We start from the raw sequence: 57671 nt of genomic DNA on the forward strand, positions 1-57671 counted from the left end.
GTTGTTGAACTCTTTATCAGCGATTTCGCCAACAGTAGCTACAAGAACTTTAGCTGTTCCATCATGTGATACTGTGACTTTCACTGCAGCCTTCATTGTATCGTAAGTAACAGTTGCGTCGCTTCCTTTAACTTCTTCTACTGTGTAGTTGTAAGTTCCTTCTTGACCTTTCTTGAACTCAATAGCTGAGAATTTAACTTTTCCGTCAGCGTCGTTCTTCACAGTTTCAAGAACTTTACCATCGGCATCTTTAAGTGTGAAGCTGAATTCTTGATCTTTAAGTTCACGACCTTCTAATTTCTTAGTGAAGTTAAATTCTACTGGTACTGGTACGTTGTTAACACGTTTTTGAGTAGGTTTTTCTGGAGTTTCAACTTTCTTAGTTGTTGGGTTGTAGTAGTTGACTACTTGTGCAGCAGTGTTTTCGATATCTACACCAGCTTTAACTGTTTGTTTAACTGTTGTTGGGATATCAAACTTGTAGTAACGTCCAAATTCAAACTTAGTTGTATCGATAACTTGAGTATTTTCTGCATCGCCAAGTGACTTAGTGAAGCCAGCTTTAAGAGTTGCAGTGATCACTCCGTTGTTTTCAACGATATCAAATTTATCTGTTACATCATTACCAGATACTGAATCATAAGCTTTGATCTTAGTAACATCAAGTTCCAACTTCGCTTCATCGTAGTTATCAGAGATTCCTACAGATTGAATGTTTTCTTTGTTAGTTGCTGAGAATTTAGTTGTATCCAACCATACTTGGTAAACTAATTTTTGACCGCGTTTAACAGTCTTCGTATTGATGTTTTCTGCTTCATTGTTGGTGTCTTTGTCAACATATGGATCAGTATTTGTATCTCCGTACTTATCTGCCAACTCAGAATCATCATCAAGAAGCTTGTTATCAGTGATAGAGTATTTCTCTGTATTCAATACATACTTCTCTGGTTGGAACTTAGGTTCTGTTGGAGGAGTTACTGTATTGTTGAACTCTTTATCTGCAATATTTCCAAGATTTGCCACAAGAGCTTTAGCTGTACCATCGTGTGAAACTGTGATGGTTACATTTGCTTTCATAGTATCGTAGGTAACGGTTGCGTCGTTTCCTTTAACTTCTTCTACTGTGTAGTTATGAACGCCTTCTTGACCCTTCTTGAATGTAAGAGTTGAGAACTTAACGTTTCCTGCCGCATCATTGCTTACTGTTTCAACAACTTTACCAGTTGAATCTTTAAGAACGAAGCTGAATTCGTTAGCTTTCAACTCACGGCCTTCCAATTTCTTAGTGAAGTTGAATTCAACTGAGATTGGTACGTTGTTAACACGTTTTTCAGTTGGTTTGTTTGGTTTTTCAACTTTCTTAGTTGTTGGGTTGTAGTAGTTGACTACTTGAGCCGCAGTATTTTCGATGTCTACTCCACCTGCAACGTCAGCTTTAACAGTTGCTGGGATATCAAATTTGTAGTAACGTTCAAATGCAAATTTAGTTGTGTCAATGATTTGAGTATTTTCTGCATCACCCAATGACTTCGTGAAGCCAGCTTTAAGGGTTGCAGTCATCACACCATTTTCAACCTTGATGTCAAATTTGTTTGTTACATCGTCACCAGTTACTGAGTCGTAAGCCTTGATGGCTGAACCATCTACATCAACTTTCGTTTCATCGAAGTCATCAGTGATTCCTACTGATTGAACGTTTTCTTTGTTGTTAGCTGAGAATTTAGTTGTATCCAACCATACTTGGTAGTAAAGCTTATCTCCGCGATTAACAGTCTTGGTATTGATGTTTTCTGCTTCATTGTTGTTAGTTTGGTCTGCGTATGGGTTCGCATTAGTATCTGCGTACTTGTCTGTCAACTCAGCATCATCATCAAGAAGCTTGTTATCAGTGATAGAGTATTTCTCTTTATTCAATACATACTTCTCTGGTTGGAACTTAGGTTCTGTTGGAGGAGTTACAGTATTGTTGAACTCTTTGTCAGCTGGTTCAGTTACGTTAGCAACCAATGCTTTAGATGTACCGTTGTGAGATACTTTTACAGTTACTTCTGCTTTCATTGTATCGTAAGTGACAGTTGTGTCTGTTCCTGCAACCTCTTCAACAGTATATTTGTGAGTTCCTTCTTCACCTTTTTTGAATTTCAAGGCTGAGAATTTAACGTTACCAGATGCATCGTTCTTAACAGTTTCAATTTCTTTACCAGTTGAATCTTTCAGTACGAAGCTGAATTCGTTCGCTTTAAGTTCACGACCTTCCAAACGTTTTGTGAAGTTGAATTCTACAGTGATTGGGACACTGTTCACACGTTTTTGAGTTGGTTTTTCTGGAGTTTCTACAGATTTGCTTACTGGGTTGTAAACATGAACGATTTGGTTGGCTTTGTTTTCGATGTCTACCCCACCAGGAACATCTGCTTTAACAGTTGCTGGGATATCGAATTTGTAGTAGCGACCAAATGCAAATTTAGTTGTGTCGATAACTTGAGTGTTATCAGCATCACCTAAAGATTTGTTCATTGATGCTTTAGATGTAGCTGTAATGACTCCGTTAGCTACTGTAATATCAAATTTAGATGTTACATCAACTCCTGTTTCGCTGTCATAAGCCTTGATATCAGCACTGTTAACAGTCAATTTATCTGCATCGTATGTATCAGAGATACCTACGGATTGGATGTTGTTCTTGTCAGTGAAGTTCTTAGTATCCAACCATACTTGGTAAACTAATTTATCACCACGTTCAACAGTCTTGGTATTGATGTTTTCTGCTTCGTTGTTGTTAGTTTGATCAGCATATGGATTTGCATTTGTTTCTGTGTACTCATCCTGAAGCTCATCGTCATCGTCCATTAATTTTGTACCTGTTAGGTCAAATTTTTCTTTTTTAAGGACGAATTTTTCTGGTTGGAACTCAGGTGTTTCCGGAGGAGTGATCTTGTTGTTAAACTCTTTATCCGCTGTTCCATCAGTTGCTTTACCATTAGCGTCTACCCCACCAGCAGAAACTACGTTAGTTACTGTTGTTAATGTGTGACCATTTTTAGCAACTTCTACAGTAATCGTAGCTTTCATAGTATCATATACCATTCCAGCTTCTTTCGCTGCAGGGACAACTTCTTCTACAGTATAAGTGTGAGTACCAACTTTAGAGTTGTCGAATGATAATTCTGTAAATGTTACAGTTCCGTCTGCTTTGTTAGTTACTGTTTCAACTTCTTGTCCGTTTGCATCTTTAAGAACGAATTTAAATTCTCCGTCTTTAAGTTCACGTCCAGCTAATTTCTTAGTGAAGTCGAATTTAGTTTTAACTGGTGCTACAACGTAGTTGTTGAAGACTTTATCATCAGCACTTGACTTGAATCCACCTTCAGCACTGTATTTAACTGCAGCTTGCAAATCACCTTGAGCGTTTTCAGTTACAGTAACAGTCATTGTAACTGTCATTGCATCGTATTCAACGTTTGCATCTGAACCTGGAGTCTCAGTGATGGTGTAAGTGTAAGTTCCCACTTTGTTAAATGTTAATTTGCTGAATGTAGCTTTTCCGTCTGCTTTGTTAGTTACAGTTTCTTCATGTGCAGGAAGCGATTTATTTGGTTGTACCTCTTTTAGTTTGAATGTAAACTCACCATTTGCTAATACACGTCCTTCCAATTGTTTTTCAACTTCTGGAGTTACTTCAACTGGCTCTTGTTTTACATAGTAGTAAACAGGTTGTTTGTATGGTGTTAACGAGTTTAATAAGTCAACGTTTGTACCGATACCATTTACTCCACGTTCTAGTTGAGCATTTGGAGAAAGGTGACCGATATTGTCTCCTAAGAATGGTACGAATACAGTTTTATATGGTGTATATCCAGCAGCTTTTTGGAAGTCGAATGGAACTTCTTTACCATTAGGATATTGTGTGACTGCTCCAGTTTTTGGATTAGTTTCTGTATATGGAATAGTTGTAAGAGGTGTTTTCTTAACAGCTAATTCTTGTTTGTTATAATCACCTGGTTTAATAGGCTTAGTTTCTGCTAGCAACATGTAGCCATCAGTGCTCAAGCTACCGTCAGAACGTTTGCTTTGTTGTTTTGGATCTAGTAAGTAAACACGAACTACTACTGTTCCATCTTCGTCTACGATTTCTTTAATACGTTTAATTCCTGCACGCTCAGCGTCCATGAATTTAGTACCAACTTTGTAAGGACGACTTACATAACCTGATGTTGAATCTGGATTTGCTGTTTGGTAAAGTTTGTATCCATCAAATTGACGCTCACCAGATGCTGTGAAGTTTTGTCCTTCCATAGCTTTAGTAGTATATTTAGCTAAATCAACTTCATTACCATTTGGCTCATAATCTTGAACTGTTGCATCAGTTTTACTAGCGTTAAATGTAGGGTTGTTTTTATCAACTACTCTGTAGAAAGTTGTTTTTTCAACAAATCGTGGAATTTTACTGTTAGTATCAGTAATTGTACGACCGTTATAAGCTGGTTCTACAACGTTGATAATATCTGTTGATGTACGAGCTGCATAAACAGCATCGAATAATTTTTGTTCGTCAGGTGTAAGTTGGTGTCCTGGAGCTACTAAAGCTTGAATGCTTGCTCCAACTTCGTATCCATATTGTAAGAATGGTTGAGCAGGTTCAGCCTTACTAGCAGGTGTCCCTTTATCGTAGTCTACTTGATAAGTTAACTCTCCTCTAGATGCAGTAGCTGTCGTAGTGAATTTTTGAATTCCACTTGTTGCTGTAATAGTTCTAGTTTCTACTACATTACCAGTGTTTTTATCAATTAATTCAACAACTGTATCTGTAGAATCATCGAATCTCTTATACGCGCGAGAGTAGTAATTTGTACGGTAACGTTCGTTAAATCTAGTAAGATCTACGATACTGTAAGTGTACCAGTCTCCTTCTTTAGCAGAGTAACCAGCTGGTACCGTTTGAGATCTTACAGTTGCACCGTTAGCATCTTTAATTTCTGGAGTTACTTTTTCCCCATCTTTTAGGTAAGTGCTTACCGCTACAGGGTTAGAGTTGTGGTCTCCAGCTACAGCTTCGTTCGTAACAGCACGACGACTACGCACTTTTGGTTTGTTTGATTCTTCTGTTGCTGGTTTTGCTTCAGTTGCTGCAGGTTTTGCTTCAGCTGCTTTTTCTGTTTCCAACAATTTAGCATGTTCTTCTAAAGAGATTCCTGCTTCAGCTGTTGCTGGTTTTGCAGCTACTTCTGCTTTTGGAGTTGCTTCTGCTGCTGGTTTTACTTCCTCAGCTTTTTCTGAAGGTGCGGCTGGTGTTTCAGTCACAGCTTTTGCTTCAGTTGCTAAAGCAGAGTTTGGAAGCTCCACTTTAGGTGCAGCGTAAGTCCCACCTGGAGCTGTAGTAGCAGTATCTTGAGGCGCTTGGTCAGGCTCGGGTTGAACACTTGTTACAGCTTCCTTACTTGTGTCAGTAGACGCACCAGCTTCCTCCGCAGCTACTGTCGGAGCTCCTACAGCAAAAAGCGCTGTCCCTAGTAATACAGAACAAACGCCAACGCTATACTTTCGCAAAGAAAAGCGCTGACGTCTATTAAACATTTCCTTCATTTATTTGTATCTCCTTTTTCATATTTTTATTGTTTGATACATAACAAATATTATCAAACTTGTTCATCACCGTCAACTAAATATATCAAAGTTGTTACTTACCGTAAAACTTTCTGAATATTCAGATGAAGTTTCCCTCTATTTTTTAACATTTTTTTACTTTTTTTCCCATTTAGTCCATTTTTTTATCATTCATTTTTTAACACTTTTCCATCTTTAATACAGAAAATAGGTGCTCTATTTTTTGAGTCAGGAAACAGATATATAACTTTCCGCAGTGAGAAAAGTGCCTGAAACAATCGCGGTTCAGGCACTCGGAATTATTGAGACCTTAGGCTCAATAATTAGTCATGGAACTTCGAAGAAGTTCGCTAACGTCCGTACTCACCTAAGGAAAGTTTTAAAGAAGACTCTATCTTCAATCTGAAATTTAGACCGAAATCTCAACTTCTTAAGAAATTTATTACACCCTGGGGAAGATTAAGAATGCTCCTCTTTCCATTTTTTTCTAATGATAAGGAGACTCACAGCTGCAACAATAGACAATAGGGCACCGGTCAAGCCACCTCTGGTTTTGAAGACAAACTCGACCTTATGTTTCCCTTTAGTGATTGGGAAAGATAGGAAGCTATTCCAGGCTCTTTCGGTCGTGACAGCTTGACCATCCACTTTTACCTGCCAGCCGGCACTGTATGGGATGGAGGTCATCATGACATCACTATCATCTGTAATAGTGACCTCCCCCTCGATATGAGTATTGCTGAACTTGGTCACCTTCAAACCTTGCTGCTTGCGCTTCTCAAGTACTTCTTGGATCTGATCCAGCTCGGCCCGATAGACACCCGCCTGGCTCATATCAATGGTATCCGTTCTAAAGCGAAACTCAATCACCGACTCTTGATTTTCGGTCATGTCCGTCAGCTGCCAGATTTGCCTTTGGGTAAAGGTCTTACTATTTGGCAACCATTTATTGTTGACCAGGACAGAATAATCTTGCTTAGGAATCAAGGACGCCGGCACAAAGAAGTAATAGGTATTGTTGGAACGTGGAATGACCTTATAACGGATAATGCCTTCTTTAGAAGAATCTGCCCGTCGATAGATGGCCTCTCCTGTCTCCTTGTTGACCTTTTCTTCTATTAAATTCTCCGTTTCAATCCCCGTGAAGGCCAAGGGTTTGAAATACTCCACATAATCGCCTGTATTCTTTTGATGGCCTTCCATCGAGTTGAGGATAATGTTCTGGTTGGCAAAGGCATTGTTGGCCCCAAATTGAATATTCTTCACGAGGGAATTGGTCCCATAGGCCAAAGGGAAGGAATGAGGGTTTTTATAGACAACAAAGCGATTGTCTTCATAGACTGTCTCTGTGTAGTAACGCCCCATGTCAAAGCGGTTGGTAAAGCGATAGAAATACATCTTTTCTGGATGTGCTTCCATCTCTTTTGGATCGAACTCCTTGGCATGCATGTAATAGCGAACACCGTACAAGGCATCCGTCAAAGGCGTCCCATTGGTATACTCTGTGGCTGCATTGACCCCTAGATCTCCCATGTAAGCAAAGTGATCCATGGTCGACCGTTCTAAGCTCGAGCTGAAGGTGCTTAATCCCGGATAAGATACCAAGGATGGGACCGTTCGAGAATAAGCAAAGTCGGTCGCAATCCGGTAAAACTTCTCATCTGCATCAGCCTGGACTTTATCCGTCACACGCTTGACCGAGACAGCAGCATCTGCAAATTTATAGACACTGTCATAGCCTAAGGTCACCTGAGAGAGATAGGCATTGTAGCCCAGCTCAAAGAAGGTCAAGGCGGATAAGATCACGACTGACAAGCGGGACCATTTTTGGTTCAAGACCAGAAGGACAAGCAAGTACATCAAAACGGTGATCCCAACTTGGGACAACAGATAGCCTGCTTTTAAAAGGATGAGGGCAAGGACAAGGAAGCCAGCTGTCCAGCCAATCCGAATGATCTTTTCTTTCTGGCTCTTCTTGGACTTGTCCCAATAGCTATAAAAGCCATAGGAGGCAACAACCAGGAGCGCCAACAAATGAAGGGCGGTAAAGCGGGTGATGTAACGGGTGACACCAGACGGTTGAAGTTTGGCAATGAAGCTATAGTTCTGCGAATAGATATAGACAACTGCCAACGCCAACACCAGACCAATCACTAGGTTGGCGATGCGTGAAAGCACCAATTTTTCTTTCATCGCTTGGTAGGCTAGAATGAGCATAAAGAAAGAGAATAGCCAAGAGAAGCGGAAAAAGAAACCAGCTGGGTTTTGCCCCATATGCCAAATCTTGCTGACAAATTCATTGACAAAGGAAATAAAGAAGACAAGGGTGACCAGACCAGCAGCCCATTTCTTGACTCTGACAACTTTTTTCGACAAGAAATAGGATACAAAGCCTAGTAGGCCCAAGGCTCCGATATAGATATTGGGAAGGTTTGGCCCCGCAGACCAGCCTGAGGTGTTATCAAAGCCACCCACAACTAGCTTGGCAAAAATATCTAAGGGGTTAATTTGAAAGGCCAACGAGAAGGTCATCCCTCCTCCAACCTGGCCCTTACTTTCAATGAGGTTGAAGAAGACCGGCAAGAGGATGACAGAAGCTAGCGCAATCCCGATAATCGAATAGATCACTGCCTGCAAGAGGGGAAGACTGACGTTTCTAATTTTCTTCTTCCAATCTCCTTCGACCATCAGCCTTGGCGATACATAGTAGCAAGCATACAAGGCGATGAAAATGGAGATCATATAGCCCATATAGAATTGGAGCAAGACCGTCAAGCCTAAGGCAAAGGCATAGCGATAAGGAGCGCCTCCATCCAATAGTTCTTCTAGGTAGACGATGACGATGGGAAGCATGATCATGGCATCGTAGAAAATGACATTCATCTGATACGACACCAGCATCCCTGACAGGGCATAAGCCGTCGCAAAGAGGGGCACCAGCCATTTCCTAGACTCCAAGCCCTTATACCGTTTGATCAAGAGGAAGGCAAAGGCCATCCCAATAGCCCCGTAACGGAGCCAAATGGTCAAGAAGACCGCAAACCCAAAGTACTTGAGGGGTGTCAAAATATAGATGATATTAAAAGGACTCATCAAATAGTAGCCGAGCACCCCTATCATATCTCCCCCCAGAGACTTGGTAAAGGAATAGCTCAAACTAGATAAATCTCCGGAGAGCACGGCATTTTTTAACAAGCCAAAGAAGCTGATGTATTGTTGACCAAAGTCAACAGCCATCAAGCTTTTGTCTCCAAATGGAAAAGTCCCCATAAAGGCCCAAACGACCAGCATGATGGCCATTGGGAGCATGGCGCTAAAAGCATACAGCAAGCCCTTGGGTTTTCTCTTCCAAAGTTCTTGCCAAGGCTTGGTCCAGACAAACATTCTTCTATCTCCTATCTTCCTTATCCAATACTATCTTCTTTCGCCTTCTCAATATTGGTGTCTTCAATAATGAAATGAGGGCGACGTTTCACTTCGTAATAAATCTTCCCGATATATTCTCCAAGAATTCCGATAAAGATTAGCTGCACTCCACTAAAGAGGATGATGGCCGCAATGGTGGTGAAATACCCACTCACATAATTCCCCGGTGCAAAGATATACTTCATCAACTCAAAAGCCAAGTACAGAATAGCCAAGCCCAGACAGATAAATCCAAATTGGATACACACGCGAAGAGGGCGGTCGTTAAAGGAAATAATCCCTTGAATGGCATAGTTCATGGATTTCTTGAAGCCAAACTTACTCTTTCCAGCCTTGCGAAGTTCATTTTTATAAGGGATGACTTTCTCCTTGAAACCAATCCATTCGTACAGACCTTTATTAAAGCGGTTATATTCCGGCATGGAGACAAAGGCGTTGATGGCCTTGCGACTGAGAAGTCTGAGCTCGGATTTCCCATCCGTCAAATGGACATCCATCGATTTGTTAGATAGGAAGTAAAAGAGACGAGCAAAGGTGCTCCCCACAAAGGATTCACCGTCACGAGTCCGCTGACCACTGACGATATCGTAGCCTTCCTTGTAGGCCTCTAAAAAGAGCGGGATAAGATAGGGCGGATGTTGCAAGTCACCATCCATGACCATGACAGCATCTCCCGTCGCATACTTAAACCCAGCCAAGATACCACTCTCTCGGCCGAAGTTTCGACTAAAGCGAATATATTTGACCCGATCATTGTCTCTGGCAATTCCTGCAATCAGCTCAAAGGTCCTGTCATTGCTTCCATCATCAATATAAAGGATTTCATAATCCGAAAGATCTTTCCCAAGCATGTCTTCCAGCTGGGCCGAAATAGCTGCATGAGTCTGAGCTAGTACTAATTCCTCATTGAGTAGTGTAATGAGTATTGATAATTTCATCCCTTTTCTCCATCTATCGTTCTCCCAAAAAAGAGAGAGCTTTCGCTCTCTCCATCATACGGAAACTCTTTGTTTATTTATTAGAAATTTTGCGTTTTAACACGATCGCACCGATGAGGACAATGACTCCCGAAATAACGAGACCAGTTGCTACGACTTCACCAGTACTTGGCAGAAGTTTCTTACGACCTCCACCAGTACCACCTCCCGGTGTTGGTTCAGTGGTTTCACCAGTAGTTGGACCACCTGGAGTTGTTGTTGTCGTAGTGGTTGTTGGACGTCCTCCACCAGTCGTAGTTGTCGTAGTGGTTGTCGTCGTAGTTGACGTAGTGGTTGGTTCCTCAGTCGTCGTAGTCGACGTGGTTGATGGCTCCTCAGTCGTCGTGGTTGACGTGGTTGTTGGTTCCTCAGTCGTCGTAGTTGACGTAGTTGTTGGTTCCTCAGTCGTCGTAGTCGACGTGGTTGATGGCCCCTCAGTCGTCGTGGTTGACGTGGTTGTTGGTTCCTCAGTCGTTGTGGTTGACGTAGTTGTTGGCTCCTCAGTCGTCGTTGACGTGGTCGTTGGTTCCTCAGTAGCAGTTGTGCTTGTTGTAGTAGTTGTAGTAGTCGTCGTGGTTGTAGTTGTTCGATCCCCACTACCGCTACCTGAAGCACTTTCCAAACGTGTCAAGGCGTTAATTGAGCGAGACTTGTCAAAATTGCTAGCTGACCATTCTAGGACATTGGCCACTTTACTTCCTTCAGGAAGTGCTGATTTCAACTCTGTTGTGTACTCAATGTACATAGCCCAGTTCCAGTTATCCCCAAAATTAATCGTGAATCCTGTGATATCGCCATCAGCATTTCTGGTAAACTCGGCTTTTTTGGTAAAGTTATCAATCGGTTCCAACTTAAGAAGAGCCGCTTCATTTGGAATCTTCTCTGGCTGAGTTGCATAACGAACAGCACGTAGAGAACCTTCTACTAAGACTTGTCCGCTGTCGCTGAAGTCATCCTTGATGACCATATTGCTCAACTTGTCTTGAACCGCATTCAAGACAATACGCCATTTTATCCGCTTAGGATTTTGTGGATCTTGGTAACCATACTTCATTTCATAGTCACCAGCTTCACCATCGTCCTTGTTGTAGTTCAATGTGAAGTCAGTGCTACCAAATGTAAAGTAGTAAGTTCCCGTCTTTGGCAAGTTCGCTGCATTTGGACGAACATTGTACCTCAAGGTCATTACCTTATCTTTGTAATTCTCAGAGAAATAGTTTGTAAAGGTAATGGTCACCTTTTGCGTACTTGGATCGGTCACTGCATTGGCAATTACTTCACCATTTTCGTGTACAATTGGAAACTCTAGCTTGGTCACCAGGCCTAGTTCTTTTGGAAGATCTAGAACCAATGTGTCACCAGCATTGATCTGCTGTGAGTCAGGGAAACTAATCTCGTTTGTCGCCTCCATCGTTTGACCAGTAGTGATCTTCGTGTCGGCAGTTAACGGTTGGTTATCAACCTTAATTTCAGTTTTTATCGTATAACTGGTTACTTCAGTCGCAAAGACTGTCGTAAAAACTGTCAAGGATAAAACTAAAAGACTCATAAATGCTAAAACTCGCTTCACGCGTGCTTTTGTGGTCTGCATATTATGCTCCTTTATAAATTATTTGATTATTATTGTAACATATCTGTTTATAAATGCAAGATTTTTTAATGTTTTTTCACTAATTGTTCAGTTTTTTGTCAATCCGATTTTATAGGAGAGCCAAAACCTCTCAAATACTGTAACAAAGGCCATCATGAGCCTTTCAATTCAAAACGAAAACCATCTTGATCTTCATCTTTTTCATTAAATTTTCACAAGCTTATCCTAGTTTTTCATAGGTCCCGTTTATGCTTTGAGAACAAAAATTCAGTCCTTGCATCGCAAAGACTGAATTCCTATTTGGTTATGAAGCAAGAGGACGACTTTTTGGTTTATTCTCTTTCTTCCAAATAATAAATAAGACAATTAAGCTTAACACAGAGAGAACTAGACCAAGGGTAGACCATTTTTGCTTAAAGAAAAGCTCAACTTTATGTTTTCCTCGTGAAATTGGAAAAGATAAAAAACTATCCCACGATTTCTTCGTTTCAACTTGCTTACCATCAACCTTGATTTTCCAACCTTCATTGTATGGAATCGAAGTCATCATAACGGTGCTCTCGTCTGTTATATTCACCTTACCAACTATATGTGTGTTGTTGAACTGCTCTATATTCAACTCTTGATTTTTTCTCGCATCTAGCACTTCCTTAATTTTTTCAACATCAGCTCTATATAATACTAAATGAGATAAATCAATGTCATCAAATTGGAATCGGAATTCAATAACTGATTCCTTTTGTGGCGTTCGATCTGTAATCTGCCATATTTGTCTTTGAGAGAAAACAATTAAATTACTTAACAAATCACCGTTTACTGATACTGTGTAGCCGTTTCTACCAGTTAGTGTCTGTGGCGAAAACAAATAATATGTATTATCACTCTGAGGCGTGAACTTATAACGAATCACTCCCTCTTTCGAATTATCTTTTCTTCTATAGATGTATTCTCCGCTGTCCTTATTTTCTTTGACAACTTCTACATTTTCCACCTCAATATCGTTAAAACCCAAAGGCGTAAAATAATCAACATAACCAGCACTTCCAACTGCAACGCCCTGCATCGCATTTAAAATTCTATTTTGGTTATTTACAGCATCATTGCTGTTGAATTTTAAGTCACTAACAAGATTATTTGTTCCATATGCGATAGAAAATGAATTTGGATTTTTACGAACGATGTACCGTTCATCTTCATAAACCTTTTCAGTAAAATATCGTTCCATATCATAACGATTCGTATACCGAGTAAAATTCATTCCCCCAGGTTGAGGTTCCTTCTGGTTATCTGTGTCATCTTTGAAATCCATATAATATCGAACGCCATACAATGCATCTGTTAATGGAGTCCCATTTGCATAAATTGTAGAGAAATATCCCCCTATATTTCCCATATATGAAAAATGATCAATTGTTGATTTTTCCTGAGTTGAACTAAAGTTCTCCAAGCCAGGGTACGTTAAAAGCGAAGGACTTGTCCTAGAATAGGCAAAGGTAGAGGCCATACGATAAAATTTTCTATCAGCATGTTTTTTTACATGATCCACTACTCGCTTCACTGAAGTAGTTGCATCTACAAACTGATCAACATCGTTATAGTAAAAACCAACTTGGGAAAGATAGGCATTATAACCTAGCTCAAAAAATGTCATCCCATAAAGCAAGACAACTGCTAGCTTAGACATTTTAGGCTTAATGGAAAAAATTACAAAGACATATGTGAAAAAGGTCAAATAGATCTGTGAAAATAGAAAACCTTTCACAGCCAAGATCGCTGAAACCAGAAGCAAAACAGCAGTTAAAATAACTCTTGTTACCTTCTTTTCTATATTTTCTTTGGACAACTTCCAGTATAAGTACAATATGATACAAGCATTGATGATTGTAAACAATGCAATCAATTGTAAGTGACCAGAAATAATCAGTGTGAAAGTCTCCGGTTGCAGTTGTTTTATATAAGCGAATGTTGTATTGGACAAATAGGAGCATGCAAGCAATAAAAGGATAAGTGAAATTACTTTTCCTTTTTTCGAAACCTCAATTCCTTTTTTTAGTGCTTGGAATGCCAATACTAACATGAAAAATGAGAACAACCAGGAAAAACGATAAAAAAATCCTAATGGCATTTGGCCCATATGCCAAATTTTATTTACAAATTCATTAACAAATGAGATAAAGAAAATACAAGTAACGACACCCGCAGACCATTTCTTTATGCTACAAATTTTTTTACATGAAAAATACAAAATAAATCCGACAAATCCAAAGGCTCCTATATAGATATTCGGTAGGCTTGGCCCCATTACCCAGGCTCCTGAATCAAAACCACCAATTGTTAACTTAGATAAAATATCCAGTGGCTTAATCATTAAGTCTAACGAGAAAGTCATTCCTGGGTTGTAACCACCTCTGCTTTCGAGAAGGCTTGATAAAACAGGTAACAAGATTACAGAAGCTAAACCACCTCCAATCACTGAGGCTCCGAAAGCTCTCAATAACGGCTTAAAAAAGTTACTTAATTTTAACTTTAATGTTCCTTTATCACCTAATTTGGAAGATACATAAAAACAAGCATATAAAACTATAAAAATAGATGCCATGTAACCCATGTAAAATTGGAAGAAAAGCATCATCCCTAAGGTAAGAGAATATTTAAAGATGCTCCCACCATCCAATAACTCTTCCAAATAAGCGATGACTATCGGAAGCATAATCATAGCATCATAGAATATTACATTCATCTGGTAGGCAACAAGCATTCCAGATAAAGCATATGCTGTGGATAGCAAAGGGACAAGATACTTCTTCGAACTCAATCCCTTGTATCTCTTAATCAATAGAAAAGCAAATGCTAAACCTATTGCTCCGTACCTCAGCCAAATAATGAGGAATACGGCGAACCCATAAAATTGAAATGGGGTAATAATAAAAATCAGATTAAAAGGGCTCAGCAAATAATATCCAACCAATCCTGCCATTGGTCCCCCGAGTGACTGGGTAAACGAATAGCTCAGGTTAGAGAAATCTCCCGATAAGACTGAATTCTTCAATAATCCAAAAAAACTAACATACTGTTGTCCAAAATCAACAGACATCAAGCTTCTGCTACCAAATGGGTATAAACCAATTATCGCCCATACGATAAGCATGATTAGCATAGGTAAAAAAGCACTCAAAAAATAGATTGCTTTTTTAGGGTGCTTATCTAATAATCGTAATATAGGTTTCGATAACGATACCATTTTACTTTCTCCTAAATTATTTTCCTTTTATAAACATAATTACTCTCCCATCGTCCCTCCCAAGACGAACGGAAAAAGTTTAATCTATCACCTCAGTGATCAATCCTGTATCGACATCATAGACAGCTCCTGAGATAATGACATCGTCTGGAATCAGCGGCGATGCTTTTACGAGAGCGACATCCTCCCGGACGCTCTCGTAGATATCTTGAAAGGGTAGGAAGTCTTGGTCTCCGACATCAACACCCAGTTCCTTCTTCAGATGCTGACGGAAGCCTTCATTCTCAAAGGTTTGCGCTCCACAGTCTGTGTGGTGCAAGACGACGATTTCTCGAGTCCCCATCTGTTGCTGTGAGATGACCAAGGAACGAATCATGTCCTCTGTCACGCGCCCTCCTGCATTCCGCAAAATATGGGCATCCCCCAGAGCAAGCCCCAGTGCTGGTGCCACGTGAAGACGAGAGTCCATACAGGTTACAATGGCCACTTGCGTTTTTGGTTTGATCGGAAGATGGAGGTCTCCATGCAATTCAACATAGGCTTGATTGGCTTTTAAAAAATTCTCAAAATAGGACATTAGGATCTTCCTTTCTGGTTGGTAAAATAGTTTGAATACCAAATCATTTACACTCTATCTTACCATCTTTTTCCCAGATTGTCAGTTGTCAGCCTACATGAAAAAGGAGAGTAAAAGCAAACCGACTTCTACACTCCTTTCTTATCTTATGATCGTCTTGGTAAATAACGATTCAGCAAGCCAGCAAAGGTTTGAAGATTGAGACTTTGAACATATACCTCACCAGTCCCTCTAAAGGTATTGACAACACCCTCACCTGTTCCGATGGATTGCCAGAAACCATTTTCCAAATGGATATTATAATCCAAAGACTGGCTCCAAGCAACGACATGGGCATTATCAATGGTGATTTCTTGATTGTTTAGCTCAATTTTTTTAATTGAGCCGTAGGCATTCACCAAGAGGGTCCCTTGCCCTTGGGTCGTCATGACGAAGAATCCACCCTGACCACCAAAGAGAGCCTTACCAATCGATTGGGTTTCCATTGTATAGAAAGCTGAACCATCCAGTGCAAGGAAGGCACCGTCGTTCAAGCGATACTGCTTTTCACCCAAGTAGAGAGGCACCACCTGACCTGGTGAGTCGGGTGCCAATGCTAGGTAAGCATTATTAGACTGGGCAAATACCTGAGTAATAAAGGTGCTTTCACCCGAAACCATTGACCGTCCAACTGCTTTCACAAAGCGTCCCACACCAGAGCCACTTGCATTTAATTTGGTGTTGAGGGTCACATTAGGCGTATGGTAGACCATACTCCCCCGTTGAATATAGACAGTTTCACCTTGATTGAGAGACAGCTCGACCAAAGGGAACTGCACATTGTTATCTGTAAAAAATTGCAAAATAAGTAACCCCCTATGTTTAGTAAGTATAGAAAAAGTATAGCACAGGAAAAACTTTTTTGCAAACGATTCCAAGACCTGATTAAGAAAAGACTTTTTTCAAAACTTCCCCTACCGTGGAGACTGCTATCACTTTGATGCCATCTGGGATCGCGATCCCTTGGAGAGAATTTTTTGGTGCATAAATCTTAGTGAAGCCTAGTTTCGCCGCTTCGTTGATCCGTTGCTCGATCCGAGTCACTCGGCGAATCTCTCCGGTCAAGCCAATCTCACCGATAAAGGCCTCTTGCGGATTGGTTGGAAGCTCCTTGTAGCTGGAAGCAATGGCTACCGCTACAGATAGATCAATGGCCGGTTCGTCCAGTTTGACACCACCTGCCGACTTGAGATAGGCATCTTGATTTTGAAGAAGAAGTCCGCAACGTTTCTCTAACACAGCCATAATGAGGCTGACCCGATTAAAGTCAAGACCCGTTGTCGTCCGCTTGGCATTTCCAAATACAGTCGGTGTCACCAAGGCCTGAACTTCCGCCAAGATTGGTCTGCTGCCTTCCATGGTGACGACAATGGCAGAGCCAGTCGCCCCATCCAAGCGTTCTTCTAGAAAGACCTGACTGGGATTGAGGACCTCAACCAGTCCACCTGATTGCATCTCGAAGATCCCTATCTCATTGGTGGAGCCAAAGCGGTTTTTGACCGCTCTCAAGATCCGGAAGGTATGGTGGCGCTCGCCCTCAAAGTAGAGCACCGTATCCACCATGTGCTCCAACATCCGAGGGCCCGCCAAGGTCCCTTCCTTGGTCACATGCCCTACGATAAAGATGGCAATGTTATTAGTCTTAGCCAGCTGCATAAGTTCAGCTGTCACCTCACGCACCTGAGAAACAGACCCCTGCACCCCTGAAATCTCAGGAGACATAATGGTCTGGATCGAGTCAATGATGAGGAAGTTGGGCTGGATGCGTTCCACCTCTGCTCGCACGCTTTGCATATTGGTCTCAGCATAGAGATAAAACTCACTGTCGATATCCCCCAAGCGCTCTGCCCGAAGTTTGATCTGCTGGGCTGATTCCTCTCCACTAACATAGAGTACCGTTCCCACTTGAGACAACTGGGTCGACACTTGGAGGAGCAGGGTTGATTTCCCGATCCCTGGATCCCCACCGATGAGGACTAGACTTCCTGGCACCACTCCTCCTCCAAGCACACGGTTGAATTCCTCCATCTCCGTCTTGGTCCGGTGAACATTGATAGAGGTCACGTCCGCCAATTTCATGGGTTTGGTCTTTTCACCTGTCAAGGATACCCGTGCATTCTTGACCTCTGCAACCTCGACCTCCTCAACAAAAGAAGACCAAGACCCACAGTTAGGACAGCGTCCTAGGTATTTGGGTGAATTGTAGGCACAATTTTGACAAATAAATGTCGTTTTTTTCTTTGCGATGATAAACCTCTTTCTAAATCTCTATCTCACACTCAATCACTTGGCAAAAATCAATGGTTTCATTCGGTACAAATTGACACATGAGCATGCGATGGGTAACCACTACAAGCTTTTGATAGTCTCGGTACTTGGCCAAACTTTCAATAAAGCGAGCTCTCATATCCTCAGCAGTTTCATATTGAATTGGGCTATCCGGAAGGAGCTTCCCATTATTTTCTAGAAACAGAGTCCGAGCTGTTTCAAAATTCTTTCTTCCACTTTCGTAGACCTGCCATTCGTGCAATAAGGGTTCCACTTTCAAAGGTAGGCCCGTAGCACAAGCCAGATAAGAAGCCGTTTCTAAAGCTCGCGTTACTGCTGAAGCTACTAGCAGATCAGCTGATTGGAACAAGGGGTTTTGGCAAAGGTCCTGAGCCTGTTTCCTTCCCTTCTCAGATAAGGGAGCTAAATCCATTCCAAATCCGGAATAAGTACGCTCCTCTAATACACGATAATCTGGCTCCCCGTGACGGACAAAGATAATCTTCATATTAAGATCCCCATAAAACTATCCAATCTTGATTCCGCAATCTTGCCACTGCTTCAGTGTTTTAGAGAATTTCTTCTGGTTGGCAACTCCGACAGCAGACAAATCGACAGAAACCTGATAATTCTCCTTAACAGCTGCCAAAATGGAAGCCTTGACACATCCATTGCCATCTACCCCTATAAACTCTATGCTTTTAGCACCGTTTCCCTCTAAAAAATCTTTTAAATCTGGATTAGTAAAGCAAGAAGCCCGACGCTTCTCAAAAATACGAGAAGATACAACCAGCAAGCCGGTCGCAAATTTCTTCTTTCTATCTTTTCTCTCCCAGAAAAAACGATTGAGAATATAGATAACTCGGTCGCTAGGATAGGTAGCAATTTTGTCATTTACAGCTGCAGTCAGTTCTTCATGATATGCTTTTCCTACAGCAACATAATCTGACTGCATGTCTACAACTAATAAATAGTCTGCCATTTTATTCCTCTATTTCCCTGTTGACCCAAATCCACCGGTCCGCACGCCGTCTGCTTCATCCCCATCTGCAATCAAGAATGGAGCAAAGACAGCCTGAACCACACGTTCACCGACTTCAAGGATGACTTCTTGGTCCGTAATATTTTTCATCTGAGCAAAGATATGGCCTTCATTTCCTGGATTGCCGTAGTAGTCTCCATCGATAACCCCAACAGAGTTGATCAAGACCAATCCCTTCTTGCGAGGATTAGACGAGCGGTCATAGAGATAGAGCACCTCAGTCGGTTGCATATAGGCCTTGACCCCAGTTGGGACGAGGACGATCTCTCCTGGTGCAATCACTGTGCGCTCTGCCACCTTTAAGTCGTAACCAGCTGCGTGTGCTGTCTCCCGTTTTGGCAACAAGTCCTGATTGGTATAGCTTGATACAAGTTCAAATCCACGAATTTTTGTCATCATGATTCCTCTTTCATTCTAAATAGTTTCCATCTCTTCTATTATACCATCACTTCGCCCTAGCGTCTCCCCTCTACTACTATTCGTATTTTTTCTGACAAACACACAAAAGCCCCCTCAAACGAGGAGACTTTTGCAGGAGATTATATGAAAAAAGTAAACTGTATCAAACAAAGTTAGGAGGTCTTTGTTGATGAGACTAGTTTACCTCTTTCTCCTTAAAAAATCCTAAAGAGTTTACAATTCTTGTAAAAGATAACGAAAGAGTTCGAGATTGCCTTTTTCTTCTTTGACTAGGAACTCTGGATGCCACTGCAAACCGATGATGCGATGACCATCCACTGCTTCGATAGCTTCAATGGTCTGGTCGCGTGGGTCAATGGCTGTCACTCGAAAGTTAGGCGCCAAGTCCTTGATGCTTTGGCGATGCACAGAATTGATCTGGCTAGCTTGTCCAAAGAGACGCTCCACCACGCTGCCTTTTTTGGTCTCAATGGAATGAGAAGTACCAAAAGGAAGCCCTTGCCAGTGTCCTTCCACTTCTTGATGGAGAGTCCCACCGAAGGCAACATTGACGAGCTGAACTCCTCGGCAGATAGCTAGGACCGGCTTGTTTTGACGGACTGCTTCTTTCAACAAGGCCAACTCAAACTGATCGCGCTCGAGATTGTAGTCATCACTCTCGATGGCGATCTCTTCTCCATAAAAGCTAGGATGGACATTTTGCCCCCCACTGAGGATAAGCTTGTCCACTGTCTCGATATAATCTTTGGCAAAAGACGGGTCTCCCACAGGAATGACCATAGGAAGGCCACCTACTTGCTTAATGGTTTCCGCAAACTTACAAGATACAGACGAATGGATATTTTTCCCATCTGGATCCACTGCGCATAGATTGGCAGAGACTCCAACAATCGTTCTACACATGGCCTTCCCTCCTTTGATATTTCTATTCCCTATTTTATCATCCCACTTCAAGAGCGTCTAATATGTATTTTTTAAGGGCCTGATAAATATTTTTTATCACCTATAGACAAAAAAACAGGCTTGTCTAGCAAGGCTAGAACAAAACCTGTTTTAGAAATTAATTTTCACGTTTTTTATAAACCAAGGCGCTTCCAGCTACTGCCAAAGCAAGTCCTGCAGCCACTAGTCCCTCACTCACTGTTTCACCTGTAGAAGGAAGAGTATGTTTCTTTTCTTCTTTTGGTTGACTTCCAGAAGGCTTATCACCTTTTGGTTTGTCTGTTGATGGGGTGGTTGGCGGAGTAGTTGGTGGTGTAGTTGGTGGTGTGTTTGGAGTAGTTGGTGGTGTTGGTGGTGTGTTTGGAGGAGTTAGGTAGTTTACGACTGTCCCCTTATCTACTACAAGGTTAGGTGCGGCTTTTAATTCGCTAGCAGATACAGTAATAACATCCGTTGATAGTTGGTAACCAGCTGGCGCTGTCAACTCCTTAATAACATAATCCTTAGCCTCAAAGCCTACAAAGCTTACAAGACCGTTGGCATCTGAGGTCGCTGTCGCTTGACCTTCCCCATATGGGTTGGCAACTGGGGTCACACCATCTGCCTCAAAGAGTCCAAAGACAGCTCCTGCAAGGTCTTGACCGACTAGGTTCACCTTATGCAATTGAATATTGTAAAGTTTCAACTCAGGTTTCTCAACCACTGGTGGAGTTGGTGGAATAGCAGTGAATGGTTTGTTGACAACTTTTCCTTGATCAAGTACTTGATCAGTTGAAGCAATCAATTGACTAGATGAAACAGTAATCGCTTCTTCAGAAAGTTGGTATCCTTCTGGTGCTGTCAATTCTTTCACTACATAATCCTTGGCTTCAAGTCCTGTAAAGGTAACGAGACCATTGGCATCAGATGTCGCTGTCGCTTGACCCTCGCCATATGGATTTGCAACTGGTGTCACACCATCTGCTTCAAAGAGTCCAAAGACAGCTCCTGCCAAGACTTGACCTTCATTATTGACTTTGTGCAATTGGATGCTGTAAAGAGTCAATTCCGGTTTCTCAACAACTGGCGGAGTTGGTGGAATAGCAGTAAACGGTTGGTTCACCACATTTCCTTTATCCACTACCAAGTCTGTCGCAGCGCTCAATTCTGTTGCAGAGACAGCGATTGAAGCAGTTGATAGTTGGTAACCTTCTGGTGCTGTCAATTCTTTCACTACATAATCCTTAGCCTCAAAGCCTACAAAGCTTACAAGACCATTAGCATCGGATGTCGCTGTCGCTTGACCTTCGCCATAAGGGTTGGCAACTGGTGTGCTACCATCCGCTTCAAAGAGTCCAAAGACTGCTCCTGCTAGAGCTCGACCTTCACCATTGACCTTGTGAAGTTGGATGGTATAAAGTTTAGCTTCTGGTTTTTCAACTACTGGTGGTGTTGGTGGGATTTCACTTGTGACAAAGGTATTGGTGAAGGATGTCTTCGCACCATATGCCACTGTAGCCTTGATCGTATTGCTTGCGTCATCTTTCGTAACTGTTACTGTCACTTCGATGCTCGCTTGATCGTAGGTCATTCCTTTTTCTTGAGATTGAGGGATTACTTCCTTAATTGTGTAGTGGAAAGTTTTCCCTGCATCTTCTTGTGAATAAGAAATTTCGTCAAATGCTACAGAACCATCTGCTGCATTTTGTTTTGTTTGAAGAACTTCTCCAGCTTCATCCAACAAGTTAAAGCTGAATTCGCCATCTTTTAGGTCACGACCTTCTAAAATCTTGCTAGCTGAAATCTGAGCTTTTGCTGGACTTGGAGCTGAGTAAGTATTTGCAAAGACCTTGTTTTCTGGATAGACAACTGTTGCTTTTAGGTTGTCTCCATCTTTTGTTACCTGAACGGTTACTTGTTTTTCTGCTGTATCGTATGTGATACCTGGTACGTTCCCCTTCACTTCCTTCACAGTGTAAGTGTGTTCACCTTCTGCTGTGTAAGAGATAGCATTAAAGGTTACTTTGCCAGATTTGTTAGTAACAGTTTGAAGTTTGTTAGTACCTTCGTACAATTCAAAACTAAACTCGCCATCTACCAAATCACGACCTGTCAACTCTTTAGACAACTCAATTGTTGCAGTCGTTGCGTTTGGTGTGAAGGCGTTAGTAAATGTTTTGTTTTCTGGATAAACGACTTCTGCCTTCAAGGCATCTCCATCACGAGTAACTTTAACAGTCACTTGTTTTTCAGAAGCATCGTAAGCAATAGTGGCATTATTACCTTTGACTTCTTTTACAGTGTAAGTGTGTTCACCTTCTGCTGTGTAAGAAATAGATTCAAAGGTTACTTTGCCAGATTTGTTAGTAACAGTTTGAAGTTTGTTAGTACCTTCGTACAATTCAAAGCTAAACTCACCGTCTACCAAGTCACGACCTGTAAGGGTCTTGTCTAATTCGATGACCGCACTGGTTGGTGTCGGTTCTTTGACAGTTTTCTTGTTTGTAACTGTTTTAAGGGCTGTTTTTGTTGTTCCAAAATCTTCTGCTTTGACATCAATTGGAGTGGCATCCAATTCATATCCTTCTGGAGCTTTTGTTTCAACTAATTGGTAAGCTGTGTTCAACAAACCACCAATACTTGCTTCTCCCTTTGCATTGGTTGTCAACTTACCGACAACGGCACCTGTTGCAACACGGATCACGTTAAATTCAGCACCTGCTAAAGCAGTGTTTTCATCCTGGCTATCAACTTTCTTGAGGTTGATGGAGAAGGTATATCCTTGGGCTTCCCCACCAGCAGTTTGATAAACGAATGGGTTGCTCTTAGTTTCAACAACTTTTTTTGCATTCAAGGTTACATTGTTGAGGAACTTTTCCCCATTTGCAGGGGTATAAGGAATCTTCACCTTATAGACAATCGAGTAACCTTCACCTTGGGCTACATTTCCCAAGCTGACTTTGAAACTCTTCTTATCTGCTCCAAACTCAACTGGTAAAGAGACAACTTGCCCGTTTTTCAATTCTAATTTATGCGAACTGTTAACGGCCCAATTCCCTTTTTTAATCACAAAGGAATCTTCTACATAGCTCATTCCTTCTGTTTGCAATTGGTCAGTCACAACTGCTTCTGTTAACGGCTCTTTCGCTGCATTGACACGTACTTCATATTGACGTGTGATGCTACCATCTGCTAAGGTTTCTGTCCCCCAGCTAACCTTGTCCAAGGTCTTTTCAGCATTCCCTGGGTCAACTACAAAGTCAACTTTTCCTACAGGGACAGGATTGTTATCCACATTCAAGGTGATTGGCACCTTGCTTGGAGATGCAGTTGCAGGCTCTACCCGAACTGCAAAGAACATGCTTCCTGAAATATTTGATTTCTTTTCCACATAATTTTCATAGGTCAAGGTGATGGTTTTATTTGCAGCATTAATGACTGCTTTTGCAACCACTGATTGACCATCCGGACTCATGACATCAAATGTTTGATCCGAGATAAATTTTAGATTCTGAGGGAGGGTAATAACCGCCTGATCCCCAGATTTGACCCCGTTCGGAACATTGAAAGTTAGATCAACCTTAATGTCCGTGTACTGGTCCACGGGTGACTTAGCAGGTGTGATCGTTTTACTTGTAATTTGGATCTTTCCTGTTGAGCCATCAGCATGGGCCGACCGAATTTTGGACAAACCAAAGACACTAGCTAAAACTAATACTAAGGTCAGTATTATTTTTAAGCTCTTTTTCATCATAAACTCCTTTTTTTTGTTTCTCTTATATATCACTAGCTAGAGTAATATACGAAACAAATATTACCATATTCAGAATATAAATGCAAGAATAATTTACTAAAATTCCCAACATTTTATCAGTTATCATATTATTTGCTTTTCCTATGAAATTCAGCTAGATTCCAAAGCTTTTTTCTCTATAGTATGGTAAAATAGAAATGAAATCTTCACGAAGGAGAATGCTATGGATAAACAAACCATTACGGTCATCGGTCCTGGTTCTTGGGGAACTGCCCTTTCTCAAGTCCTCCACGATAATGGCCATGAAGTACGGATCTGGGGAAATGTCCCAGAACAAATCGACGAAATCAATCAAGAACATACCAACAAACGCTACTTTAAGGATGTCCTGCTAGATCCAGAGATCAAGGCTTACCACAACTTGGATGAAGCCCTTTCTGGAGCAGATGCGGTCCTCTTTGTCGTCCCAACCAAGGTGACCCGACTCGTTGCCAAGCAAGTCGCTGAGACTCTGGACCATCCTGTCAAGGTCATGCACGCGTCCAAAGGATTAGAGCCAAACAGTCACAAACGGATTTCTCAAATCTTAGAAGAGGAAATCCCTGCTTCTCTACGTAGCGAAATTGTGGTCGTGTCTGGACCAAGTCACGCTGAAGAAACCATCGTTCGCGATATCACTCTGATCACAGCGGCTTCTAAGGATTTAGAAACAGCTCGTTATGTTCAAGAACTCTTCAGCAACCACTACTTCCGCCTCTATACCAATACAGATGTGATTGGGGTAGAAACGGCTGGAGCCTTGAAAAATATTATCGCTGTTGGTGCTGGAGCCCTCCATGGACTCGGCTTTGGGGACAATGCCAAGGCTGCCATCATCACACGTGGTTTAGCTGAAATCACCCGTCTAGGTGTTAAACTAGGCGCTAGCCCCTTAACCTATAGTGGACTATCCGGAGTTGGGGACCTGATCGTGACAGGGACTTCCATCCACTCTCGGAACTGGCGAGCTGGGGATGCCCTCGGTCGCGGTGAAAAACTAGAAGATATCGAAGCCAACATGGGCATGATCATCGAAGGGATTTCAACTACTAAGGCCGCCTACGAACTGGCCCAAGAGCTAGACGTCTATATGCCGATCACACAAGCCATCTACCAAGTGATTTATGAAGGGCAAGACATACGCGAAGCCATTAACTTCATGATGAACAATGAATTTAAAGAAGAGAATGAGTGGAACTAAGGAATTTTTCCTTGCCAATCAGTTCAACAACCAATCATTCTTTAGTTAGAAAGGAATTATTATGACAAAAGTTAGGAAAGCAGTCATTCCTGCGGCCGGACTTGGAACGCGTTTCCTACCTGCAACCAAAGCCTTGGCCAAAGAAATGTTGCCAATCGTGGATAAGCCAACCATCCAATTCATCGTTGAGGAAGCCCTGAAGGCTGGCATCGAGGACATTCTCGTTGTCACTGGTAAGTCCAAACGTTCGATCGAAGACCACTTCGACTCAAACTTCGAACTTGAGTACAACCTCAAGGAAAAAGGAAAAAATGACCTGTTGAAACTGGTCGATGAAACTACCGGGATGCGCCTCCACTTCATTCGTCAAAAACATCCGCGAGGACTTGGAGATGCTGTCCTTCAGGCTAAGGCCTTCGTTGGGAATGAACCTTTCGTCGTGATGCTGGGAGATGACCTCATGGATATCACGGATGATACAGCCACTACTCTCACCAAGCAATTGATGAATGACTATGATGAGACACATGCTTCTACTATTGCTGTCATGAAAGTTCCCCATGAAGAGGTTTCTGCCTACGGAGTCATTGCTCCTCAAGGGGAAGGCATCAAGGGACTGTATAGTGTTGAAACCTTTGTCGAAAAACCAGCACCTGAGGAAGCACCGAGTGACCTTGCCATTATCGGTCGTTACTTGCTGACTCCAGAAATCTTCCAAATCTTGGAAAACCAAAAACCAGGCGCTGGAAATGAAATCCAATTGACTGATGCCATTGATACCTTGAATAAGACCCAACGAGTATTTGCCCGCGAGTTTAAGGGTAGACGCTACGACGTGGGGGATAAGTTTGGTTTCATGAAAACATCTATTGATTATGCCTTGAAACACCCACAGGTTAAAGATGATCTCAAACAATACATCATCGATCTTGGAAAAAAATTAGAAACATCTGAACAAACTTCGAACTAAACCATTTACGAATCTGAAGGATGTAAAAGAGACTGACCATATGGTGTAAGTGGTCCCCCACTTTACAAAATGGTCAATCTCTTTTTTCTCGTAAAAAGAAGCTGGACAAAAAGTCCAGCTTCTTTCATTTATTCTCTTGTTCAACTATTTTATCTGATTCTATTTTTTAAGGATGAACATTGTAAGAATAATTTGTATTTGGGTAAGTCTCGATTTCGCTTGGATTGAAATTAGATCCGAAGCGATTATTGTTGTTTACACTATTTCCTGCTACAGGAGCTTCAGTTGGAGCTTGAACAGTTTCTTCTGGCTTCACAGGAGTTTCTACTTTAGGAGATACAACTGGTTGTTTATCCTTGTTAGCAGCATAGCCAAAGCGATTGTTTGGATTTCCTTCTGCATTAGCTGGGATATCCTTATTAGAAGGGGTAGCTCTATAATATGAAGCAGGAATTTCAATTTTTGTACTATTTCCGTCAACTTGTGATTTTTCTGGAACTTGTGGTTTTTCTGGAACTGTTGGTGTATCTGGTTTCTTAGGCTCTTCAGGATCTTTATAATTATCTGGTTTAGAAGCACGATAAGGATCTGACTTGCGTCCAGCTGCCTCTAATTGTTTTTCCATTAATTTTTCATAATCTTTGAAGTGTTGGAAAAGACGATCAGACAAGTCAAGTGAATCTTTCGTTACTTTATCTTCAGCAGCTTTTGCAGCTTCTGGTTGATCTTTTAGTGAATAATATTCAATATCCTTCTTCTCTTGATCAGCAATAAATCCTTTTTCTAGTGCTTTCCAATGTTCTTGGACGGTTTTTCCAAAGATATCTTGATTGTTGATTGCCATGTTGTCAATATGCCAAACAGTCCAATACCAAGAATTTGGATCATAAGTAGCTGTTTGAGGTTTAAAGGCTTCGTAAGTATCTTTTACATTTCCATAGAATGGGACATATGGAGTGTTACGTGATGGTCCCATTCCTAACCAAACTGTACCACCAAATGATTTTGGTAGTTTTGGATTGATTTGATAGACATGGGCGTCGATAACGTTTTCATTCCCTAGTGCATATTTGTATTGATCCTTGCGAACCGTGTCGTTTGCGCCATTGTCACCTTGTTTCTTCACTCCAATTTGATCGTCCGGTACGAAGCGACCATTTAAGTGTTCAAAGCGATTCCGTTGCATAGCAAAGGCATCTTCTAAAGTAAATTTCTTATTTGGATCAGTTGGAGAACGGAATAGTTCGTATTCGTCATCCTCGTAAGTCACTTTAGACTTTGGATCAAGTACTGTAATCCCTGCATAAGTCCGAGAACGGTCCCCTTCTGCATATTTTTCAGGTCCGTAAGACTTAGCAATATGGAAGTTGCCATCTTTATCAGTCTTGTAACTTCCTGATTCTTTTGCTACTTTTTCAACATCTTTAGAGGCGATGACATTTTCAGTGTCATTCAAATTAACATGACCTAGGTAGTAAGTATTCGCAAAGACTGCGTATTTATCTTCTGGCACCTTCACCGCTACATATTGGTGACCAGAAAGAATTTCCATATACCAAGTTTCTTTTTGGTCAGCAACTACAACTGTATTTCCTTCAGCTGATCCCTTTTCTTCGATAACTTTTCCAAGTAATTCGATTGCTTCACGAGCTGTTTTTGCACGAGGTAGGATTACATCGAGCATAGCAGCTTCTGGAAGTCCATCTTCTTTCAGTGGATCTTTTTCTAATACCTTTTTATTTGGAATTGCTGTAACAGTGGCAGTCATGGAAACACCCGCTTCGTTAAAGCCATGTTCTCCAAATGCACCATTGCTACCATCTCCACGAGCGGAATCATAAGCAGCTGTGTATTTCATTTCGCTGGCAGCATGAGGATAGGTGAAACCATTGGATTCGTCCTGAATTTGGTCTCCTTCCTTATAATTCTTGGCATCAACAACAACATAGTTTTTGTTGTGTTTTCCGCCGTTTGGATAATAAGGATAGTCCTCAGTCCGACCAAACAGGGTGGTACCATCCTTGGTCAACTGACGGCCAATGATAAATCCACAACAAGCCTCAACAGCTTGAAACGGAAGGAGCAATATAGCCATCGCTACTAACGAGAGCTTAATCAACCATTTTTTCATTGCAAATCTCCTTTTATTTAATATTTTATCCATTTTATGAATGGATAAGAAAGATATTTACAATTGTTAGTTTACTCCTTTTCAATCCTTTTTGCAAGCGCTTTCTTATGTTGTCTTTATTCACTTTTCGAGCAACTTTTTGAGTGTGGCTGCTTATTTTTGGATTTTATATACAAAAAAACTGAGACTTCACTCAGTTTTCAGATAATTTACAAATTCGTTACAAATCATAAAAAGGGATGAGCAAGTAAAGGCCAAGCATAAAGAAGGATGGCCCCAGCTGTATAAAGAAACAGAGCTACCAAGCGCCAGCTTTTTTTCAAGCTATCTCGCTCACCATAAACGGGAAAGACAAAGGCTAGAAGCCCTCCTCCCACCAGGCCTCCTAAGTGACCGGCTAGACTGATCCCCGGCATAAAGCTAAAGAGGATATTGATCAGAATCAAAGAAGTATAACGTTGGCTCAGATAGTGAATATAGGGACTTCGAGCGATAAAGCGCAAACTGGCAATGGCACCAAAGATACCAAACAAGGCGGTAGAAGCCCCAGCTGCAACAGCAAGAGGAGAAAAAACCAATACAAAAAGGTTGCCCATCAAGCCGGATAAGAGGTAGAGGGCTAAAAAGGCCTTTGAGCCAAATAGATCTTCTGCGATTCTTCCGATAAAATAGAGGGTAACTATGTTCAAAACAAAGTGTTGCAAGCCAACATGAACAAACATGGCAGCAAGCAAACGCCAGCTCTGGCTCGGGTCCATTTGGATTTCCGCCCCTAAGACACCCCCAAAGTCGTAAACAGTTTGGACCGATTCATAGTCAAAGCCACGAAGCAATAACATGGCTAGAAAAACACCGGTTGTTAATAGGAGCAAGCTACTGGTCACCGGGTATTTCTTATCAAATAGTTGATTCATCCACAAGAACCTCCTGTACTGGAATATCATGAGGGGCAGGTGCAAAGTCTACTTCCTGGCAGGCATAGATAGTGCTGACGGTCGCTCCGTCGAAATCTGCCAAATAGCGATCGTAATAGCCTCCTCCATAACCCAGACGGTAGCCATCCTTTTGAAAGGCCACTCCGGGAACATGAATCAGGTCAATCTCCGACTGATCTACCGCTTGAGCCCCATCCTCTGGTTCCAAGAGACCAAAGGCTGTTGGTTTCAATTTCTGCGGATTATAGACTGCAAATTCCATGCGCCCTTTGGGATAGGTCTTTGGGATGACAACCTGTTTGCCATCTTCTAGAGCTGCATCAATCAGAAAACTCGTATCCACCTCATGCGGGAAGGACAAATAGGTCGCAATAACGCTTGCTTCTTGGTAAGATGACAAAGAGCGTAACCGCTGGATCAAGGCTCGATCAGCCTTTCGCTTATTCTCCGGCTCCAAGCCTTTCATCTTCTTCAATATACTTTTTCGAACACTTGCTTTCATTTCCGTCTCTCTTTATTGGTTGGCTTTCATTTGTAAGAAAGGACTAATGGCTTTGACACCAAAGTGCAGGGCTTCTTCCTTGGGACTCATCTGAGGGTGATGAAGGGCATAAGGACTGTCCACTCCCAACCAGAACATGACTCCATCCACTTTTGACAAGAGATAACCAAAATCCTCTCCAGTCATGGCGGGTAGGATATCAATCAAGGTGACATCTTCTGCTTGATCAAAGAAGGTCATCAGTTCATCTGCCAAGTCCGGATTGTTTTCTACCGGCAAATAGCCCCCTTGCTTAAGTTCAAGATCTAGCTCCATATCAAAAGCATCTGCAACCCCTCTGGCAATCGTCTCGAGTCGCTTCTGGGTCAAGAGGTTCATTTCCATGGTCAGAGTCCGGATGGTCCCATGCAGAAAGGCCGTCTCCGCAATGACATTATTGGTCGTCCCCGCATGCATGGAACCGAAGGTCACAACTGCCCCCTCGATAGGATCGACATTTCGGCTGACAATGGTTTGAACCTGGGTGACAAAATAGCTAGCAGCGACCAGGGCATCCTTGGCTTCGTGGGGAAAGGCGGCGTGTCCACCTTTTCCTTTAAAGGTCAGCTTCACTTCACAGGTCCCTGCAAAAAGCGTCCCCCGATTGGTCGCAATCTCGCCTACCTTTAGGTCTGGACGGACATGGAGACCGTAGAATTGATCAGGTAGCCAGTCTCCAAAGGCCCCATCCTCATACATGAGCATGCCTCCAGCTTCATTTTCCTCGGCTGGTTGAAAGAGGAACAAGAGATTATTCTTCGGCTGTTCTTGAACCAGTTGCTCCAGCAAGCCCAAGGCCAGCGTCATATGGACATCATGGCCACAGGCATGCATTCGACCTTCGTGGCGGGAGGCAAAGTCAAGACCAGTCTGCTCAACAATGGGCAGTCCATCGATATCCGTCCGCCAGCCAATGGTCTTTTCGGGATTGGACCCCTTCAGAAAAACCAGGATCCCCGTCCGCCAGGTCCGCTGCTCGACGAACTCTTTTCCTTCGGTAATTTCAGCGATACGCTCCAAGAGATAGGCTTGTGTTTTGAATTCTTCTAGTCCAATTTCTGGGATTTGATGTAAATCTCGCCGAATTTTTACTAAATCAAGTGTCATATCCATCTTCCTCTTTTGAGAAGAAGCCGAGGTATCCCCCAGCTTCCTTTTCTTATTCTTCTATTAAAGGTTTCGCAAGGCATCCTCAAGCGCGGTTTTTTGTTGTGTCTGTTCGTCAATCGTCTTGATCACGCGCGCAGGCACACCCGCTACCACTACATTTCCAGGCACATCTTGGGTAACAATCGCACCCGCCGCTACGACGGAGCCATTACCAACTTGAACCCCTTCGATGACGACGGCGTTGGCTCCCACCAAGACGTTATCCCCGATTCGGACTGGTTCTGCAGAGGCTGGCTCAATCACACCAGCAAGGACTGCTCCTGCTCCGATATGGCTGTTTTTACCAACCGTTGCACGACCACCAAGAATAGCTCCCATATCGATCATGGTCCCCGCACCGATTTCAGCACCGATATTGATGACCGCTCCCATCATAATCACCGCATTGTCTTCAATGGTCACCTGATCTCGAATAATCGCACCTGGTTCAATCCGGGCATTCAAATAACGCTTGTCCAGCAAAGGTACCGCTGAATTGCGACCATCTTGCTCTACGATATAGTCTTTGTTTTCTGTTAGGTTGGCAAGAAGGGGCTCAATCTCTTTCCAGTCTCCAAATAGGACATTGCCTAGCTTTACAACGGATGCTGGAAGCTCTCCTGCCAATTCCCCTTCAAAGGTCACTTTTACGTTGGTTTTCTTTTCTGCATTGCCGATAAAGGCGATAATTTCTTGTGCAGTCATCTTTTGTGCAGTCATGGCGATACCTCTTGTTCTATGTAGTCAGTCCTCTAGGAAGATAGGCTCCTTTTGAACTCTTTGATTTTACTATTATAGCATAATTTAAAGAGTCCTTTAAATCACTGGCAAACGAAGTAATCTTAAGATCCTAATGTATCTTTGTACTATCTCCCAAAATCATGCTATGGTTTCTTTTTAACAGCTATTCCTTTTAGATACCACTGCTCAGAGTTTTCCTCGAAATTTAGGGAAACTAGTTCATTATCTACTGTTGAATAGGAGAGGGTGCAGGAGTATACTTTCTGAGAAGATGAGATTGAAAAATGCGTGACTTCAGGAGTTCCCATTTGAGAAATAACGTCATGAATTTCCTGTCCATCTTGAGAAAAGAGAGCTCTAAATTCTTCTGTTGTTTTGGTTGGTTCTTCCAAAGATGTAGCGTAATATCCCATATAAATATTAGTGACCCTATACTTATCGTCATGCCCCAATAGATTAAAACTGACATTTCCACGATTATCCGGTAGTTCATATTGTAAAGTGATTCCCCGATTGTCTGCACTTACATCAGAAAAGTAACCTCGTTTAGCTTTTCCATACTGATTCACAAGTTCTTCTGCGGTCACATTGGATAATTTATTTTTTCGACTGAGAACCAATAACTCGTCTAAATTAAAGTCACGAATCCCATTATCCCCATCTATATAGGGAGAATTGTCGGCAGTCAATTGTCCCGATTTCTTATCTGACTCACTCTTCTCTTCCTTTGTTGAGCTAGAAGATTCTGATGGTTGGCTAGAGGAGGCAGATGACGAGCTAGCGGATGTCGAACTGAAAGAATGACGGTCCTGTTTCTTACTTACTGGGCTATCCGGCTCTGTCTTATTGAGAGAACTGCTTACATAACCAAGCGCTATAATGGAGAGACTAAAGACGAGAACCATCCCCACAGCAACTGCAAAAAGGGAACCAAAACGGGGCAAGCCCGCTCCTCGAAAAGCATCCTCACGGACACTTCTCTTTACCCCTTTTTGATAGCTCCGAAGACTGGGACTTTCAAAAGCTTCTCCTTCAGGCCCACGATCCGAAAAGACCTCAGACACTTCCCGATTCCTACTTGGGAACCTAGACCATTCTCTTTGAATCTGTCTACCTTTTTCCATTCCATTTTCCCTTCTTTTTACTTAACTTTGTTTCTTAGGATCTAGTTGACTTTTGAGCAACAAGGAATAGGAACCGTCTACATGTTCCAGCTCCAATAAATACGTTTTTCCCTTCTCATCCTGATAGGATAGTTGAAAACCTTCCTGATCAGGCCCGATCTGGTGTCGAACGAAGGATTGTAAGCCCTGATAGCTACCTAGAAGTGCTTTCAGATCCATCTTTTCTCCAGGTTCTAAGCTCTGGTAAACTTTTTCTGAAAAAGCTTTGTTCCCCTCCCGGTCTAGATTGGCTAGACTGGCGTCGATCTCTTCTAGCAGATAGCTCCCATCAGCCCCCTTGCTAAAAAGCAAACGGATGGAGGCTCCCTTTCCCCTATCGTCCCATCGATAGAGCAGGGAGAGTCTGGGTTGCTTGCTTGCTGTAGATTGAAAGAGAACTTTCTCTTGGGGGTGCCCCATCTCCTTCAGAAGGGTCTCCAGGCGACTTCCAGTCTGCTTTAGGCTACCGTTTTGGTTCTTTATCGACAGAGGGAAGCGCTCGATCTGATCCAGGGTCCATGGCGAATCCTTTTTTTCATTCGTTTCTTTTAAGAGTCGCTCCCCTTGAAATTCTTTCGCTTTAAAAGTTGATAAGTTCCTTATTTCACTTATCGCTGTAGAATTTTTCGGTGGATGACTAAGGACCTCTAACCCCATCCCTAGGAGGAGCGCTAGCAGCAGGAGGCCAGGAATTGTTAACTTCTTGATGACTGTATCCATTTACTCCTCCTTATTCGACCTTGACTAGATGATAGCGCGCATCTTTTTGGGCTTGCAAAGTGAGAAAGACGAGCCCCTCTTGTGCACGGTAGGTTAGGACCAAAACTGTCTTTCCATCCTTATGATTCATAAGCAATGATTGTGGCAAGCCAACCTTTTGTAAAATGTCTTCTAGTTTCATGCCAGTTTTCTCTTTCCCACTAGCAAGACTGGTCAAGGCTGCCTTTTTCAGCTGTTTACTTTCTATATTCTGCTTAGAGGTTGGTTGATAGCCCTGAATAGCTGTTAGATAGTAGCCATCCTTCATATGGGTAAATTCAAATTGGTATCTATCTCGACCATCTTGTGTCGTTCCATAGCTGAGACGAAGGAGCTGCGTTCTAGCTTTTGATTCAAGCCGAGCTTGCTTGGCTCCCCCTAATTTTTTGACCAGGGTCTCTGGTGTCGTTCCCTTGGTGCTTGGCCCACCAGTCCCATCTCCTATTTTAAATTCTAGCAATTCCTCCAAATGCACCCCAACTTCTGGTCGATCTGATTTCGCCAGGAAGGCCTGCAGATAAGCTTCTTCCTTACGAAAGGTCACTTGCTGGTCTGGATTTAGCTGGTCTTGTGGCCTCCCAGAAGCAGCAAGCCCATAGCCTACTCCCAGCATTGCGAGGACCCCGAAAATAATCCCTCTTTTTTGGATGAAAGCTAAGAGGGTCTTCAGATGTTTTCCTGTTGTTTCCTTTACATTATCCATTCTGCGATCGTATCTGTATCCCTTTCCGTCCAACTGTTCACACGTGTTTCCTTTGTCAACATATCCTACTATACCATAAATAGCCAGTCCCCGCTAGAACAGAAAAAGATCTGAAAATGCCATTCCAGATCTTTTTAGGGTTTTAGGTGAATGGATTCTTCCTCCCTTACCTCTTTCGAAAAGAATGAATGAAGAGCCCTTCTTCATCATCATTCTTTTTCAGATAAGAGGAAATCACCATCTGATTGTCTCACAAAAGTCAACCTATATTCAGAAGAACTTGAGGATTTAATATTTACTCTCATTGTAGTCACAATATCATGAGTTTTGTAGTCCTCTTCTGCAGACATTGAAAGACTAGAAATCGTATGATCCTTAATCACTTCCTTGTAGGATACACCATCCTTACCAGTTTTGGCATCTCCCACTTTCAGTTTATCATAGTAAGATGAGGTCATAAAATCGTCCTCAGCTTCTTTATAATTTCCTGAATAATAGAGGTCTTTTAAATAATAATTGTCTCCATTCTTCTGAAACGTAAGGCGCATTTCACGTACAGTATGATAAGAAGGCAGCGTATCATCCTGATCTTCGTCTAACTCGCCCCATTCTAAATCAATTTTATCTCTTCGAAACGTGCCTTTCAAAGCCTTGCCATGTGCATCCACGACATCTTCAATGCTTGTTCCTAAATCTGGAGTTTCGTATGTCCCAAACTCCAAATCAGCTAAATCATCAATGTTCCAAGAAAATTCTGCTTCTTCCGGATTAATATACTTCCCAGACTGATCACGTTTTGATTCCCCTGCGTCAGCTGTTGGGTGAAGGGCCGGTTCGCTACTTTTAGCATTTGTTGCACCAAAAGAACGGCCAAGAAATAGACCTGCAATGACTCCTAAGACTGCAAAAACACTAACACAAGCGATTAATAGACCTTTCCCTGGCTTCTTTTGATTACCAGTTTCTGGCACACCAAATGGTGCCTGTGATTGATTCATATTCATCTTTCATCTATCTCCTCTATATTAAAAACGTTCTGGACCAATGTATAAGAAGTCCCCGTCTGGTTGTGCTAAGAAGCGTAATGTCTTATAATCGTCACCGACCTTAAAGTTTACGGTTGCAATAACACGAGTAGAGTCATACTCTTCTCCTTCTGCAGTAGCTTTTGTTTCTGTTCCAATTCGAACAGCACTTGATTTACGCTTTTTCAAAACTTCTGATAAGGAAGTTCCACCTTTACCAGTTTTCTTATCTCCTGTTTTCAGATTTTTGAATTCTTTTGTACTTAACTCACGATCTGCAGAAGTATCTTCATCTTCATCGTCTTCTTCGTCTGCATAAAATTCTTCTAAATCAAAAGCTTCCACAGTTTTCAAATAATAATTGCCATCAACTTTTTCAAATCGGAAATAAACATTCTGATGTTCAGCATTCTTTGCACGATCCCAATAAAGAGTGAGGCTATTCTTATCATACTCCACACTGGAAGCCAATCCATAGGTTTCAACAATCTGATCAGCAGTCAAACCATAACCATCCTTATTGGTATAACTCAAGGAACCAAGGTCTTTAAGAGTCCAGGTGAAAACAGCCTCCTTCTTATCTGTAATGAAGCTGTTCTTTATCTTTTTTGCTTCTTCATTAGCGCGTTCTAAACGTTTTGTTCGATTAGCATCTGCTTGAGGCTTAGATGAATTTCCCCATAAATAGCCAGCTCCACCACCAATTAATCCACCAAGAAGGAGTGCAAGAAGGGAAAAGACAACAAATTTCGTCCATCCACGCTTCGGTTTTGGCTGAACATTCCATTGCGATTGGAAGGCTTGAGGGTTCCCTTGTTGGTAGAACGGATTATTTTCTACCTGAGGCGCTTGATTTTGGAAAAATTGTTCCTGTCCTCCAGCTTGTGGTCCTTCTACTGGAGAAGCCTGTTGAAAGGCTTGCGCTCCTGGTGCCCCAAATGGCTCATAAGCTGTTTGGCTATTTTGTGCTCCAAAAGGTTCTTGGACGTTTTGACCAGTTTGAGCTTCAAGAGGTTGCTGAACAGTTTGTTCTTCTTGTGCTCCAAAAGGTTCTTGAACAGTTTGTCCCTCTTGTGTTCCAAAAGGCTCTTGAGAAACGTTCTCCTCTTGTGTTCCAAAAGGTGTCTTGTCTTCTGTTGTCATAATCTCTCCTTTACTAACAACCTGCGCCCGTCATTCTCCCCACTTTTCGTGACCATAGTTTGACGTGCAAAGTATAAATATAGTAGTTCTACTATATCATAAAACAGTCTATTTTTCCACCTCATTCTGAGATATTGAAAGCGATTAAAAAACGACCTCTTGTGAGATCGTTTTGTCTATTGATTAAAGGCGAGCGTTGAGTTCTTTGCTCAATTCTTCAAATCCTGGTTTACCAAGGAGGGCGAACATGTTACGTTTGTATGCTTCAACACCTGGTTGGTCAAATGGGTTGATAGCATTCAAGTAACCTGAAAGGGCGATTGCCAATTCGAAGAAGTAGATAGTATATCCAAGAGTGAAGGCATCTTGCTCAGGAAGAGTTACGTACATGTTTGGCACGTCACCATCTGTGTGGGCAAGAAGAACACCGTCAGTTGCTTTTTTGTTCACGAAGTCAACATCTTTTCCTTGAAGGTATCCAAGTCCGTCAAGGTCTTCTTCCAAAGTAGGGATGATCACGTTCTTACGAGGTTTGTCAACGCGGACAACTGTTTCAAACATGATACGAGTTCCTTCTTGGATAAATTGACCCAATGAGTGCAAGTCTGTTGAGAAGTTAGCTGAAGTTGGGTAGATCCCTTTTTGGTCTTTCCCTTCTGACTCACCAGCCAATTGTTTCCACCATTCTGAGAAGTATTGAAGGGATGGCTCGTAGTTTACCAAAATTTCAGTTGCATAGCCTTTACGGTAAAGGATGTTACGAACAGCTGCGTATTGGTAAGCTTCGTTTTCTGAAAGTTTGTCCGAAGTGTAGTCTTTACGAGCTGCGTTCGCACCTTCCATAAGGGCCTTGATATCTGCACCTGATGCAGCGATTGGAAGCAATCCAACTGCTGTCAATACTGAGAAGCGTCCACCGATGTCATCTGGAACCACAAATGTTTCCCAACCGTTGGCATCTGCTTCAACTTTAACAGCACCTTTTTGGCGGTCAGTTGTTGCGTAGATCCGTTTGTTCGCTTCTTCTTGTCCGTATTTCTTCACCAAAAGTTCTTTGAAGACACGGAAAGCAATCGCTGGTTCAGTTGTTGTACCTGATTTAGAAATCACGTTTACTGAGAAGTCTTTGTCAGCTACGTACTCTACCAAGTCAGCAAGGTAAGTAGATGAGATTGAGTTTCCAGCATAAAGGATTTGTGGCGCTTTGCGTTCTTCTTTTGTTTGCAAGTTTGCAAAGTGGTGGTTCAAGAAGTCAATCGCTGCTTTCGCACCAAGGTATGATCCACCAATACCGATCACGACCAAAACATCGCTGTCTGCTTTGATTTGCTCAGCAGCTTTCAAGATGCGGTCAAATTCTTCGCGGTCGTAGTTTTCAGGAAGGTCCAACCAACCCAAGAAGTCGCTACCAGCACCAGTTCCTTTACGGATCAATTCGTCTGCTGCTGTAACTTGTGCTTGCATGTAGTCCACTTCATGTGGGGCAACAAATTTACCCAAAACTTTTGAGTAGTCAAATTTAATATGAGACATGTTATTCCTCCAAAATTTCTTCTTCTCTATGATATCGCTTTACTGGGATTTAATCAAGGGAAACCATCCTGTAAAACGTTTTCATTTGCTAATTTTTTTATTTTCACAAATCAAGCAACGACGCAATAGCAATCGTTTGCATGTAGGGCCTTATTTTGAGCGGAACAGACAAAAAAAGGGGCCTCTTCCGAAGCTCCATTTTCACGCTATTATTCTTTGAATCCACTAATGAATTTTGAGATGATACTGGTGACTGATAGCCCTCACGTCGCAAAGCTCCTCAGAATCAATATCTCTAAACTCATCTGCGATTTGCAGGCTTGATTCACTACGTTCACTTATCGGAACGTAGTTCTCGCTTTGCTCGAACTGCGTCAATGTACCTAAGTTCATCTTCGTCCCTTGGACTTGATTCACTAAGAACTTCATCAGTTTACAGCTTTTTCCCTAACGGGAAAAACTGCATCCATTGCTCTAGGATTCATCTAAGCCTTGCAGGCTCGATTCATCAAGAGCAATAGAAAAGAGCACACAGTTCACTTCGCTTAGGGCTGCTGGATTCCTCCCCTGACCCGCTTCACGCAGAACTGTTGCTCCGATAGGTATTATATCATAATTTGTGGATTTTGCAAAGGTCCGGTTTTTATTCTTGTGTTTCGGCCTTGGCTGCGAGCTTGGCTTGTTTTTTTCGTTCCCGACCTTGGCGGAAAAAGGTCTGCATGATGGCTGCACATTCTGCTTCCAAGATCCCTGTTTCCACCTCTACCCGGTGATTAAGGCGCTCATCTGTCAAAATGTCATAGAGACTCCCTGCTCCACCGAACTTCTGATTGGTCGCACCATAGACTACCTGAGGGATCCGGGCCAGTCCAATGGCACCACTACACATGACACAGGGTTCAATGGTCACAAATAGGGTGGTATCCAGCAAGCGCCAACTCTCTTCATGCTGATTGGCTTCTTCAATCGCCATCACCTCCGCATGCATGACAGCCCGTTGCAATTCTTCTCGCGCATTGTGGCCCCGTCCAATGATTTCACCGTCTTTGACAATGACACAGCCAATAGGAATTTCCTCATGGGTCAAGGCGATTTCTGCCTCTTTTAAAGCCTCTCGCATAAAAGCTTCTTTCTCTTCTAGGGTATAGTCTCTCACTTGTACTCTCATTTACTTTTTATGTTCTTGTTCTATTATATGATGAAGCCACAAAAAAAGCCACCAATGGGTGACTTCTTATAGGGAGATGTTTATGAAAAAAAGTTTGGTTTCTAAACAAAGTTGGGAGGTCTTTGTTTATGGTCTTAGTATAGACCTTGTGTCTTAAAGTAAGCTTAAGACTCAAAAAAGTTGAGAGAGACTCCCAACTTTTATTGAATTATTTACTTGACCAGACACTTTCAAGGATATTGGTTTGGTCACGATCTGGTCCGACTGAGAAGGTTGAAATGCGCACACCAACCAACTCACCGATCCGGCGAACATAGTTGCGAGCGTTTTCTGGAAGCTCATCCAAGTGACGCACACCGGTGATGTCTTCTGACCAACCTGGTAATTCTTCATAGATTGGTTTGCAACGTTTGAGTTGCTCCAAGCTTGCTGGGTAGTAATCGATGCGTTCTCCATCCAAGTCGTAGGCTACACAGATTTTCACTGTATCCAAACCTGACAAAACGTCGATTGAGTTCAAGCTAAGGTTGGTAATTCCTGAAACGCGACGGCTATGGCGCATGACAACTGAGTCAAACCAACCGACACGACGGGGACGACCTGTTGTTGTCCCATACTCATGACCGACTTCACGGATCCGGTCGCCCACTTCATCAAACAGCTCTGTTGGGAATGGTCCATCACCGACACGGCTAGTGTAGGCTTTACATACACCGACAACCTTGTCGATCTTGCTTGGGCCGACACCTGATCCGATGGTCACCCCACCTGCAACAGGGTTTGATGAAGTAACAAACGGATAAGTTCCTTGGTCGATATCCAGCATAACCCCTTGAGCTCCTTCGAAGAGCACGCGCTTGCCGTTATCCAAAGCATCGTTCAAGATGACAGAAGTATCGGTTACATATTGCTTGATTTGTTGACCATATTCATAGTATTCTTCGAAGATATCGTCAAATGACAGAGCCTCTGCATCATAGAGTTTGGTAAATTGACGGTTCTTTTCTTCCAAATTGATGCGAAGGCGTTCCGCAAAGACGTCGCGGTCCAAGAGATCCGCGATCCGGATTCCCACACGCGCAGCCTTGTCCATGTAGGCTGGGCCAATCCCTTTAATCGTCGTTCCGATTTTGTTTTCGCCTTTAGACTCTTCTTGGAGACGGTCCAATTCGATGTGGTAAGGAAGGATGACATGGGCACGGTCAGAGATGCGAAGGCTGTCCGTTGATACCCCTTCTTCATGGAGATATGCCAACTCTTTGACCAATGATTTAGGGTTGACCACCACGCCGTTTCCGATGACAGAGATCTTTTCAGGGAAGAAGATACCAGAAGGAATCAAGTGCAACTTGAACTTTTTGCCGTCGATTACGATGGTGTGTCCGGCATTGTCCCCACCTTGATAGCGAGCAATGACTTCTGCATTGGCTGATAGGAAGTCTGTAATCTTCCCTTTTCCTTCATCACCCCATTGGGTTCCTACTACAACAACTGATGTCATAATTCTTTTTCATATACCATAGATAGTTCCCTATCTATGCCTTTCTTCAAACTAGGGGCAGGAGTCTCACCTGCAAGTTTGTCTTACACTCTATTATAAGAAATTTCCTCGTTTTTTTCAAGGTCGGCTATTTCTTTACTTGGTTTTTTACCCTTAAAATCCGCTTCTCATTTTCCGAACATCCATCTTTTGATCGTCATTTTAAACGTTAAAGAATGATTGTTCGTCTTTTGCCTTCTTTACTTCCTAAAACAGATCCTATTCTATTCAGTTTCTAAGCGAAGCTCTCCCCTGAAAGATTTTATCCCTTCACCGTCTAAATAAATCAAGTTACTCCCTTCACCTCTTTCCCTTTTTTATGCTAAAATAGAAGCTATGGACAAAATTATTAAAACTATCTCAGAAAGTGGCGCTTTTCGTGCCTATGTACTAGACAGTACAGAAACTGTACGAACTGCCCAAGAATATCATCATACACAAGCTAGCTCTACGGTCGCACTTGGCCGTACCCTCATTGCCAGTCAAATCTTGGCAGCAAATGAGAAAGGAGATACTAAAATTACAGTCAAGGTCCTTGGAACTAGCTCACTCGGGGCCATCATCACCGTGGCTGACACTAAAGGAAATGTCAAAGGCTACGTGCAAAATCCTGGAGTGGATATCAAGAAGACGGCGACCGGTGAAGTCGTAGTCGGACCATTCGTCGGAAATGGAGAATTCTTAGTCATCACCGACTACGGCACAGGCAATCCTTATCACTCTATGACTCCTCTTGTGACAGGTGAAATCGGAGAAGACCTGGCCTTTTATCTGACTGAGAGCCAACAAACACCTTCTGCGGTTGGGCTCAATGTTCTTCTTGATGAGGAAGACAAGGTCAAGGTTGCCGGTGGCTTCTTGCTCCAGGTCTTGCCAAATGCCAAGGAAGAAGAAATCGCCCGCTTTGAAAAACGGATCCAAGAAATGCCAGCTATTTCAACCCTTTTGGCATCTGAAGACCATATTGAAGCACTTCTTGCCGCCATTTATGGGGATGAACCTTTTAAACGCCTCTCTGAAGAAGAAATCCGCTTCCAATGCGACTGTAGCAAGGAACGCTTCATGAATGCCCTGGCAAGCTTACCAGCCAAAGACCTTCAAGAGATGAAGGACGAAGACCATGGCGCTGAAATCACTTGCCAATTCTGTCAGACAACGTACCACTTTGATGAAAACGACTTGGAGGAACTCATTCGTGACAAATCTTAATACACCTTTTATGATTGGGAACGTCGAGATTCCAAACCGGACGGTCCTTGCACCTATGGCCGGAGTGACCAACTCAGCCTTCCGGACCATTGCGAAAGAACTGGGGGCGGGGCTCGTTGTGATGGAAATGGTCTCTGACAAGGGGATCCAGTACAACAATGAAAAAACTCTGCATATGCTCCATATCGATGAGGGAGAAAATCCTGTATCGATCCAGCTCTTTGGTAGCGATGAAGATAGCTTAGCACGCGCAGCTGAATTTATTCAAGAAAATACCAAAACTGATATCGTGGATATCAACATGGGCTGCCCGGTAAATAAAATCGTCAAGAACGAGGCGGGTGCGATGTGGCTTAAAGATCCCGACAAGATCTACTCTATCATTAACAAGGTTCAATCCGTCATTGATATCCCCCTCACTGTCAAAATGCGGACAGGTTGGTCTGACCCTTCTCTAGCAGTTGAGAATGCCCTCGCTGCCGAAGCTGCAGGTGTCTCTGCCCTCGCTATGCACGGACGGACCCGGGAGCAAATGTATACAGGTCACGCGGATCTTGAGACCCTTCACAAGGTCGCTCAAGCTCTGACCAAGATTCCATTCATCGCAAACGGAGATATCCGGACGGTGCAAGACGCCAAACAACGCATCGAAGAAGTTGGTGCCGATGCGGTCATGATCGGCCGTGCTGCTATGGGGAATCCTTACCTCTTCAATCAAATCAATCACTATTTTGAAACAGGAGAAATCCTGCCTGATTTGACCTTTGAAGACAAGATGAAGATTGCTTATGAGCACTTGAAGCGCTTGATCAATCTCAAGGGTGAGCACATTGCCGTTCGCGAATTCCGCGGCTTAGCTCCTCACTACCTCCGTGGTACCTCAGGCGCAGCCAAACTCCGCGGAGCCATCTCGCAAGCAAGCACTTTGTCTGAGATTGAAGAACTTCTTCAATTAGAAAAAGCTTAATAACAAAAAACAGCATCGACATTGATGCTGTTTAAAATATATACAACTTATTTTTAACATAAACTAGCTAGCTGGTTTTTCAAAAAATTGACTTAAATTTTATGAGTCAGTTAAGTCAATTTAAAACTTTCCGCTGTGAGAAAAGTGCCTGAAACAATTGTGTTTCAGGCACTCGGAATTATTGAGAGTAAAACAGTTTGGGGAACTGTTTTAGCCTGAGCCCAGAAATTAAAGAGCGAAGGGCTCAATAATTAGTCATGGAACTTTGAAGAAGTTCGCTGACGTCCGTACTCACTTAAGGAAAGTTTTTAGAAGAACTTAACTCCATCTGACAGCATCAAAATGTTGATGCTGTTTTTGTATGTTATTGATCCGCTTGAGCTTCGCTTTCCTTCCAGCGATAGGTCTTGCGTGGTTTTTTCTTAGGCACCCGCTTGACTCCTACCTCTTCAACATAGGAACCGTAGGTCACAAGGAAATTATTGGTCAAAATTTCTTTATCTGGATGGATCAGATTCACCAGCTCGGTTGCTTCGTATACGGTGAAAGGTTCTTCTAGGAGATGGAGGAAGGTTGGATTCCAAGCCAAACGTCCTTGGATCCGCTTGATAGATTCTTGGACAATCTCATAGTGGTCAAAGGCGAAATCTTCAGCTGTCAAGACACGGCCATCTAGAGAACATTCCCCTTGTTTGAAGTCCACATCGAGAAAGAGAACTTCTTTGGCATCATCTCCAGCCCGGACCAGATTGACGGCCTCCGCAGGCAAGTAGACCAGGTGGGCGATGGTGATGACCCAGCCCCGTGGATCCCGACCAGGAGTCGAAACTGTCATTAGTTGCTCGACCTTTTGAGGGGTCAATTCTAGTCCAACTTCTTCTTGAACTTCACGGATACAAGCCTGGATAGCATCTTCATGCTTTTGCAAGAATCCTCCAACCAAGGCCACCCGATGCTGACAAGGGTGGGTTTTTCGGCGAATCACCAAGAGCTTCAAACGCCCTTCCACAAAGCAGTAGGCCACCATATCGGTAGTTACACTTGGATTTTCATAGGTGGGATGATCTTGCTCCTTATACCAACGGAGGAATTCTTCCTCGCTGACGACCGTCTCGTAGTATTCCTTTTCATTCATCCCTTCCGGAATGCTTGTTGCTGTCATTTAAGCAACCTCCTTTTTCACTGCTTTGCTCCATTGGTACCAACCAACCAAACTATTGAGGGTGTAGACCCAATACATTCCCTGAATATGGATGCTCTTTCCCCACCAGAGGTAGATACTGAAGAGGTTGGTCGCAATCCAGAAAATCCATTGTTCGCGATAGAGACCGGTCATGAGAAGCTGTCCGACACCATTGGTCGCATCTGTTATACTATCACGGAAAGGGCGAGCACTGTGGATGCTTTTATAGGCGTAGCCCATCCCGATCCAAATCAGAGCTGTTAGAACCAAATACTTGATCCATTCCATTATGGTTAATTTCTTGGCCTCAAAGTGAGATTCTTCTGCCCCTCCTTGGTCATTGATCCGATTTGACAACCAAACATAGAGGCCGATTGGTTGCATCACGAAGAAGTACAGGGTCGTCAAAACTTCTCCATAGAAGTTTTTGTTCAAGGCTAGGACGAGGTAAATCGCTGAGTTTACTGCTCCAAAGAGATAGTTACTAGCCCGACCTTCTGCTACTAGTATAACACAAACGATTCCTGTCCAGGAGGCAAAGAGCCCTAACCAATCGTGACTTGCTTCCTGATTGGTAAACTCTAGGACAAAGGGCACGCTAGATAAAGCAAGCAAATAGAGCCATTGTGTCAGAGTGCGACCTGCAAATAGGTCTTTCCAAAGGAGTTTCATAATCCCTACGAAGCCACGTTTGCCAGCTTCTCGATGGACATTTTTTAAATGCTCCCCAAATGTTTGAATTTTTTCTTGTAGTCGTTTCATGCTGCTTCTCCTTTAATCAGCTTGATAAATCGTATCGATGACACGCTTTGCTTTTTCGTAATTCCCCAAGTAGTCCTGCCCGAGATAGGCTGTAGGGATATCTGCGAGATATTGGTGGCGGAGGTGATCCAGGTGATTTGAAAAACTGTTGCGAATTTCGTCATCTGCCATGGTCATATCACGGAAGCCATCATTGACATAGGATCCAATGGGTTGGACAAATAAGATCAGATCCCATTTTTCCTTAGCGAGGATACTAACGAATAAGTTATCAAAGGTATCCGTCATACTGGTCTCTTGGCCTTCTACTTCCATATAGTAGTCGTAATAGCCCTTGGTCACCAGCGAATTCGTATCCGCAATGACCAGGCCTCGATTGGCACTACTGTCGATTAATTTTGAGGTTTGATCGTATTGTCCAAGTAGGAGATAATAATAGTCCTTGGGGGTCAGCTCATCATCCCGTACATTGTTTCTGATCTGGTACTCCCGGGCATATTCTAAGCTCACTGGCGCATCATAGAAGCGGGCCAAATCTTTTGCCAAGGTCGTCTTCCCGTTACTAGCACTCCCCATAATGAGGACCTTTTTGGTAAACTGACGACGGAAGGGTTGCGCAATGTATTTCCAATACTTGCTGGGATTTTCCCGGATGAGGGTCCCTGAGATCCCAAACTGACGCTCCTGTAGGTGCGCTTGAAAGCCTCTCGCTTCAAGTTCCTCTTGGTAAGCTTTCTCTCCAACATAGAAGATGAGTTCTTCTCTCTCTGCATCATATTGAATGGTTTCTAAGGCTGTTTTCAACCAAGGCTCCCATCCTAAGGGATAGCGAGGAAGTTCTGTCTCGTCTAATTTATAAATTTGGGTGAGTTCATCATTTGAAAAACCTTCTCGAATATAGCGAAAACGTTTTTGCAAAGGAAGGCCAACTTCTTCTCCTCGGTCACCTTTGTAACCAGGGACAATCACACAAACGCGGTCACATTGGCGTTTTGCCCGTTGAATTAAATCAATATGCCCTTGATGAAGGGGGGCAAACGTTCCAAATACCACTGCCACTTTTTCTTTCATCTAACTGGCTCCTTTATCATAATGTCAAAACATGTTTTGCTTATGATTTTATTATAAACTATAATTTCAATCTGTCAATACCTTTTTATAAAAAAATATATTTTTATAAAACAAAAATTAAAAAGATTCAACTCTGTATGTTATTATACAGAGTTGAATCTCTGATTTCAATCATTTTTTAAATTTTCTCAGTGGCGAGCCATTATTCCCGAACCAAGGCATGCGCATGGCCATTTTCTGTCACTTGAACGCTTGCCACTTGACCATTTTGACCGACAACTATATCCAGGCTAGCTGCAGATCCATCTTGGGTGGAAATCAAGCCAGCATGGTAATGGCCTTGATCCAAGTTGTATTCATAGCTTCCAATTGTATAGCCCACTGCATCGCCACCAGGAGTTTGAATGGTTACTTGTCCACCTTGACCGATCGTTACGCCTGTATCGCGACCGTCGGTCCAACTACCTGCTGCTCCTGAATAATCCCCTGAGGCATAGCTCAAGACACCTTTATAGCGTGGGTTCTCTGTCTTAGAGGCTTGTTCTTTGGCAGTCGTGCGACCTTCTTCCAAGCCAGGACGTTTTTGTTTTTCTGGTGCTGAGTTCACTGCTGGTTTTGTTTCTTTGGAAGGAGTTGGGGCCAGGCCTTGACTGGCTTCTGGAACTCTTGGTGTCACTGGAGTTGATGGATTTTCTTGGCTCGCTTGTGTTTCGCTCGAAGCGATTGCAGGAGATTTTGCAACTTCTGTGCTTTGTGTGGTTTTGCTTGCGGTCTTTTTCTCTTCTTTTTTACTAGTAGAGCTTTGTTTCACTTGCGCAATTTTACTAGTTGAAGATGGACTGGTTTCCTTTTTCTTTTCTGATCCACATCCGCTTAAGAGAAGAGCAGCTGTTAGAGCAAGGGTAGATAGACTAAAGAAGGTTCCTTTCATTTTCATGGCAATACCTCTCTTTTGTAACATTTGTTACATTTTGTAATATAATTGTAACATTTATCTATAGGGAAGTCAAGAGGATTTGCAAGTCTTATAAAAAATAGAAACTAGTTTCAAAAAAGAGTGAACAAATGGAGCCCTACTCCAACCATTCACTCTTTTTCTTATTGATAAACTTCTTGATAAAATTCGATGGTATCTCCATCTTGGACAGTCGTTTCTGCTGCCCCTTTTGGTGCCATCTCTCCATTAATCTTGTACATCCAATAAAGTCCCTTGCTTTCGTCCTGGGCTACGCCATCGATCGAGGTGATGAGGCCACTCTTTTCCTCAATCTTGTAGTTAGCTTTCAGGACTTCCATCAGGTTGGCTTTTTCAGCAACCTTCAAGGTCTTGCTATGAGCTTCTTTCCCTTCAGGGGCGATACTGACCGTAATGGTAATTTGTTTTTCTTTCGCTACTTGTGAGCTTGAAGCTGAGCTTTCCGTAGTCGATGGTGTGCTTTGTCCGCAACTGACCAATACAAGAGCTGCTAGGACAGCAAAGAAACTATAAAGTGTTTTTTTCATGATACAATCTCCTAAATACTACATAAAGTAGAGGGTAAAAACAGGCGGTGGAAAGGGCGTGAGCTAGGTTAAAGCTAAAGCCATTCACCAGTGCATAGGTCCACCAAGGCATGTGGTAGAGGACAGCATAAAGACTGTCAATCACTATCCCGTAGAGAAAGGATAAGATGCCGACTACCAGAGTTTGGACTTGCAAAGACAAGTGGCGGTAAAGCCCCCGCCAAATAGTCAAGAGGAGGCCAAAGGCCAGTATCTGAGCGAGCACCACTGGGCTCATCCCCAAGAGAAAAGCCGAGGTAAACATGGTGACCGCCATCACCAAACAGGCAAATTGCCAGTCTTCAAATAGCACCAGTAAAAAGAAAATGGCACTAATGGGTTGGACATTGGGCAAGAAGGCAAAGGCTTGTCTCAGCACCACACAGAGGGCTGCTAAGAGGGTGATTCGGGTCAAGCGTTTGAGAGGCACTGCATATCCTCCTAGTCAATCGTAAAGTTAAGCTGACCAGACTTGACACCTACCTTGAGGGTTTGCCCTTCAGCCACTTCTCCTCTCAAGAGGATCTCTGCCAAGTAGTCTTCCACCTGGGTCTGGATGGTCCGGCGCAGAGGACGTGCTCCCATCTCTGGATCATATCCGTGAGTCGCCAGCCATTTAAGGGCAGACGCTTGGAATTTCAGAGCAATGCCCTTCTCTGCTAGAGATTGAACTAGCGGTTTCACCATAATCTTGACAATCTCATGCATTTGGTCACTGGTCAAACTATGGAAGACAACCTTCTCATCAATCCGGTTGATAAACTCTGGTCGATAAGTCTTCTTCAACTCTTCAAAGATGCGTTTCTCCATATTGGCTTGGTCAAAGCGAATATCCTTAGCGCCAAAGCCAACTGTCTTATCATCTCGTAAAGCGGTAGCTCCCAAGTTTGAGGTCATGATAATAATGGTATTGGAGAAATCTACCTTGCGTCCCTTGCTGTCGGTCAAGACACCGTCATCCAAGACTTGCAAGAGAACGTTAAAGATATCTGGATGGGCTTTTTCCACCTCATCAAACAAGAGGACTGAATAAGGTTTGTTGCGGACTTTTTCCGTCAACTCGCCCCCTTCTTCATAACCGACATAGCCTGGAGGGGCACCGTTGAGACGACTGGCCGCAAATTTCTCCATGTATTCACTCATATCAAAGCGGATCAAAGCGGACTCGTCATCAAAGAGGACTTCTGCAAGGGCCTTGGCGAGCTCGGTTTTCCCGACCCCAGTCGGACCGAGGAAGAGGAAGGAACCAATCGGCCGCTTGTGAGACCGAATTCCCGACTGATTACGACGGATCGCTCGGCTGATACTTGAGACAGCCTGATCCTGACCGATCACGCGCTTATGAAGTTCTGCTTCCAATTCAAGGTATTTCTTAGCCGCTGTTTGGGTTAGTTTCTCCACAGGAATGCCTGACAATTGACTGAGCGTCTTCAGGATATCCTCTTCCTTGACTTCTAGCTGGTAGCCTTTTGGACTGGCATCTTCTTTTAGCAACTGAGCAACTTTTTTCCACTGCCCCTTGAGCAAGGCTTGATCAGCAGCTGTCAAGTCGGACTGAAGACCGGCTTGAGGCCCCTCATTTTGCACGGTCGCTGCTGCTTCATCCAAGAGGTCAATGGCGGAGTCAGGCAAGAGGCGACTGGTCAAATAACGATTGGCATAGACAACAGCTGTCTCAATAGCCGCATCCGTAATATGGACGCGGTGGTGACGTTCATAGGTCTTCTTGAGCCCTTGCAAAATCGCGATGCTATCTGCGACAGAGGGTTGCTCAATCAAGACCTTAGCAAAGCGGCGTGACAGAGCAGCGTCTTTTTCAATGTGTTTTTGGTATTCTTCTTGTGTGGTCGCTCCTACGGTCCGCAAGGTGCCGCGAGCCAAGGCAGGCTTCAAGATATTGGCCGCATCCAAGGTAGAGTCAATCCCAGAGCCAGATCCCATAATGGTATGGAGCTCATCAATAAAGAGGATGACATGGCCATCTTCTTCGATATCATTGATGATGTTGTTCATCCGCTCTTCAAAATCTCCACGGAACCGCGTCCCTGCGACAACATTCATCAAGTCCAACTCTAAGACCCGCATCTTAGCCAGCTCCGTCGGGACATCTCCGCTGGCAATCCGTTGAGCCAAGCCCAAAGCCAGAGCGGTCTTTCCGACACCGGCATCACCGACCAGGACCGGGTTGTTTTTCGTTTTGCGGCTCAAAATCTGAATCATCCGCGAGATTTCTTGCCCCCGACCAATCACCGGTTCCAAACTGCCATTGCGAGCCATTTCTGTCAGATCTCGGGTGTAGTCTTCCAAACCACCGCTGGTAGAGGCTGGCATGCCCATCATATTTCCCATGGTTTGACGATTGGGTTGCTGGGCCCGATAGAGCGAACGAATGGCCTTGACAGCTTCCTTGTCCCAACCTGCTCGTTGTTCCAAGCTCTTACGAAGCTCGACGATTTTAATGCCCTCTTCCTGATCATCATAGCGGAAGCCGACATACTCCAATACTTGAGAAGCCAAGGTCCCCCGCTCTAATAGAAGCGCCAAGAGGACATGCTCTGTTCCAAGACTTTTAGCATGGACTGCCTGGGCAATCTCTTGGGAACGTTTCATGATTTCTTCGACACGGAAAGAAAAAGGAAATACCTCATAGCGACCATCCCTCTGGTAGACTTGACCCGTAATGTGCTCCGCCGCATCTTGAAAATCATCAATCTGCATAGGATAGTCACTTAAGACGGAACCAGCTACACTATAAGGGTTATTGGCTAGGGCTACTAGGATATGCCAGGTATCTAGCGTTTGAGACTCAAAATGACCCGCCAAGATTTGAGCGGCTTCAATCGTTTCTAATAGGGCTTTTGAATAGTTCATAAGGAGATTACATTCCCTTTCTATCGACTTGTTGGATAATTTTTCGTAGGATATTGGCTCGTAAGCGATGGGCTTCACTTCCCAGAACCTCGTCTGTCGTCGTCACTGACAAAAGCTCTGCCTCTCTCTTTGTAAGGAGTTTTTCTTCAAATAGCATCTGGAGGATATCACCAAAAACAGTCTGACTGATTTGTTCTCCGATGCTTGCGCCAAGCTCTTTTAGCATCTGGTGTTGGTCTGAAAATTGGACCTTGCCAATCCGGATATAACCGCCACCTCCACGCTTGCTCTCTACGATATAGCCTCGACTTTCGGTGAAGCGGGTCTTGATCACATAATTGATTTGACTAGGAACAACTTGGAAAACATCCGCTAATTCGCTTCTCTTGAGCTCTGCGATGCCTGCTTGAGCCAGTAGCGACTTGATATAGGCCTCAATGCTATCTGATGTATTTTTACTTGCCATGATGCTCCTTTCTAACCTTTTCATTCTAGATAAGCTCTCTGCTTTTCAGAGGATCAAAAATGGTCTCATCATCCATGATGTCATTATTGACCTTATCTGACTATTATACAATTTTTACGCCTGTAAATAAAGCAAAGACTACGTCGAGATGGAATCGGAGGGCCCTTGTTGGTAGCCAGAAGGAGGCCAAAAAGAGGCTAGCTATTGCTAACCTCTTGTAGAAGGGACTTTAGGATTTCCGACGAGCGTATTTCACTCTTCCGCCTAGGAAGCCTAAGCCGAGTAGTCCGATCCAAGCTAAGAAACTTGCCTTCTCTGATCCTGTCTGTGGCAGTTTTTCTTGGGACTGCACAGGGTCCGGAGTTACTGCCTCTACCGCAGGAGAAAGAGGAGTCTCTTTCGAAGCTGTCGGTTTCAAAATTGGAGCAATTCCACTTTCTTTTTTGTCTTCTGGAGGAAGGAGCGGTTTCGTTTCTTGTGAGTCTTCACTTGGTTTTGTTGGTAGAGGCACATCCGGAATCATAGGAGCTTCTTCTGCTTCCTTCGTTCCGACTTCTGTGATCTGGTCCTGGGCCTCCACTTCGACAAAGGCATCGACTTCTGTCCGAATTTCTTTGCCTTCTTCTTGTCGAACCTCGATCAATTTCAAGCGGCGTCCGACCTTTCCTGCTTGAAGGATCCGGCTTTCGCCCTTGGCCAAGTCCTTGTTCTCACGTGTTTGACTCTCAAATGGAATCTCCTCCGCTTCGATGAGAAGTTCTGGCTTTTCAAGAATCAAATCCCGAATACCTTCTTCTGGCCGTGTCTGCGTCAGGGGTTCATAATTGCGAGCATCTTCTAAGATGGTTTCAAGGGCTTCGACTTGATTAGCTGCAGCAACCAAATCTGGCCGCTCTTGATCCAGCAACTGAGTCAAGGCCGTCAATTGTCCTTGAACCGTTGGTTTGAGGTCTGCTTTCAAACGATCGAGAGAAGTAGCCTTGATCTTTTCTACTCCTTCTCTGATGATCTGTTGCAGCTCTTCTTGACTGAACAACTGGCTATCTTTCCCTGATAGGATAAATCGGTCTACCTGGATGGCTCTGGACGACTGAGGATCATTGAGGGCTGGATCTAGGTGCAAGCGTAATTGGTGATAACCTTTTGCTAGACCTTGCAGATTGACCAAACTCTGGTCGACCTTGCGTTGATCTCCATAGCCACTGAAATAATGATCGCCTTCGATTTCATAATCATGGCCACGACCTTCTTCGAAGGCTATTTCTTTTCCGTCCAGGGTGACGCTGTAGAGACCATGACTTGGGTCGACCACTCCTCGAACCTCCACACCGGTGCCCTTAAAGGTAATGGTCACGTCAATGTGTTTCTTGCCTTCCTCATCGGTCACTTGGTTAAAACTGGACCAAGATTCTGTGCCATTTGAGAAGTTTGGATTGTCTGTCTCGTGGTGCCAGCCTTGGCTGTAGTGCAGTTTCGGATCTTGGTCATCTACTTCTTTGCGATTTTCTGGAAGCAGGTCCTCGTTCATCACTTGGACTGTCAGTTCTGGAATAAAGCCGACCAGACTTCCTTGATCCGGATGCAACAATTTGACCTTAAAGTCATAGACATCGGTCGCTTTTCCTGCAAAATCAAGAGTTGGAACTTGGACTGTTTTTTCTGTCTCTCCATCTGCGAACCCAAGGGTGACGTTGGTATCTTTGTAGACCTTACCATGAACCCCTGTTCCTGGTTCTGTGATCAATTTGAGACTGACACTTCCTTTAGAGCCACCTTTTCTCTTGACGACGACTTGCGCTGGGTCGCCTTTCTTAACAGCTAGGGTTGGCTGAGCAAACTCAAAGAGACCCTTTTCTTGGTTGTTAAGAGCATAAATCCCTTCCGTTGCGATCGCATCTCCCTTGCTATTGACCAAGGTCAAGGTGTGGGATCCTGCTGCCAAGTCCGGTGTTTCATAGACCTTTTGACTACGTTTGCGGCTTGGGCTTTGGGTATTGACCGTCGCTAGCTTTTGCCCATCGACATAGACATCCATTTCCCCATGACCAGGGTCGACAGTTGCGACGACATAGGCCTTGGTGCCTTCAAACTGATAGGTCACCGAAGCCCCTTTTTCCTTGGTCCACATAGAAGTACCTCGGACGCCTTCTCCCTCTTCATTCCATTGGCTATTAGCTCGGTCAGCAGTCCGATCAGAATGATAAGTCAAACCAAGCGGGTAACCATCGGTTTCTTCGATGCTAGCTGGGGTCTTATAGACAGAGACACCGTTCAAGATTGGAGTGGCTTGGGCATCGGTGATGGATACCCGGATATAGCGACTATCAACTGGTTGCCCTTTGATCAAACGGCGGTATCCTACGGTTGAACCAGCTCCAAAAGGAACCCATTGGCCATTCACTGCCACATCGATGGTGAAGCCAGAAATCCGTTGGCCTTTCTCGATCGTTTCCTTGAGCTCGACTACATCAAAGTGTTGCTCTTTTCCAAGATCGAGGACAAAAGAGCCGGTCTTGGCATCATCTGCAGGTGCCCAACTGGTCTTTTCATCGCCATCTGTCAAATGGCTGGCTGAATAATGAGCATTACGTCGTGTCGAGTCAGCTTCAACCAAAGCTCCTGCTGCATAGTCCATACTGTAGAGTTGGTCCAAAGTCTGGCGGAATTCTTTCAAACGGGCTACATCGGCATCCGCAAATTTCCCATCTTGATTCGGTGGAATATTAAGCAAAAGCGGGGTTCCACGGCCGACTGATTTGAAGTAAATGTCCATCAATTCACGCAAGGACTTTGGCTCTTGATTGTCATGATAAAACCAGCCGGAGCGAATAGAAACATCCGCTTCTCCCACTGAGTATTGCTTCCCTTCCGGATCCCCGTGATTGAGGTAACTATTAGATGGATTGTTGCGGATCTTATCTGGATTGACCTTATGCCAAACTGGATCTCCAGCAATTCCCTTTTCATTTCCGATCCAACGAACATTGGTAGGCTCAGCTGAGAAGATGGCAATATCCCCTTGGGCCTTACGAATGGCATCAAACCACTTGTCGAAGGTATAGGTGACTTTTTGAGCCCCATCGCCCCGCGCTCCATCCATCCAGACTTCTACGAACTTGCCCTTGTTTCCATATTTTGGATCTTCAAGGATTTCTTTGAGCTGGTTGAGATAGTATTCGTTGTATTGGTCCTCTGTATCCACATGGTAGAGTGGGCTGTGAGCATCCCAAGGCGAGAGGTAGACCCCCATATCCATGTCATACTTGCTGGCAGAAGCAGAAACCTCGGCTAGGATATCGCCTTTCCCTTCCTTCCAACCGCTTTTAGCAATGGTATGGTCGGTGTATTTGGATGGGTACAAGAGGAAGCCATCGTGGTGCTTGACGACCATGATCGTCCGTTTAAAGCCAGCATCCTTCAGGGTTTTGATCCACTGATCGGTATCCAGATGCTCTGGATAGAAATAATAAGGGTCTTCTTGCCCATCTCCCCACTCACGATCGTAGTAAGTATTCATACCAAAGTGGATGAAAGCTGCTAGTTCTTCGCGGTGGTATTGCATCTGAGCCTTGCTTGGAAGCGGACCATAGTCTGCAATCTCAGGCTCCTCATCTAGAGAAGTGGCTGGTTGGCTTGCTTCTGTCCCTTGGCTAATTGTGAGATTTTCTTTCTCACTAGTAACTGGTGAAGGCTGTTCTGATTCTTCTTGGTGCTCGTTCACAGTTTTCTCCTCCTTTCCTTGATCTCCTGCATTGCTCGTTTCAACCCGTTCTTCACGCGGTTCACTATTCTCAGCTTGTTCCTCTGCGTAGCTGGTAGTCACTCCTAAAAAACAAGTCGCTACAACTACCGAGCAGACGCCTACTGAAAGTTTACGAATGCCAAATCTATTTCTCTTACCAAATAATCTTTTTCCCATATTCTATTCCTTTATGTCATCAGGTAAAGAGGGTGGAGACTTTCCCCATCCTCTTTCTGTTACCTGTGAACTTTTCACCGTATAGTTGCTGGCTTATCCAGCTTTTTACTTGGCCTTATCGGCTCTTTTTTTCTGATCATCCAGCACAGCACCGGCAAGACCTGCTGCTAAGAGACCTGCCACAAGGCTTGCGACGCTTTCTTCCGTTCCTGTATTTGGTAATCTACCTTCGGAAACTGGAGCAGCTGAAACTGCTGGTGTTTGAGCTGTTTTCTCGACTTCCTTCCCTGCTGCATCTGTCCCTTCCTGACGCACTGCTTTGACCTCAAGAGATGCTTGAGGAGTTGAGGTAGCTACTGGTCCTTCTGAGCCATGAGGATGTTCTGGGTTCGGAAGCGGTTGTGGCTCTGGCCGTGGTTGCGGCTCTGGCTGTGGTTGCGGTTGTGGCTCTGGTTGTGGCTGAGGTTCTGGCTGTGGCTCTGGTTGTGGAGTGTCTGGAAGCACTTCTTTCGTGCCCACCTCTGTGATTTCTGCCACTGGATCTAGCTCTACAAAGGCATCCAGTTCCTTCCGGCTTTCCACACCATTTTCTTGAGAAACTTCCACCAAGCGCAATTTGCGGCCTTTTTGACCTTCTTGAACCACACGTTTCTCACCTTTTGGAAGATCCGCATTTGGACGTTCTAAGCGTTCAAAGTCCATCTCTTCTGGCTCAATCACCAACTCTGGTTTGGTATGAACCAGATTCTTAACCCCTTCTTCAGGAATGGCTGAGCCTGTAGGTGCTTTTGCGGATAGAGAAAGTTGATATACTTTTTCGAGCTTGCCATCTTCTGAGACAACCTTGACAAGAACCGGAGCATTGGCACTTTTAGCATCGATGACCGTAACGGCTGTTCCATTCTTGCCTTGTGCTGAAACGATTGGACGTTCTCCCTCATACTCTAGATGATAATCTGTCACATCTGGTTTAAAACCTTCTAGGTCTTTGCCATTCACTTGGATCGTAACGTCAGTTGTTGCCTGGGCCTCTTCTGTTGGAGCATAGGCGCTCAATTCAATGATTCCGATTCCTTTAAGACTTTCATCACGGACCATTCTTAAACGGATGGCTTTGGTTCTGGTTTCGTTGAAGCTGAGGTTAGAGATATAACCAGGTTCAAAGGCATAATCCAAGCTATACGGGATTTCTTCCCAGTTAGAGGCTTGGTTAAATGGATGATCTGGAAGATTCTTCAGATTGCCATAATCATCCGGAACATCAAAGTCTGGACCAATGTAGCGTTCTAGAACCGTTTTCGTTGGCAGACCTGTTTCCTGATCTGCAAAGAAATCAACCGCTACTTTATTGACCAAGCGCTCTGTTACTTGACCATTTTTCTTGAAGATGAGACCAGCAAACACTTCAGTTTGATCAGGCTCTCTCTTCCAGTTGGTCCAGCGATAGTACTCGTTGTAGCCACCATCGTTGATGTAATCGATATAATCGATTTGATTTGGATCGAGATCATTGGTTTCACTAGCAAATGCCCTTGTATCTTCTGCATTGTAGTCACGGTTCACAGAGAGGTTTTCTCCTGTCTTTTCTGACACCCGGACGGTCAGCTGAGCTGTCAGATCATAGCCAATGACTTTTCCTTCTAACGTGAAGCTACCTTCATGAGAAAGTGCATCAGCTGGGATAGCCTGCCAGTCCACCGTCAGTTCCTTGCGTTCGTAACCTGTGTCCCCTTTGAAGTAGACACCTACTGTAGATGGTAGAACCAGATCTTGACCGACTTTCACAAAACGTCTGCCTGCTTCTACTGCTACTGGAGCAGCTTGTTTCAGTTTTTCTGCATCACTTGTGAGATGGAGGCGGTATTCTTGTAAGATAGTACCATCTTCTGCTTTATGGATGACACGGATTGGCTCACCTTCATGGACGCTTGGCACAACCGTTGCAAGACCGTGATGGCTAGCTGTTGCTTCCACTTGTGGATAAGCCCGATCACGCGCATCGATGTAGTAATCGGTCACACTTGGGTTAACTCCTGGCAAAACCTCACCGTTGACACGAATGGTCACCTGGCTCTTTTCTTCTGCCGCAACCTTATTGGCAAATACCTGAATCTCTGAAATAGAGCTTCCACGTTTGCCTTCTGGTGTCTTCATGCGGATCCGAACGGCATAGGTGTCGACTTTATCAAAACTAAAATGATTCATCTTGCCAGCTGTCACTGCTTCGTCAACGCTTAGGTTGCTGACTTCTTTCCAGTTAGCTGGGTTGTTAAATGGATGGTCTGTTTCGTCTTTGACGCGATTTGGATTGCTTGGTACTGCTGGGATTTGCTCACCCACATAGTATTCAATCACATATTCACTTGGAGCCCCAACACCGTGGTCTTCGTGGAAACCAACATGGAGGTTATCCACTGCACGCTTGGTCAAGATACCAGAGTCCCCAAACAAGATACCGACAGAATCTTCCGCATTGTCACGGCCCCAGTTGGTCCAACGGTTAGCTGGAGCATCGGTAAAGGAGATGACCTTATCATTGACCTTAGCAACTGGATCTGCATCATTAGAGTCACTTGCAAAGGCAAGTGGCAAGACTGAGCCTGTCCATTGTTCTGCTACGTTGGCTCCCTTGACTGTGTTTGCGGAAACACGGATATGAAGACGGGTTGGAAGGTTGGTTCCTTCTACACGACCGGAGATAACAACTTCTCCTTCTTGGGCCAAGAGTTGCGGATCGACCGCATCCCAGGCCACCTTGGCAGCATAGGTCTTGCCATTGGAGTGATAAGTCCGCACGCTTTCTGGAAGGGCTGGTTTTTCACCAACTGGCGTTGTCGTGCTGACTTCTTCTACAGCGATAATGCCTTCAACGGTGACTTGAGCTTGGGCTTCTTTTTCCACACCCTCTACATGACCTGTGACTGTAAAGCTATGGTAATCCTTGACTTGGTCTGCTGTCACGGCATCCCAGGTCACGCGTTTTTCTTTAGGGAATCCCTTGTCATACTCGACCAAGACGGTCTCTGGAAGAGCTGGCAAAACGTTTCGATCCGTACTAATCCGTACAGGACGCACCTTGA

Annotated in this window: 40 protein-coding genes and 1 other RNA gene (1 of these 41 running past the window's edge); 4 read left to right on the forward strand and 37 right to left on the reverse strand. The window is 43.6% G+C overall.

Annotation, left to right across the window (positions count from 1 at the left end; all coding sequences use genetic code 11):
* The 13 genes from ADH27_RS06155 to ADH27_RS06215 form a co-directional block, all read right to left on the reverse strand.
* Nucleotides 1-5583 (reverse strand): Spy0128 family protein (locus ADH27_RS06155; RefSeq protein WP_152904104.1); only part of this gene is annotated, 5583 nt, incomplete at its 3' end.
* 480 nt (nucleotides 5584-6063) lie between these two features.
* A complete protein-coding gene (pgfM1, locus tag ADH27_RS06160) occupies nucleotides 6064-8988 on the reverse strand; it encodes a glycosyltransferase PgfM1 (RefSeq protein WP_048716600.1) in 2925 nt (974 codons plus the stop codon).
* A gap of 20 nt (nucleotides 8989-9008) precedes the next feature.
* A complete protein-coding gene (pgfS, locus tag ADH27_RS06165) occupies nucleotides 9009-9968 on the reverse strand; it encodes a glycosyltransferase PgfS (protein ID WP_048716603.1) in 960 nt (319 codons plus the stop codon).
* A 73-nt stretch (nucleotides 9969-10041) separates the two neighbouring features.
* Nucleotides 10042-11598, reverse strand: a complete 1557-nt coding sequence (locus ADH27_RS06170) for an LPXTG cell wall anchor domain-containing protein (protein WP_048716606.1) — start codon at nucleotides 11596-11598, stop codon at nucleotides 10042-10044.
* 304 nt (nucleotides 11599-11902) lie between these two features.
* The gene (pgfM1, locus tag ADH27_RS06175) at nucleotides 11903-14839 is read right to left on the reverse strand and encodes a glycosyltransferase PgfM1 (RefSeq protein WP_048716608.1); all 2937 of its coding nucleotides are present in this window, start codon (nucleotides 14837-14839) and stop codon (nucleotides 11903-11905) included.
* Between the two features lie 79 nt (nucleotides 14840-14918).
* Nucleotides 14919-15416: a beta-class carbonic anhydrase gene (locus tag ADH27_RS06180; protein WP_048716611.1), complete on the reverse strand. Its 498-nt coding sequence runs from the start codon at nucleotides 15414-15416 to the stop codon at nucleotides 14919-14921.
* Between the two features lie 146 nt (nucleotides 15417-15562).
* Nucleotides 15563-16258 (reverse strand): TIGR00266 family protein, encoded by a 696-nt coding sequence (locus ADH27_RS06185; RefSeq protein ID WP_023027329.1) that lies wholly within the window; start codon nucleotides 16256-16258, stop codon nucleotides 15563-15565.
* A gap of 82 nt (nucleotides 16259-16340) precedes the next feature.
* Nucleotides 16341-17702 (reverse strand): DNA repair protein RadA, encoded by a 1362-nt coding sequence (gene radA / locus ADH27_RS06190; protein ID WP_082160983.1) that lies wholly within the window; start codon nucleotides 17700-17702, stop codon nucleotides 16341-16343.
* Between the two features lie 13 nt (nucleotides 17703-17715).
* Complete coding sequence (locus ADH27_RS06195) at nucleotides 17716-18231, reverse strand: histidine phosphatase family protein (RefSeq protein WP_048716615.1); 516 nt, start codon at nucleotides 18229-18231, stop codon at nucleotides 17716-17718.
* Nucleotides 18232-18249: 18 nt separating this feature from the next.
* Nucleotides 18250-18705, reverse strand: a complete 456-nt coding sequence (locus ADH27_RS06200) for an isochorismatase family protein (protein ID WP_048716617.1) — start codon at nucleotides 18703-18705, stop codon at nucleotides 18250-18252.
* Between the two features lie 9 nt (nucleotides 18706-18714).
* Nucleotides 18715-19161: a dUTP diphosphatase gene (locus ADH27_RS06205; RefSeq protein WP_048716720.1), complete on the reverse strand. Its 447-nt coding sequence runs from the start codon at nucleotides 19159-19161 to the stop codon at nucleotides 18715-18717.
* Nucleotides 19162-19398: 237 nt separating this feature from the next.
* On the reverse strand, nucleotides 19399-20088 hold the full coding sequence (locus ADH27_RS06210; RefSeq protein WP_048716619.1) for a gamma-glutamyl-gamma-aminobutyrate hydrolase family protein: 690 nt from the start codon (nucleotides 20086-20088) through the stop codon (nucleotides 19399-19401).
* Between the two features lie 157 nt (nucleotides 20089-20245).
* Complete coding sequence (locus ADH27_RS06215; protein ID WP_053091437.1) at nucleotides 20246-23857, reverse strand: SpaA isopeptide-forming pilin-related protein; 3612 nt, start codon at nucleotides 23855-23857, stop codon at nucleotides 20246-20248.
* Between the two features lie 226 nt (nucleotides 23858-24083).
* Here ADH27_RS06215 and ADH27_RS06220 point away from each other — a divergent pair, with 226 nt between their 5' ends.
* The gene (locus tag ADH27_RS06220; protein WP_048716620.1) at nucleotides 24084-25100 is read left to right on the forward strand and encodes an NAD(P)H-dependent glycerol-3-phosphate dehydrogenase; all 1017 of its coding nucleotides are present in this window, start codon (nucleotides 24084-24086) and stop codon (nucleotides 25098-25100) included.
* Between the two features lie 61 nt (nucleotides 25101-25161).
* Complete coding sequence (gene galU / locus ADH27_RS06225) at nucleotides 25162-26070, forward strand: UTP--glucose-1-phosphate uridylyltransferase GalU (RefSeq protein WP_048716624.1); 909 nt, start codon at nucleotides 25162-25164, stop codon at nucleotides 26068-26070.
* 166 nt (nucleotides 26071-26236) lie between these two features.
* On the opposite strand, the gene ADH27_RS06230 is transcribed toward galU, so the two are convergent.
* The 14 genes from ADH27_RS06230 to ADH27_RS06295 form a co-directional block, all read right to left on the reverse strand.
* Nucleotides 26237-28201: a C69 family dipeptidase gene (locus tag ADH27_RS06230; RefSeq protein WP_048716626.1), complete on the reverse strand. Its 1965-nt coding sequence runs from the start codon at nucleotides 28199-28201 to the stop codon at nucleotides 26237-26239.
* Between the two features lie 227 nt (nucleotides 28202-28428).
* Entirely contained in the window at nucleotides 28429-29115 is a 687-nt protein-coding gene (locus ADH27_RS06235) for a rhomboid family intramembrane serine protease (protein ID WP_048716628.1), read from the reverse strand.
* On the reverse strand, nucleotides 29099-29638 hold the full coding sequence (locus tag ADH27_RS06240; protein ID WP_048716631.1) for a 5-formyltetrahydrofolate cyclo-ligase: 540 nt from the start codon (nucleotides 29636-29638) through the stop codon (nucleotides 29099-29101). Before ADH27_RS06240 ends, ADH27_RS06235 begins: the two co-directional genes overlap by 17 nt.
* A gap of 12 nt (nucleotides 29639-29650) precedes the next feature.
* Nucleotides 29651-30784: an N-acetyldiaminopimelate deacetylase gene (locus ADH27_RS06245; protein ID WP_048716724.1), complete on the reverse strand. Its 1134-nt coding sequence runs from the start codon at nucleotides 30782-30784 to the stop codon at nucleotides 29651-29653.
* A gap of 63 nt (nucleotides 30785-30847) precedes the next feature.
* Nucleotides 30848-31546: a 2,3,4,5-tetrahydropyridine-2,6-dicarboxylate N-acetyltransferase gene (dapD, locus tag ADH27_RS06250; RefSeq protein ID WP_048716632.1), complete on the reverse strand. Its 699-nt coding sequence runs from the start codon at nucleotides 31544-31546 to the stop codon at nucleotides 30848-30850.
* Nucleotides 31547-31710: 164 nt separating this feature from the next.
* Nucleotides 31711-32691, reverse strand: a complete 981-nt coding sequence (locus tag ADH27_RS06255; protein ID WP_048716634.1) for a hypothetical protein — start codon at nucleotides 32689-32691, stop codon at nucleotides 31711-31713.
* A 21-nt stretch (nucleotides 32692-32712) separates the two neighbouring features.
* Complete coding sequence (locus ADH27_RS06260) at nucleotides 32713-33450, reverse strand: hypothetical protein (protein ID WP_048716637.1); 738 nt, start codon at nucleotides 33448-33450, stop codon at nucleotides 32713-32715.
* Nucleotides 33451-33460: 10 nt separating this feature from the next.
* Nucleotides 33461-34192 carry a hypothetical protein gene (locus ADH27_RS06265; protein WP_048716641.1) on the reverse strand — a complete coding sequence of 244 codons (732 nt, stop codon included), beginning with the start codon at nucleotides 34190-34192 and terminating at the stop codon, nucleotides 33461-33463.
* Between the two features lie 209 nt (nucleotides 34193-34401).
* The gene (locus tag ADH27_RS06270; RefSeq protein ID WP_048716644.1) at nucleotides 34402-35196 is read right to left on the reverse strand and encodes a hypothetical protein; all 795 of its coding nucleotides are present in this window, start codon (nucleotides 35194-35196) and stop codon (nucleotides 34402-34404) included.
* A gap of 21 nt (nucleotides 35197-35217) precedes the next feature.
* Nucleotides 35218-36360 carry a hypothetical protein gene (locus ADH27_RS06275; protein WP_048716646.1) on the reverse strand — a complete coding sequence of 381 codons (1143 nt, stop codon included), beginning with the start codon at nucleotides 36358-36360 and terminating at the stop codon, nucleotides 35218-35220.
* A 183-nt stretch (nucleotides 36361-36543) separates the two neighbouring features.
* The gene (locus tag ADH27_RS06280; protein ID WP_048716648.1) at nucleotides 36544-37893 is read right to left on the reverse strand and encodes a glucose-6-phosphate isomerase; all 1350 of its coding nucleotides are present in this window, start codon (nucleotides 37891-37893) and stop codon (nucleotides 36544-36546) included.
* 509 nt (nucleotides 37894-38402) lie between these two features.
* Nucleotides 38403-38498, reverse strand: an RNA gene (ffs, locus tag ADH27_RS09740) — signal recognition particle sRNA small type.
* 38 nt (nucleotides 38499-38536) lie between these two features.
* Nucleotides 38537-39049, reverse strand: a complete 513-nt coding sequence (gene tadA, locus ADH27_RS06290; RefSeq protein ID WP_048716652.1) for a tRNA adenosine(34) deaminase TadA — start codon at nucleotides 39047-39049, stop codon at nucleotides 38537-38539.
* A 220-nt stretch (nucleotides 39050-39269) separates the two neighbouring features.
* The gene (locus ADH27_RS06295) at nucleotides 39270-40562 is read right to left on the reverse strand and encodes an adenylosuccinate synthase (RefSeq protein ID WP_048716657.1); all 1293 of its coding nucleotides are present in this window, start codon (nucleotides 40560-40562) and stop codon (nucleotides 39270-39272) included.
* Between the two features lie 375 nt (nucleotides 40563-40937).
* On the opposite strand from ADH27_RS06295, the gene hslO reads away from it, so the two are divergent.
* Together hslO and dusB are read left to right on the forward strand one after the other, a co-directional pair.
* Nucleotides 40938-41810, forward strand: coding sequence for an Hsp33 family molecular chaperone HslO (hslO, locus tag ADH27_RS06300; protein ID WP_048716659.1), 873 nt, complete (start codon nucleotides 40938-40940; stop codon nucleotides 41808-41810).
* The gene (gene dusB / locus ADH27_RS06305; protein ID WP_048716662.1) at nucleotides 41797-42777 is read left to right on the forward strand and encodes a tRNA dihydrouridine synthase DusB; all 981 of its coding nucleotides are present in this window, start codon (nucleotides 41797-41799) and stop codon (nucleotides 42775-42777) included. Before hslO ends, dusB begins: the two co-directional genes overlap by 14 nt.
* A gap of 364 nt (nucleotides 42778-43141) precedes the next feature.
* Here dusB and ADH27_RS06310 read toward each other — a convergent pair whose 3' ends face one another.
* The 10 genes from ADH27_RS06310 to ADH27_RS06355 form a co-directional block, all read right to left on the reverse strand.
* The gene (locus ADH27_RS06310) at nucleotides 43142-43939 is read right to left on the reverse strand and encodes an NUDIX domain-containing protein (RefSeq protein ID WP_048716665.1); all 798 of its coding nucleotides are present in this window, start codon (nucleotides 43937-43939) and stop codon (nucleotides 43142-43144) included.
* Nucleotides 43940-44722 (reverse strand): nicotinamide riboside transporter PnuC, encoded by a 783-nt coding sequence (gene pnuC, locus ADH27_RS06315; protein ID WP_048716667.1) that lies wholly within the window; start codon nucleotides 44720-44722, stop codon nucleotides 43940-43942.
* A gap of 12 nt (nucleotides 44723-44734) precedes the next feature.
* A complete protein-coding gene (locus ADH27_RS06320; protein ID WP_048716670.1) occupies nucleotides 44735-45793 on the reverse strand; it encodes an AAA family ATPase in 1059 nt (352 codons plus the stop codon).
* Nucleotides 45794-45995: 202 nt separating this feature from the next.
* A complete protein-coding gene (locus tag ADH27_RS06325; protein ID WP_048716673.1) occupies nucleotides 45996-46730 on the reverse strand; it encodes a hypothetical protein in 735 nt (244 codons plus the stop codon).
* Nucleotides 46731-46891: 161 nt separating this feature from the next.
* Nucleotides 46892-47296: a DUF4430 domain-containing protein gene (locus ADH27_RS06330; protein ID WP_048716674.1), complete on the reverse strand. Its 405-nt coding sequence runs from the start codon at nucleotides 47294-47296 to the stop codon at nucleotides 46892-46894.
* The gene (locus ADH27_RS06335; protein ID WP_048716677.1) at nucleotides 47277-47765 is read right to left on the reverse strand and encodes an ECF transporter S component; all 489 of its coding nucleotides are present in this window, start codon (nucleotides 47763-47765) and stop codon (nucleotides 47277-47279) included. The genes ADH27_RS06330 and ADH27_RS06335 overlap by 20 nt, the downstream gene beginning before the upstream one ends.
* 11 nt (nucleotides 47766-47776) lie before the next feature.
* Nucleotides 47777-50206, reverse strand: coding sequence for an ATP-dependent Clp protease ATP-binding subunit (locus tag ADH27_RS06340; RefSeq protein WP_048716679.1), 2430 nt, complete (start codon nucleotides 50204-50206; stop codon nucleotides 47777-47779).
* A gap of 7 nt (nucleotides 50207-50213) precedes the next feature.
* The gene (locus ADH27_RS06345; protein WP_048716682.1) at nucleotides 50214-50672 is read right to left on the reverse strand and encodes a CtsR family transcriptional regulator; all 459 of its coding nucleotides are present in this window, start codon (nucleotides 50670-50672) and stop codon (nucleotides 50214-50216) included.
* 229 nt (nucleotides 50673-50901) lie between these two features.
* Entirely contained in the window at nucleotides 50902-54591 is a 3690-nt protein-coding gene (locus ADH27_RS06350; protein WP_048716685.1) for an alpha-L-fucosidase, read from the reverse strand.
* A 105-nt stretch (nucleotides 54592-54696) separates the two neighbouring features.
* Nucleotides 54697-57671, reverse strand: the 3' end of a protein-coding gene (locus ADH27_RS06355) for an Ig-like domain-containing protein (RefSeq protein WP_048716688.1). 3874 nt of this gene lie beyond the right edge of the window; only the last 2975 of its 6849 coding nucleotides appear in the window; its start codon lies beyond the right edge, outside the window; the stop codon is at nucleotides 54697-54699.

The organism is Streptococcus sp. 343_SSPC, from assembly GCF_001072385.1.
In the GTDB taxonomy this organism is placed as follows: Bacteria; Bacillota; Bacilli; order Lactobacillales; family Streptococcaceae; genus Streptococcus.

Bases quoted from the DNA above. Each gene is read 5' to 3' on its own strand.
- dapD (WP_048716632.1), bottom strand. From the start codon at position 31,546: ATGACTGCACAAAAGATGACTGCACAAGAAATTATCGCCTTTATCGGC.
- pgfM1 (WP_048716600.1), bottom strand. From the start codon at position 8,988: ATGTTTGTCTGGACCAAGCCTTGGCAAGAACTTTGGAAGAGAAAACCC.
- ADH27_RS06195 (WP_048716615.1), bottom strand. From the start codon at position 18,231: ATGAAGATTATCTTTGTCCGTCACGGGGAGCCAGATTATCGTGTATTA.
- ADH27_RS06255 (WP_048716634.1), bottom strand. From the start codon at position 32,691: ATGGAAAAAGGTAGACAGATTCAAAGAGAATGGTCTAGGTTCCCAAGT.
- ADH27_RS06240 (WP_048716631.1), bottom strand. From the start codon at position 29,638: ATGAAAGCAAGTGTTCGAAAAAGTATATTGAAGAAGATGAAAGGCTTG.
- ADH27_RS06320 (WP_048716670.1), bottom strand. From the start codon at position 45,793: ATGAAAGAAAAAGTGGCAGTGGTATTTGGAACGTTTGCCCCCCTTCAT.
- ADH27_RS06325 (WP_048716673.1), bottom strand. From the start codon at position 46,730: ATGAAAATGAAAGGAACCTTCTTTAGTCTATCTACCCTTGCTCTAACA.
- ADH27_RS06210 (WP_048716619.1), bottom strand. From the start codon at position 20,088: ATGTGTAGAACGATTGTTGGAGTCTCTGCCAATCTATGCGCAGTGGAT.
- ADH27_RS06170 (WP_048716606.1), bottom strand. From the start codon at position 11,598: ATGCAGACCACAAAAGCACGCGTGAAGCGAGTTTTAGCATTTATGAGT.
- ADH27_RS06220 (WP_048716620.1), top strand. From the start codon at position 24,084: ATGGATAAACAAACCATTACGGTCATCGGTCCTGGTTCTTGGGGAACT.
- ADH27_RS06340 (WP_048716679.1), bottom strand. From the start codon at position 50,206: ATGAACTATTCAAAAGCCCTATTAGAAACGATTGAAGCCGCTCAAATC.
- pgfM1 (WP_048716608.1), bottom strand. From the start codon at position 14,839: ATGGTATCGTTATCGAAACCTATATTACGATTATTAGATAAGCACCCT.
- ADH27_RS06180 (WP_048716611.1), bottom strand. From the start codon at position 15,416: ATGTCCTATTTTGAGAATTTTTTAAAAGCCAATCAAGCCTATGTTGAA.
- ADH27_RS06295 (WP_048716657.1), bottom strand. From the start codon at position 40,562: ATGACATCAGTTGTTGTAGTAGGAACCCAATGGGGTGATGAAGGAAAA.
- ADH27_RS06200 (WP_048716617.1), bottom strand. From the start codon at position 18,705: ATGGCAGACTATTTATTAGTTGTAGACATGCAGTCAGATTATGTTGCT.
- ADH27_RS06330 (WP_048716674.1), bottom strand. From the start codon at position 47,296: ATGAAAAAAACACTTTATAGTTTCTTTGCTGTCCTAGCAGCTCTTGTA.
- ADH27_RS06275 (WP_048716646.1), bottom strand. From the start codon at position 36,360: ATGACAACAGAAGACAAGACACCTTTTGGAACACAAGAGGAGAACGTT.
- ADH27_RS06350 (WP_048716685.1), bottom strand. From the start codon at position 54,591: ATGGGAAAAAGATTATTTGGTAAGAGAAATAGATTTGGCATTCGTAAA.
- ADH27_RS06260 (WP_048716637.1), bottom strand. From the start codon at position 33,450: ATGGATACAGTCATCAAGAAGTTAACAATTCCTGGCCTCCTGCTGCTA.
- ADH27_RS06215 (WP_053091437.1), bottom strand. From the start codon at position 23,857: ATGAAAAAGAGCTTAAAAATAATACTGACCTTAGTATTAGTTTTAGCT.
- galU (WP_048716624.1), top strand. From the start codon at position 25,162: ATGACAAAAGTTAGGAAAGCAGTCATTCCTGCGGCCGGACTTGGAACG.
- ADH27_RS06265 (WP_048716641.1), bottom strand. From the start codon at position 34,192: ATGGATAATGTAAAGGAAACAACAGGAAAACATCTGAAGACCCTCTTA.
- pgfS (WP_048716603.1), bottom strand. From the start codon at position 9,968: ATGAAATTATCAATACTCATTACACTACTCAATGAGGAATTAGTACTA.
- ADH27_RS06310 (WP_048716665.1), bottom strand. From the start codon at position 43,939: ATGACAGCAACAAGCATTCCGGAAGGGATGAATGAAAAGGAATACTAC.
- ADH27_RS06270 (WP_048716644.1), bottom strand. From the start codon at position 35,196: ATGAATATGAATCAATCACAGGCACCATTTGGTGTGCCAGAAACTGGT.
- ADH27_RS06230 (WP_048716626.1), bottom strand. From the start codon at position 28,201: ATGAAAAAATGGTTGATTAAGCTCTCGTTAGTAGCGATGGCTATATTG.
- hslO (WP_048716659.1), top strand. From the start codon at position 40,938: ATGGACAAAATTATTAAAACTATCTCAGAAAGTGGCGCTTTTCGTGCC.
- ADH27_RS06235 (WP_048716628.1), bottom strand. From the start codon at position 29,115: ATGAATCAACTATTTGATAAGAAATACCCGGTGACCAGTAGCTTGCTC.
- pnuC (WP_048716667.1), bottom strand. From the start codon at position 44,722: ATGAAACGACTACAAGAAAAAATTCAAACATTTGGGGAGCATTTAAAA.
- ADH27_RS06345 (WP_048716682.1), bottom strand. From the start codon at position 50,672: ATGGCAAGTAAAAATACATCAGATAGCATTGAGGCCTATATCAAGTCG.
- ADH27_RS06205 (WP_048716720.1), bottom strand. From the start codon at position 19,161: ATGACAAAAATTCGTGGATTTGAACTTGTATCAAGCTATACCAATCAG.
- ADH27_RS06245 (WP_048716724.1), bottom strand. From the start codon at position 30,784: ATGACACTTGATTTAGTAAAAATTCGGCGAGATTTACATCAAATCCCA.
- ADH27_RS06280 (WP_048716648.1), bottom strand. From the start codon at position 37,893: ATGTCTCATATTAAATTTGACTACTCAAAAGTTTTGGGTAAATTTGTT.